The following is a 57,671-nucleotide window of genomic DNA, read 5'->3' on the forward strand; positions in this document are numbered from 1 at the left end:
AGCAGGTCAAGTGGAAGATGAAGGTTGGCAAGGTGCCTGCAGGCCTCTGGATGACGCCGGGCGAGAAATATCTGCTTGTCGGCATGACAGGTGCCGATTACGTCGCGGTGGTGGACTGGAAAAACCAGAAAATCGTCAAGACGATTCCGACGGGCAAGGGCGCGCACAACTTCCGCTCGCTCGCTGACGGCAAGCACGTCGCGGTGTCGAATCGCGTGGCGAGCACCATCAGCATCATTGATGAGGACACGCTGACGAATGTCGGCGACATCACGGGCCTGATGCCCGGCCCGGACGATATGGAACTTTCGGCCGACAAACGCTATCTGTGGGTAACGTTCCGCTTCGCGAAGCACATCGGCGTCATTGATCTGTCAACGCGCAAGCTGATCCAGACGATCGCTGTCGGCCGTTCGCCGCACGGCATCTATTTCTTCGATCGCGCGCCGGTGACGGCGCCGAACGGCGCTTAGGTCATATAAGCCACGCGGGTGCGGCTCCGGCCGCGTCACGAGGCACTGTGGCGAAGCGTTATGTCGAAGCACCTTGTTGAAGCGCAGCGGGCACCATGTTCCACCTGATTTTTTCGACTCTCGATAGTTTCGTCTCTGCAGTGCAGACGCTGCTGTACGTCGATGTCGTGCAGCCGCTGCTGTTCCGCTTCGATCTGATGGACTACGACGAGGACACCTACGACAGCCTCTACTGGGTGATAGTCGGCGTGCTCGAGGTGCTCGCCATGTACGCGGTGCTCCGGCCCCTCGAGGCGCTGCGCCCCGTCGAGCAATGGGAAAACCGCAAGGCGGTGCGCGTCGACGTGATTTACACGTGGATTGCGAAGCTCGGCATCCTGAACCTGTTTTTCTTCTTCTCGCTGCAACCGTTCTTCGATGGCGTGCAGGGCTGGTTGAGGCTGCACGATGTCGCAAATATCGATTTCGACAACCTGTGGCCCGGCGTCACCACGCAACCGCTCGTTACGTTCCTGATGTACCTGATCGTGCTCGACTTTGCGGGTTACTGGTATCACCGCGGCCAACATCGCTTCGGGCTCTGGTGGGAACTGCACGCGGTTCATCACAGCCAGCGCCAGATGTCGCTCTGGTCTGACGACCGTAACCATCTACTTGACGATCTGCTGCAGGCGTGCTTTTTCGCGGTCATCGCACTGGTGATCGGCGTGCCGCCGTCGCAGTTCGTGGTGCTCGTCGCGATTACGAATCTGGCGCAGAGCGTACAGCACGCCAATATCCGGATGTACCTGGGCTGGCTGGGCGAACGGCTGCTCGTCAGCCCGACGTTCCATCGCCGGCATCATGCAATGCGCTACGGCCATGAGGGCACGAATTACGGCTGCAATTTCGGTGTGCTGTTCCCGTGGTGGGATCTGCTGTTCCGAACCGCGTCGTGGAGCCGCGACATGGAGCCGACCGGTATTCAGGACCAGCTCGACGGTCGTCAATACGGCGAAGGCTTCTGGGCACAACACTGGCTCGCGCTCGTACGCATTACCCGGCGGCTCGCGCCGGGTCGCCGCGAGCAGGGCAACGATACCGCGGCCGTCTGAGCCGGCAGCTCGTGCGCTTCGTTTGCTGTACGTGCTTCTGTCAACGCTGGCACTAACGCTTCTGTCATCGCGCGCCACCGCAGCGAGAAATACCGGTGGCGTGGTCCCTGGTTTATCCTGTCTGCAGTTTCTCCGGCAATGGCGGTGGTTAGCGTGGTCGCGTTTGTCTCACGCAGATCGCAATTTCGGTTCATCCACTGTTTCGCCCCGTTCGTTGCCCCGTTTTTTGCCCATTCACCGCTTCATTCACCGGCACTGGCTCGCATGAATGACCTGTTGCGCTCGTTCGGGCGCGCACTCTCCAGCGCGCTCCATCCGCGCATGCTCTGGCTGACCTTCTTGCCGTTCGCGGCGGCGGCGATCGTCTGGGGCGTCATCCTCTGGTTTTCGTGGCAGGCGCTGACCGACGCCACCCGCGTGTGGCTCGAAAGCTGGCCGTTCACCACGACGCTCTACAGCCTGTTCGACTGGCTCGGGTTTTCGTCGCTGCATGCGGTGATTGCGCCCTTCATCGTGATCGCGCTCGCGATTCCACTGATTGTCGTGACCGTGCTGCTGCTGATCGCGACACTGTCGATGCCGGCCGTGATCCGTCATCTGTCTGTCCGGCAGTTCAGCAGCCTGGAGATGCGTCGCGGCGGAACGTGGTACGGTAGTCTGATCCATGCGCTATGGACAACGCTCGTCTGTCTCGTTCTGCTGGTGGTGACGCTGCCGCTGTGGCTCATCCCGCCATTCTTCGCGCTGATTCCGCCTCTGTTGTGGGGCTGGCTCACGTATCGCGTGATGACGTATGACGCACTCGCGCTACACGCGACAAGCGAGGAGCGTCGCGCGCTGGTTCGGCGACACCGGCTGCCGCTGTTGCTGATCGGTGTCGCGAGCGGTCTGCTGGGTTCGCTTCCGACGCTGCTCTGGGCGTCGTCGGTCTGGCTAATCGTGTTGTTCCCGGTCGTGACGGCGGCGACTATCTGGATCTATGCGTTCATCCTGGTCTTTTCGGCGTTGTGGTTCGGCTATTACTGCCTGCGCGCGTTGCAGCGCATGCGCGCTGAAGAGCACGGCGCGCGCACGGCAGTGACGGTTCCCTACTGAACTCATTTTTCAGGAAGAGGCGGCAATGGCATTTGGCGTCATCATCATCGGCGACGAAATCCTGTCTGGCAGACGTACTGACAAGCATCTGCCGAAACTCATCCAGCTTTTGACCGACCGCGGGCTCTCGCTTGCCTGGGCGGAATACATCGGCGACGACCCGGAGCGCATCACGAGAACGTTGCGCCGTTCGTTCGCCTCGGGCGACGTCGTGTTCTCGACCGGCGGCATCGGCGCGACGCCTGACGATCACACGCGCCAATGCGCCGCCGCAGCACTCGGCGTGCCGCTCGAACTGCACGCCGAAGCAGCAAAACTGATCCAGGAGCGCATTCGCGACATGCATGTCGATGCGTCCGGCGCACCGCCCGACCTTGGTTCGCCGGAGAACCGCCATCGTCTGAACATGGGCACGTTCCCACGCGGCGCGTCGATCATTCCAAATGGTTACAACAAGATTCCGGGCTTCTCAGTCGGGGATCACCACTTCGTGCCGGGTTTCCCGGTAATGGCGTGGCCCATGATCGAATGGGTGCTGGACACGAAGTACGCGCATCTGCACCACGCCATGCCGCACGCGGAAAAGTCACTGCTTGTATTCGAACTGCCCGAATCGACGCTCACGCCGTTGATGGAAAAGATCGAACATGACTTTCCGGGCGTGCGCGTCTTCAGTCTGCCGAGCGTCGGCGATGCGGAGCGCGGCGGTATCTATGCCCGCCGTCACATTGATCTGGGCGTGAAAGGCGAGCCTGAAGCGGTCGCCGCAGCATTCGTGAAGCTGCGGGAAGGCGTTCATCTGCTTGGCGGCGACATCGTTGAACCCGATGCCACGCAGGCGAAACCGCGGGGCTAAACGAACCGGGACCTCACGCCGCTGACGCTCGCCGACAGCCGGACGGCCACGTGAAAGCGAACACGCTTTACGCGCCGATCCACGGCAGACCCCGGAAGCACCAGCCCGAGACCGTTTTCCGGTGCCCCTGGCCGTCCTTGTCCCCTTCGAAACCTTCCAGCAGGTCAAACGCCTGCGTGAAACCCGCCTGGGTTGCGGCGATCGCGGCAAGCTTTGAGCGGGCGGCGCTACGGCACAGGAACAGTACCGGCGTATCCGGCGACGCCGCGTTGCCCAGCTGATCGAGAAATTCCGGGTTCGGTACGCCCCCCGGATAACGCGTCCATTCAACATGGACGTACTGGCCGTCGCCAATCAGCGGCCGTCCAACCCAATCGAGTTCCGCGCGGGTCCGAACGTCAACGAGGCGTGTGCGCGGGTCGAGTTGGAGAAGCTCGAATGCCTCGGCAGGCGAAAGCGCCCCTGCGTATGGCAACTGGTTTTCGATACGCCGCTTCCCGGCCTGCGCGTACAACTGTTCGAGCGTACTCATGACGGCAAATCTCCTTCGTGCTGGCAACCAAAAGATCATTCTAGCGTGTCAGTCACTCGCGCGTACCCGGCCATTCGGTCGATACACAAGGCAGGGTGCGACTGCTATGCTTCATGAGGGTGCAAGCGGGATCGCAAGCACCAAAATGGAACAACGCATTGATTTTCCACGATGACTCGCACTATGTTGGTGCTAACCCTCGTGAGATATGTCGCGAATTGCGCGACGCCGGGTGTAAGGATTCCCCGTAAGTGCGCGTAACGGAAGGCTTTTGCGCCAGGCTGGCGCATGTTGGCACGGAAGCTGCTTTATACGGCCCGATCGATTCGACCGTAGTTTTTTTCATCTGATCTTCCAGATCGGATAGACGTGCGGTGGCGGGTCAGCTAGATTTGGGCGGCGGCAGAATCCGCCGAATTCGTTAATCAGGAGAATAGGTTATGAGTAAATCCGTGGCCGACGTCATGCAACTCGTCAAGGACGAGGACGTCAAGTTTGTCGACTTCCGTTTCACCGACACGCGCGGCAAGGAGCAGCACGTTTCGGTGCCGGTGTCGGCATTTGGCGAAGACAAATTCGAAAGCGGCCATGCGTTCGACGGTTCTTCGATCGCCGGCTGGAAGGGCATCGAAGCCTCGGACATGCTGCTCGTCCCGGACGCCGACACGGCCTTCATCGACCCGTTCTACGAAGAGTCGACCCTCGTCATGACCTGCGACGTCGTCGAACCGTCGGACGGCAAGGGCTACGAACGCGATCCGCGCTCGCTCGCCAAGCGCGCCGAAGCGTACCTGAAGAGCACCGGCCTTGGCGACACGGCCTTCTTCGGTCCGGAGCCGGAATTCTTTATTTTCGACTCGGTCCGGTGGAATACGGACATGTCGGGCTGCTTCGTGAAGATCGGCTCGGAAGAAGCACCGTGGTCGTCGGGCAAGGAATTCGAAGGCGGCAACACGGGCCACCGTCCGGGCACGAAGGGCGGCTATTTCCCGGTCGCGCCGGTCGACTCGTTCCAGGACATTCGCTCGGAAATGTGTCTGCTGCTCGAACAGATCGGCATTCCGGTCGAAGTGCACCACCACGAAGTCGGGGGCATGGGCCAGAATGAAATTGGCACGAAGTTCTCGACGCTGGTGCAGCGCGCCGACTGGACGCAGCAACTGAAGTACATCGTCCACAACGTTGCGCATACGTATGGCAAGACGGCGACGTTCATGCCGAAGCCTGTCGTCGGCGACAACGGTTCGGGCATGCACGTTCACCAGTCGATCTGGAAAGACGGCCAGAACCTGTTCGCGGGTAACGGCTACGCGGGCCTGTCGGAATTCGCGCTGTTCTACATCGGCGGCATCATCAAGCACGCCCGTGCACTGAACGGCATCTCGAACCCGACGACGAACTCGTACAAGCGCCTCGTGCCGCACTTCGAAGCACCGGTGAAGCTCGCGTACTCGGCGAAAAACCGTTCGGCCTCGATCCGCATTCCGCACGTGTCGAACCCGAAGGGCCGTCGTATCGAAACGCGTTTCCCGGACCCGATGGCGAACCCGTACCTCCTGTTCTCGGCGCTGATGATGGCCGGTCTCGACGGCGTTCAGAACAAGATCCATCCGGGCGAAGCAGCCGACAAGAACCTGTACGACCTGCCGCCGGAAGAGGATGCAAAGATCCCGACCGTGTGTGCCGGCCTCGATCAGGCGCTGGACGCGCTCGACAAGGATCGCGAGTTCCTGACGCGCGGTGGCGTGTTCACGGATTCGATGCTGGATGCGTATCTGGAACTGAAGGAAGGCGAGCTGCAACGCGTCCGCATGACCACGCACCCGATCGAATTCGAAATGTACTACTCGCTGTAAGTGGTGATGGCGCTTCGCCGGAGGAAGGCGAAGCGCGCGTCCGAACGTTCGCGATCGGTCACGAAGGGACGGCGGCGCCGTCCCTTTTTTGTTGAACTTTCGCACAGCGTTGCCGGACCAGAAGGAACGTTGTTGCTGCACCAGGGTAGCCGTGTTCGCCTCATCACCGTTTCATACCGACCAGATTGATACAAGATGGATCTGAAGAATCTGATCAAGGCAAGGAAAGGGCACGCCGAACCGCTGTCGAGCGACGCCCAGCTTGTCGACTCCGGTTTGCTGCCGGGATTCGAGGCATTGCCGACGGTTGTGCTTGTGCTGGAGAAGCGCACGTTGCGCGTCGTGTTCGCGAATCCTTCCGCGGAGTCGATGCTCGATCTGTCACGCCGGCAACTCACGCAGATGGCGTGGCCGGACATTTTTTCGAACGCGGACGAGTTGCTGATGACGATCGCCGCGATCGCCGAACACCGTTTTCACGCGACTCACCTCGATACCGTGCTCGAACGGCCCGGGCACGAACCGCTGCATGTGCATGCGATCGTCGGCTTTCTCGAGATTGTGCCGGACTACGTCCTGCTCGAAATCTTCGAGAACGAACGACATCTGCGCACCGACCGTGAGGAACGCATCCAGGATCTGACTGCGGTCAACAAGCAGTTGATCCGCAACCTGGCCCACGAGATCAAGAACCCGCTTGGCGGCATTCGCGGCGCGGCGCAACTGCTCGAGTTCGAACTGAGTGCACGTGAGCGCGACGAATTGCGCGAATACACGCAGGTTGTCATCAAGGAATCGGACCGGCTGCAGACGCTTGTCGACCGGTTGCTCGAACCGCACCGTCATCCGCACATCGTGGGTGACGTGAACATTCATGAAGTATGTGAGCGTGTGCGCGCCGTCATCCTCGCGGAGTTTCCGCGCGGCCTCACGATCGAGCGCGACTACGACGTGAGCGTGCCCGATCTGCGCGGCGACAAGGAGCAGTTGATCCAGGCGCTGCTCAACATCGTGCGCAACGCTGCCGAAGCGTTGCGCGAGCGCATTTCACAAGGCGATGCGCGTATCGAACTGCGCACCCGCGTGGCCCGCAAACTCACGATCGCGAAACGTCTTTGTAAGCTGGCATTGGACTTGCATATCATCGACAACGGTCCTGGGATTCCCGAGGATATCCGGGACCGCATCTTCTATCCGCTCGTTTCGGGGCGTGAGGATGGAAGCGGTCTTGGCCTGACGCTCGCGCAGACGTTCGTGCAACAACACGACGGTTTGATCGAAGTGGAAAGCCGGCCGGGACACACCGAGTTTCAGATCCTGCTGCCGCTTGAGTGATTACCCGGTTACCACTGGGCAACCCATCGAACAGCACCACACACGCTGACGCACCTCAAGACTTCTGAACGACTATATGAAGCCGATCTGGATAGTAGACGACGATCAATCGATCCGCTGGGTGCTCGAAAAAGCCCTTGCACGAGAAAATTTCGCGACGCGCAGCTTCGCGAACGTGCGCGAGGCGGCGGGCGCGCTGGATCACGACAGCCCGCAGGTGCTGGTGTCCGACATCCGGATGCCAGGCGGCTCAGGCCTCGAGCTGTTGCAGACCGTCCGCGAACGCGTACCGGGTCTGCCCGTCATCATCATGACGGCGTTCTCCGACCTGGATAGCGCGGTCGCCGCATTTCAGGGCGGCGCGTTCGAGTATCTGGCCAAGCCCTTCGACGTCGACAAGGCGGTCGAACTGATCCGCCGTGCCGTCGACGAAAGCATGCGTGGCGAGCAGACGTGGGATGACCGCCTCGCCGATGCACCGGAAATGCTCGGCCAGGCACCGGCGATGCAAGACATGTTTCGCGCGATCGGCCGTCTGTCCCATTCTGCGGCAACCGTGCTCATCACCGGCGAATCAGGCACCGGTAAGGAGCTTGTTGCACGCGCGCTGCACCGTCATAGCCCGCGCGCGAATGGTCCGTTCATCGCGCTGAACACGGCGGCGATTCCGAAGGACCTGCTGGAATCCGAGCTGTTCGGTCACGAGCGCGGCGCATTCACCGGTGCTCAGGCGATGCGGCAAGGTCGTTTTGAGCAGGCCGAGAACGGCACGCTGTTCCTCGATGAAATCGGCGATATGCCGTTCGATCTGCAAACACGTCTGTTGCGTGTGCTGTCGGATGGTCAGTTCTATCGCGTGGGCGGCCACAATCCGCTGCGCGCGAACGTTCGGGTCATTGCAGCGACGCACCAGAATCTCGAATCGCGTGTCCGTCAGGGTCTGTTCCGCGAGGATCTGTATCACCGCCTCAACGTGATCCGGTTGCGTCTGCCGGCGTTACGCGAACGTAGCGAGGACATTCCGCTGCTCACGCGTCACTTCCTGCAGAAGAGTGCGCGCGATCTGGGTGTCGAGCCGAAACGCGTGTCAGATGAGGCGCTTGCGTATCTGGCGTCGCTCACGTTTGCCGGTAATGTCCGGCAGCTTGAAAACCTGGCCAACTGGCTGACTGTCATGGCGCCGGCCCAGACGATCGAGATCAAGGATCTGCCGCCGGATCTCGTGCCGTCGACGGCCGGTAGCGCGGATATCGTTGCGGGCGCGGGTATGGCCGCTGACGCGTCAGGCAATGCGCTGGCCACTGCTGGCACGAACGGCACGTCGGCGCCGTCGCCGATGTCCACAGCGCCTGGCGCGCCGGCGACCACGCCCGTCAGCGTGTGGGAAAGCGGATTGCGAACTGAAGTGGCGCGTATGCTGCGCGAGAATTCGGCCGATGTGATGGACGAACTATCGCGTCGTTTCGAAGCCGCCGTGATTCGCGAGGCGCTCGATTTCACGCGTGGACGCAAGGTCGAAGCGGCCGAGCGTCTGGGGATCGGCCGGAACACGATTACGCGCAAGATTCAGGAATTGAATCTCGAATAGCAGCTTCTGCATCGAAGAAACACAGCAAGGGTCGTCCACCTGCATCGCAGCGTGTGGACGGCCCTTTTTGCTATTCACCACAGAATTCCGCGTGGCCGGCTTCCTGTGTCGAACGGCCAGGTCGCGGCGCTGCCCGGCGTCAGGGCATAATCGGTGCTGTTCTTCTTCCGACAGCTCACTATGCCCGCAGCACGCTCCTGGCCTCGCAGTCCCGATCCGTTTCTCCATCTCGAAGATCTTCACGATCCTGCTTCGCTTGCGTGGGTTGGCGGGCAGAACACGCGCGCACGCGCTGAATGGCGCAGCGGCGATGGCTTCGACGCGCTTACGCAGCGTCTCGCGAGTGCGTATCTGCCACGCGAGCGGCCGGTTATTCCGAGCCGATGGAAAGACTGGGCGTACGACTTCTGGCAGGACGACCGCAATCCGAAGGGCCTCTGGCGTCGCACATCGTGGACAAGCTGGCGCAATGGCGCGCCGCAATGGCAGAACCTGCTCGACTTCGATGCGCTCGGCGAGGCCGAGGCCACGCCGTGGGTCTGCGCCGATATCGACATCCTCTATCCGGACGGCGACCGGGCACTAATCGCGTTGTCGCCGGGCGGCTCGGACGCGACGATCGTGCGCGAGTTCGACATCGATAACCAGCGCTTCGTGGATGACGGTTTTTCCATCGCGGTGGCCGGCAAGCACACGGCATCGTGGATCGACCGGGACACGCTGTATGTGGGCTGGGACAACGGCGATGCGACGCTCACGCGCTCGGGTTATCCGCGCGAGGTGCGTCGCTGGACGCGCGCTACGGCGCTCGAGGAGGCCCCCGTTGTGTTCGCCGGCGAATTCGACGACATCGGCGTGGAGGCGCACTACGATCCTGTGGAGAAGCGTCACTCAGCGGTGCGCGATGTCGACTTCTTCGATTCGCACACGTACTGGCCCGATGCGAATGGCGTGTGGCGGCGCTATGACGTGCCGTCGCATATTTCGGTCGGTGGCTGGCATGGGTGGTTGCTGCTCGAGCCGCGTCTCGACTGGCAGTGCGATAGCGGCCTCTACGCCGGCGGCGCCTTGCTCGCGATCCGGGAGGCGGCGTTCCTGGCCGGCAGCCGGCATTTCATGCCGCTTTTCACGCCGACGCCGCTCACGTCCGCGTGCGAATGGACGCATACGCTCAACACGCTGATCGTCTCGTATCTCGACGACGTGGAGAGTCGCACACTGCTCTGGCAACCGTTGCAATCAGCCGAAGGCGACTGGCACTGGGCGTCGCGGACGTTCCCGTCACGCGAAACGTCGCAGGTGGACGTTTCACCGATCGAGGCCACGCTTAACGACGAGGTCTATGTCGATGTCGACGATTATCTGCAGCCGCCCGAATACTGTCTCGCCGATCTTGCTCAGGAGGATCTGTCAGCGTGGACCGTGCTGGACCGTTGGCCCACCCAGTTCGACGCAGCGCCGCTCATGGTGAAGCGCGGTCACGCGCAATCGAAGGACGGCACGCGTGTGCCATACACGATCGTCGGCGCGCGCAGCATTCTCGAAGCATCGACGTCCGTTGCGAACCCGTGCCTGCTGACGGGTTACGGTGGCTTCGCTGTCCCGCTGACGCCGGACTATCTGGTAAGCCCGGGCATCGGCTGGCTGGAGCAGGGCGGCATCTATGTGGTCGCGCATATCCGCGGTGGCGGCGAGTACGGTACACAGTGGCATCTGGCTGCGCAGCGCGAGCATCGTCAACGCGCGTTCGACGATTTCATCGCAGTCGCTGAGACTTTGATCGGCGATGGCGTCACAACCGCCGCGCAACTCGGCATTCAGGGCGGCAGCAACGGCGGGCTGCTGGTCGCCGCGTGCATGACGCAGCGTCCCGAGCTCTTTGGCGCGGTGGTGTGTGAGGTTCCGTTACTCGATATGCAGCGGTATCACCTGCTGCACGCGGGCGCGTCGTGGATGGACGAATACGGCGACCCGGATGATCCGCAGGAAGCACGTGCGCTGGCTGCGTATTCACCGTATCACCGCGTGTCGGCTGGCGCGAAATATCCGTCGGTTCTGTTCACGACCTCGACGAGCGACGATCGCGTGCACCCGGGGCACGCGCGCAAGATGGTGGCGCGCATGCAGGCGTCGGGACATGAGGATGTGTGGTACTGGGAGAACACCGATGGCGGACACGGCTCGGGCTCCGATGCGCTGGAGCGCGCCGCTTACGATGCGATGGTGTTCGGTTTTCTGTGGTCGCAGCTGGGATAACACGTCACCGGGTGGCTGACGTTGGGCGGGCGCGTGTTCGCAGCGTCAGTCGCGGGTCAGCCAGACTAAAAGAGCGCATTCAGTCGATCTGCGCGACAACCGGCGCGTGGTCCGACGGCTGGTCCCATTTGCGCGGAACGCGATCGACATCGCACAGTGTGCATTTGTCGGCCAGCGATTTCGACAGCAGGATATGGTCGATCCGCATGCCCGCATTGCGACGGAAGGCCAGCATCCGGTAGTCCCACCACGTGAAGGTTTTTTCCGGATGCTCGAACTTCCGGAAAGCATCGATGAGACCCAGTTCGACGAGACGCACGAACTGCGCACGCTCTTCCGGCGAGACGAGGTTCTGTCCTTCCCATGCCTTCGGATCGTGCACATCGCGATCTTCGGGCGCGATGTTGTAGTCGCCCAGCAGCGCGAGGTGCGGATGCTGCGCGAGTTCGCTGTCAATCCAGGTGTGCAATGCGTCGAGCCAGCGCAGCTTGTAGGCGAACTTGTCCGTGCCCGGCGCCTGGCCGTTCGGGAAATACGCCGAGATGATGCGTACGCCTTCGATCGTCGCGGCGATCACGCGTTGCTGCGGGTCATCGAAGCCGGGAATGTTGCGCACGATCGAGGCCTCATCGACGACGAGGCCCTGGCGCACCAGAATGCCGACGCCGTTATAGGTTTTCTGACCGGCGAACCAGCTTCGATACCCTTTGGCTTCGAGCTCGGCGCGTGGGAATTTCTCATCGGGCAGCTTGAGTTCCTGCAGACACAGCACATCGGTCTGACTCTGTTCGAGCCAGTCGGTCACATGCTGCTGGCGAACCTTCAGCGAGTTCACATTCCAGGTGGCGATTTTCATTCGGTGTCGGAGAGAGCGGGCGCGATAGAACGGGAGTTTACATGAACGCGGAGTGCGCCTGGATGCTGTCCGGCATGCGTTCGCCCTGGCGCACCGAAGGACACGCCTCACCAGGGTAAATAATTCCCGGGACGCTTCGCCGTGCGGCGTATAGTGGGGCGACATACATGTTTCAGGGGCGCATCATGGCTGACTTTTATCCGGTCATCTACAAGGACTTCGAAGTGCATCCCCTCGTTTTTTCGCGGGAATTCAACAAGTTCGATGGACACAAGAAAAACGCGGAAGGTTACGACGTCGCAGTGCGCGTGTGCCGGCCGGGCGCGATCAGCGGATCGAAGGCGAGCCGCGTGTTTCGTCTCTCCCGACAATCGACGTTTTCGGATTTCGGCGTGGCGAAGCGCAGCGCAAGTCAATACGGCGCGGACATCATCGATGGAAAGATCGAAGGCGCAACGGTCGCCGATCTGTGAGCACGCAAAATAGTTTGCATGAATGTTTGACGCGCCGTGGGTGCGCCAGTACAATTCGCTTCCTCTGACGCGGGGTGGAGCAGTCTGGCAGCTCGTCGGGCTCATAACCCGAAGGTCGCAGGTTCAAATCCTGCCCCCGCAACCAACAAGGCTTCGTTGCTTTCCTGTGCAACGTGCCGCGCAAGTCCGGCGATGCTGTCGCCAGCAAAAACCCGCTTCGGCGGGTTTTTTGTTTTCGGCGTTTTCTGGCCATTGCGGGTCAACCGAACGCATTGACGCAATGCGTCGCCACAATCTGTTCAATCAGCTCACATCCGGGTGATCCTGAAGAACCTGAACGCTGGTTCCTTCATCTTCACTGTCTGGCCGATATATCGTCCCCAAGTCGCTCCAGATGTCGCCGCGTTCTGCAGCAGCGGCGACCTTGTCCAGATGGGTAAACGGGTTCCCTACGCTTTCTTACGCCGATAGAATCGAAGGCAATCAAAGGAGCCGCTGATGGACCTGATCATTCGCCGTGCCGTCCTGCCGGGCCATACCCCGGGGCGCCATGAACCCGTCGATATCGGCATCGAAGCCGGCCGTATTCTCGCCGTAGAGCCGCGTCTCGCTGCCACCGCGTCCGAGGAGATCGACGCAGCGGGATCGCTCGTTACGCCGCCTTTCGTCGATCCGCATTTCCATATGGACGCGACGCTGTCGTACGGTTTGCCGCGCGTGAACGCGTCGGGCACCCTGCTGGAGGGCATCGCGCTCTGGGGCGAGCTCAAGCCGCAGCTGACGCAGGAAGCGCTGATCGAGCGTGCGCTGCAATATTGCGACTGGGCCGTCGCACGCGGGCTGCTGGCTATTCGTACGCACGTCGACATCTGCGATCCGCGGCTCCTCGCTGTCGAAGCGCTGCTCGAAGTGAAGCGCCGCGTCGCGTCGTATCTGGACATGCAACTGGTCGCGTTCCCGCAGGACGGCGTGCTACGCAGTCCTGGCGCGTTCGATAACCTCAAGCGCGCGATATCGATGGGCGTCGATGTGGTCGGCGGTATCCCGCACTTCGAGCGGACAATGGCCGATGGCGCGGAGTCCGTGCGCATCCTGTGCGAATACGCGGCGGAGCAGGGGCTGCGCGTCGATATGCATTGCGATGAATCGGACGATCCGATGTCGCGTCATATCGAAACCCTGGCGGCGCAGTCGCACCGTCTCGGGTTGCATGGGCGCGTCACCGGCTCGCACCTGACGTCGATGCATTCGATGGACAACTACTATGTCAGCAAGCTGCTGCCATTGATGCGCGAAGCGGGCGTTGCGGCGATCGCCAATCCGTTGATCAACATCACTCTGCAGGGCCGCAGTGACACGTATCCGAAGCGTCGGGGCATGACGCGCGTGCCGGAGATGCTGGCCGCGGGCATCAATGTCGCGTTCGGGCACGACTGCGTGATGGACCCGTGGTATGGCCTCGGTTCTGGCGACATGCTCGAAGTCGCGCATATGGGCCTGCACGTCGCACAGATGACCAGCCAGGATGGCATACGCGCATGCTTCGACGCGGTCACGGTCAACGCGGCGCGTATTCTCGGTCTGGAAGGCTATGGCATCGAACCCGGCTGCGAGGCGAATCTGGTCATGCTCGACGCGCGCGATCCGGCCGAAGCGATCCGTCTGCGAGCGGCGCGGCTCGCGGTGATCCGGCGTGGCAAGGTAGTCAGCCGTGCACCGGCTGCGCAAGCGACGCTCACACTGGAAGGACGACCTTCCACGGTCGATTTCAGGCTGCATCGCTAGGCGCTTGCGGAGCAAAGAAAAGCCGGTGATTGCGTGAGCAATCACCGGTCTCTTTTACATCACGTCGCTTGCCGCGGGCAGCGCGTACAGCGCCTCGCACTGCGGCATCGGGCGCCCAGCGCTATGAATGCGCAGCGCCAGGCGTCATGCCGTTATGACGCAGCAACGCATCGATATTCGGCTCGCGGCCACGGAACGCCTTGAACGATTCCATTGCAGGCCGGCTGCCGCCCACTTCGAGAATCTCCTTGCGATAACGCGTGCCGGTTGCCACATCGAGCACGCTGCCATGCTTCGCCTGCGCGGCTTCTTCGAATGCGGCGTACGCGTCGGCGGACAACACTTCCGCCCACTTGTAGCTGTAGTAGCCCGCGGCGTACCCACCCGCGAAGATGTGGCTGAACGTATTCGGCCAGCGCGAGAACGACGCCTGCGGAATCACATGGAAACGCTCGTTGATCTCACGTGCAAGATCGTTCGCGCTTTTCTCTCCGGATGGATCGAAGTCCACATGCAGCGACATATCGAACATCGAGAACACGATCTGCCGCAATGTGCCGAGGCCGCTCTGGAAATTCTTCGCGGCAAGCATCTTGTCGTACAGTGGGCGCGGTAGCGGAGCAGCGGTCTCGACATGCGAGGTCATGTCGCTTAGCACGTCCCACTCCCAGCAGAAGTTTTCCATGAACTGCGACGGCAATTCGACCGCGTCCCATTCGACACCGTTGATGCCGGACACGCCCAGTTCGTCGACGCGTGTCAGCATGTGATGCAGCCCGTGCCCGAACTCGTGGAACAACGTGATCACCTCATCGTGCGTGAAGCATGCTGGCTTGCCACCCACCGGCGCCGAGAAGTTGCACGTGAGATACGCGACGGGCGTCTGCACGCCGCCTTCGGCGCGCTTGCGACGCGTACGCGCATCGTCCATCCATGCGCCGCCGCGCTTGCCTTCGCGCGCGTACAGATCGAGATAGAACTGCGCGACGAGCGCACCGTCCTGATTCTCCACACGGAAAAAACGCACGTCCGGATGCCACGTCGCAGCTTCGTCGCGACGGATGCGCACGCCGAAGAGCGTCTCTGTGACCTTGAAGAGGCCTTTCAACACGGCGTCTTCCGGGAAGTACTGTTTGACTTCGTTTTCAGAGAACGAATAGCGCTTCTGACGCAGGCGTTCGCCGGCAAAGGTCATATCCCAGGGCTGGATGTCGGCGAGGCCGAGTTCGCTTGCAGCGAATTCGCGCAGTTCCTTCCAGTCCTGCTCCGCATGCGGACGCGCACGCGTCGCCAGATCTTCGAGGAACGTCATCACCTGGGCGGGCGATTCGGCCATCTTTGGCGCCAGCGATACTTCGGCGAAGTTCCTGAAGCCGAGCATCTTCGCTTCTTCTTCGCGCACTTTCAGTTCTTCGGCGAGGACCGCGGTGTTGTCCCACTCGGCTTTGCCGTTGCCGTACGCGGCACCCAGTTCCGACGCACGGGTTGCATACGCGCGATACATCGTCTCGCGCATCGCACGGTTTTCCGAGTACTGCATCACCGGAAAATACGACGGGAAGTGCAGCGTGAATTTCCAGCCTTCCTTGCTGTCACGTTGCGCCGCTTCCCGCGCGCCTTCGACGACGTCATCCGGCAGGCCGGCCAGTTCCGCTTCGGTCGTTGCGATATAGGCGTACGCGTTAGTCGCGTCGAGCACGTGATCGGAGAACGATTTCGAGAGCCCGGCCTGACGCTCCTGCAATTCTGCAAAACGCGGCTTCTGGTCTTCCGGCAACTCGGCGCCCGACAGACGGAAATCGCGCAACGCGTTGCCGAGAATTTTTTTGCGCTCGCCTGTCAGCGAGGCGAAGTCGGCGCTGGCGTTGAGCGCCTTGTACTTCTCGTAGAGCGCGAGATTCTGGCCGACGCTCGACCAGAACTCGGTCACGCGTGGCAGATTTTCGCCGTAGACGGCACGCAGTTCCGGCGTATCGGCAACCGCGTTCAGATGGCCGATCACGCCCCAGGCTCGCGACAGCGGTTCGGTCGCGCGTTCGACGGGCTCGACGACGTCGGCCCACGAAGCCGGCGTGACAGGCGCGCTCGCGCGTTCGACGGCAGCATTCGCGTCGGCGAGCAATACATCGAGGGCAGGCGTGACGTGTTCGGGGCGGATTTCGCCAAAGCGCGGCAGATCGGTGAAATCGAGGAGCGGATTGTCCGCGTTCGGGCGGGTGGTGGCTGACGTAGATGACATAAGGCTTCCTGTCTGTCGCGGATCAAAAAGGGGCAACGCGCGGGCTGCGCGGCAACGCGTCCCGCGCCCGTCGATCAGGTTATTGGGGCGGGAGACGCCGTTTCCAACCGTCAGGAAGCAAATTATCAGAAGTTGAGCCGCCCGGCGCAGTTCACGTTTTACGCGGCGTTTGCGTCTGCAGCGCGCTCAGCGGCTTCGATCGTGTTGACGAGCAGCATCGTGATCGTCATCGGACCTACGCCGCCCGGCACCGGCGTGATGTAGCCGGCCACTTCCTTGACGCCCGCGAAATCGACGTCACCGCACAACTTGCCGGTCTCATCGCGATTCATGCCGACGTCGATGACGGCTGCGCCCGGTTTCACCATATCCGCCGTCAGGATGTTGCGCATACCTGTTGCCGCGACAACCACGTCGGCGTTGCGCGTGTGAAGCGCGAGATCGCGTGTCTTGCTATGGCAGATCGTGACGGTCGCGCCCGCTTCGAGCAGCAGCAGCGCCATCGGTTTGCCGACGATATTCGAGCGGCCGATGACGACCGCTTCCGCGCCCTTCAACGCGATGCCGTGCGCTTCGAACATTTTCATCACGCCGTAAGGCGTGCACGGACGGAACAGCGGCTTGCCGGTCATCAGCGCGCCGGCGTTGGCGACGTGAAAGCCGTCGACGTCCTTCTCCGGCGCGATCGCTTCGATGACCTTATGGCTGTCGATATGCGGCGGGAGCGGCAACTGGACCAGGATGCCGTGAATCTTCGGATCGTGGTTCAGTTCGTCGATGCGCGCCAGCAGATCCGCTTCGGACAGCGATGCCGGATAGCGGTCATACGAAGAGAAGAGGCCATTGTCCTGGCACGCCTTCACCTTGTTGCGCACATAGACTTCGCTCGCGGGATTGTCGCCGACGAGCACAACAGCAAGACCCGGTTGATGACCACGGGCGGAGAGGGCGGCAGCGCGCGTGGCGACGTCGGCGCGAAGAGTACGGGAGAGGGCGTTGCCGTCGATGAGGGTGGCTGTCATGGTCGGTCGAGAGTGGGCAGTTCGGGATGCGCGGCGCGCGATGCGTGAGACGTGTGCGCGTCGTAACGCTTTCGGGCACGTACAGGCGACGTGACAAAAAGCGCGCGGCGCAGGATCTGCGCCGCTGCGAAGTCTCACATTATACCGTCGAGGCCCGCCGGACTGGACGCTCAGGGCTGGACTGCCTGCCAGGACGGATCAGGATCGAACGACTTGACCGACGCCGCGGCGCGCGTCGTCTGCGGGCCGAGGTTCTTCTGATACAGCTGGCCGTCCTGGTTGACGATGAAGCTCATCACACCCGTCCTGCCATATTCGACTGGCCACGCGACGAGGCCGAAACCCTTCGTCAGCGTGCCGCCCTGCACATAGTTCTGCGCGCCACCTTTTGCGTGTGCGCCCTGCGCGGTCAGAATCCGATAGTGATAACCGTGATAACCGTCCTTCGTCACGGTGGCGCCGTGCGGCATCGCTGCCGCGAGTGGACCGAGCGGGCTTTCCGCTTCGCCTGGCGCAGTAGGCCAGTACAGGCCGTCGCGCTGGCCTGGCGTGCTGACGATGTGCTGGGCATAGTGCTGGGTCAGCTTGTTGTAGTCGTTCTGCGCATCGAGATAGGCAAGCGAAGTCATCATCGCCGCGCGTTCGTTGCGGCCGATGCGGCGCGTCAGGATTTCGTCCCCGGCGGCGACAGGATCGAAACGCCAGCCGTGCGAAGTCTGCACGAGCGGAATGGGCAAGGTCCAGCCGCTTGTGCCGACCCCGAGATGCGCGCTGGGGTGCCCGTCAAGCGGCGCCGGATCGTTGACGATCTGGTGTCCCTGCGACCATTCGCCGAGAAACGCATAGATATCGTCTTCGCCTATATCTTTCGTCGGGATGAAACGCGTGAAATCGTTGCCGAGTACACGCTTCATCGCATCGTGATCGTTGCGGGAGAGTGCATCGGCAAATGCGTTGGCAGCGGCATCAGGTGTCGGATAGACGGCCTGCGCGTGAGCGGCCGTGGTGCCGAGCAACAGGACCGGCACCGCGAGCAATGTGCCCGCCGCGCCGACAGTGCTGAGTGTGATGGCGAGCGCTACGGCGCGGACGCGGCGTGCGCGAAGTGCAGGAAAGCGAATCATTAGCGGCTCCTTTGTGATCGTTCAACGTTGACGGCCAAAGTGGCGCTGACCGCCGCCGCCACCACCCAGTCCGCCACCGCCACCACCCAGTCCGCCGCCGCGCTGTTGACCGCCGCCGCCTGCGCCGAGCCCACCGCTGGCCTGTTGACCGCCGCCGCCCGCGCCGGGCCTGCCGCTGGCCTGTTGACCGCCGCCGGCGCCGAATCCACCGCTGCGTTGCTGACCGCCGCCTGACCCCAATCCGCCGCCCGCGCTTGCCTGCGACTGGCGGCTCGCTTGCCCGCGTTGTGCGTCCTGCTGCGCGGCACTGCCGTTGCCGGCACCGCGCAGCGCGTTGTCGCGGTTCACGTTCTGCGCGTTGTTGCGCACGTTATTGGCATTTGCACCGCCCTGCTGGATGCCCTGCACGCGCTGGCTCGCCGTGCCGCTCATGTTCTGGCCGGTACGATTCTGCAACGTCTGCTGCGCCTGCGCACGCGCGCTGCTGTTGTCGCGTCCACGGTAGGCATCGCGCTGCGTGCTGCTCAGATTGTTGCTGACATTGGTGTTGCGGTTGACGTTGGCGTTGCGATTCCAGTTCGTCGTGCTGCTGTTGACGTTGAGCTGCCTGTTGACGTTGATGTTGTTGTACTGGTTGACGTTAATGTTAACGCTGTGATTGTTCCAGTTGAACCCGCCCCACAGCGAGTTCGCAATCGCGACGCCGGCGCCGAACGCAAGGCCCGCGGCGAGGCCGGTCGCGATCGCATAGCCGGGCGGCGGTGGAACGTACACGGGCGGATACGCGGGATAGGGCCACGCGCCGTAGACGACCGTGGGGTTATAGGTCGGCACGTACACGACCTGCGGATTCGCCGGCACGATCTGGATCGTGCTCTGTTCGACGACCACCTTTTGCTGTTCGCTCGATTTCAGGTTGCCTGCCTGCTGCGCCTGCTTGCGCAGCCGCTGCACGGAGTCCATCACGTCGTTCGGCTGGGCGAGAAATGCGTTGCCGAGTTGCGTGACCCAGTCCGGCTTCGATGCCATTGTGGCGAGCACCTGAGGGAACGCGACAAGCGATTGCACGCTCGGGTCCCACGGTTGCGGCGCGACCGCCTTCACGGCATCGTCGCCCTTGAGGTTTGGATTCGACTTCGACCAGGCTGCGGCGGCTTCTACGTCCTGCGGGAATGTGGAGGCCATCAGCACCTGCGCGAGCAGGGCGTCCGGGTAGAGCGCAATGGGTGCGGTCAGCGAGTCCAGCTGCTGGTTCGAAACCTTCGCGGGGCTTTGCGCATAGGCAACGGTGGGCGTAGCGATGCCGATGAACAGCGGCGCGCCAGCGAGCGCGGCACAGAGAAGCAGCACACGTGGCTTGTGTGCTCCGGATCGTTTCACGATGAAGTCCTCCCGGCTGCGTGATGCGCGCATGGACTGCCAGCAGCGAATGCTGCAGTGCCATCGCGCAAGGAATTGAAGAAGCTGGTGGCAAGCGAGATCGATAACCCGGCGAGGTGCGGGTGCATGGGTTCCGTCATGTCCGCGAGGTGGGTCTTGCGCGATGCATGAACTGCCGCCCGTTGCCATATCGCGTGTGACGTGCATGAAATCTCGGACTCGCGATCATCGGGCATCTGCACGTTCCTGATATGCGGTGACACCTAAATTAAGGGGCAAAGCAAGGGCTGTCAACGTCTATGATGAAACGTTACGATTCACGTTTTGTGCACTATTGAACGCATTGCGTCGATGCACGAAACAATGTCCGTGTGAGTCATGCGCATCGCATGCGCGACGCGGGTCCGAGGCGTGATCAATAGAAGTACTTGCAATCCTGCACCGGAACGACGATGCACAGGTACGCCGGCGGGGCGTTGGGGAAACGCATGCTGACCGGACCGTTTGGGTCCGGCCAGCATGGTGATGAGGCGGGCGTTACTGCGCTTGTTGCGGCTTGTTCGACAGTGCGAGTCGCAACAGGTCGGCGACCGTATTGACGTTGAGCTTTTCCATGATGTTCGCGCGGTGCGCTTCGACGGTCTTGATGCTGATGCCGAGGTCGTCGGCGATCTGCTTGTTCAGGCGGCCGGCGATGATCCGCTCCAGCACCTGATGTTCACGCGCCGTCAGCTTGCCGAGACGTTCGGCCGCTGCGCGTTGCTGCTGGACGCTGCTGCTTTCGCTGCGCGCCTTGTCGAGCATGCGCTCGACCAGCTTGCGCAGTTCGGCTTCGTCGAACGGTTTTTCGATGAAGTCCATCGCGCCTTTTTTCATCGTCGACACAGCCATCGGCACGTCGCCGTGACCCGTGACGAAGATGATCGGCAGCGACGCGTTGTCGGCGATCAGGCGTTCCTGCAACTCGAGACCGCTCATGCCCTGCATCCGCACGTCGAGAATCAGGCACGCGATCTGGCCCGCGTGCTGGGCGGGCTGGTAGGCATCGACGAACTGCTCCGCGCTGGAGAAGCACTGCACGCGATAACCGTTCGCCTCCAGCAGCCAGCGCAGTGAATCTCGCACGGCCTCGTCATCGTCGACGACAAAGACGGTTTCCTGTGTGGTGACTGGGGTGTTCATGTCTCTCCCGTAACGGTTTGTGGTGTCGGCGCCTCTGACCCGCCGTTGCTCGGGCCGTCGGGCTCTCCAATAGGCAGACTGCAATGGAACGTAGCGCCTGTGATGTGGCCGTCAGATTCGACGTTGTTCACCACCCACAGGCGGCCGCGATGGGATTCGATAATGGAACGGCAGATGTTGAGCCCCATTCCCATGCCATCGGACTTCGTACTGTAAAACGGTTCAAAGAGGCGCTCGGCTGTCCCTTCATCGACGCCCGGACCCTGATCGACGACGCTGATACTGACAAAGCCGTTCTCCATCCGGACGACAACGCGGATCACCGGATCGACGGCGTTCGGTCGTGCGTCATGCATCGCTTCGGCGGCGTTCTTCAGCAGGTTCACGAGCACCTGTTCGATCAGTACCGGATCGACGTAGATCACGGGCAGCCGCGAACGCATGTCGGTGATGATCCGGATCCGGCGCTTGCGCGCCTCGATTTCGGCCAGACCGACCGCATCCGCGACGATGTCCGAGACGCGCGTTGCCTGGCGCTTCGGCTCGCTGCGTTTCACGAACTCGCGAATCCGCTTGATGATCATGCCGGCCCGCACAGCCTGTTGCGCTGTCTTTTCCAGGACAGGTAAAAGGTTGTCGGGAGTTGTCCGACCAGATTTAACCAGTGCTACGGTTCCTGAGCAATAGTTATTGATGGCGGCGAGCGGCTGGTTCAACTCGTGAGCGAGCGACGACGCCATTTCGCCCATCGTCATCAGCCGGCTCGTGAATTGCAGTTTCTCGTCCTGCTGGCGCGCGAGTTCCTGTGCCTGCTTGCGTGTCGTGATGTCGGTCGCGATCTGCATCTGCGCGAGATGGCCGTCCACCCACTGAATGTACTGGCGCCGCACTTCGAACCACTTCTGGATGCCTTGCACATAGACTTCCTGTGCATCGGCGGTGCTTTCGGTCAGCGCGGCGGCGGGCAGGCCGGCGTAGGCATCGACCATGTCGATCGAATCCGACGAAGCCTGCGCGTTGTCGAAACCCGCGCCCGCCAGTTCCAGATGGCCGTCTGGACGGATGCCGAACAGATGCCGGTAGTAGCGGTTCGCGAACAGCAGTTCGGCTTCGTCGGCGGCGAGCACGGACACGGCGGCGTCGAGGCTTTCGAGCACGGTCGTGAAGCGCTCGTGCGCGGCCGCGAGTTCTTCACGGGCGCGCTTCGGCTCGGTGATATCGGTCATCGACGACATCCAGCCCGTCTGGCGACCTGAGCTGTCGATCAGCGGTGATACATAGAGACGCGCGTGGAACAGCGAGCCGTCCTTGCGCCGCACGCGCAGCTCGAATCCGGACGACGGCGCCTTGCCACGCAGCGTCATGTCGAGCTGACGCTGCATTTCTGGATAGGCGTCGCGCGGCCAGTAAGGGAAGGGGGCGGTCTTGCCGTTGAGGTCGCTTTCGTCCCAGCCGGTCATGCGGCAGAACGCGGGGTTCACGTGCGTGATGCGGCCGTGCATGTCGAGCACGCGCATACCGATCAGCACCGAGTTTTCCATCGCGCGACGGAAGAACGCTTCGGCGTACAGCGCCTGCTGTGCCTCGAAGCGCTGGCGCGTGTGCTTCCACAGACTCCACAGGCTCCACAGCACAAAACACGACAGACCGGCGACGAGCCAGACGAGCGTGTTGTTCGTGAAGTTGGTCATCTGCGGATACGCGTACACGCGCACCGAGACGCCCTGGCCGGGCGGATCGAGCGGCAGGTCGTAGAACGCGTCGCGCGGCAGGCGCGGACGCGTCGACGTCGTGGCCAGCTCGCGGTTGTTCACATCGATGATGGAGATCTTGTACTTCGCGGAGAGCTCAGGCGGGATGTCGTGCTTGAGGATGCCTTCGACTGAAAACACCCCGGCGATCGTGCCGAGAAACTCCCGTTCACGGAACACCGGCGTCTGCAATGTGATGTAGCCGTTGCCAAGATCGTCGTAGATCAGCGGCGAATAGACCTGGCGGCGCGTGTCGCGCGCTTCGGCGAAGGCGGCCTTCACGGCCTCGTCCATCTGGTTGTCGCTGGGTTTGGCGAGACGCTGTCCGAACACCGGCAGCGCGGTATTGGGCCAGCGCGGCTGCTGCTGGCTCGTATACCAGTTCATGTAGAGGATTTCGGGATGCCCCTGCATGATGTCCGTGGTAGACACCTGGAACGAATGCGGATCGGCGTGGCCGGCGGCGAGATCGCGTGCCAGCGCCTGCACCTGTTCCTGCGCACCCGTCATGGAAAGCCGGATCTGCTGCTGCGCCCACGCCACGTTACGGTAGAGCGTGTCTTCCTGGGTCTGCTGCTCGCGGCGGTTGAGACTCCAGAGGATCAGGCTCATGACGACCAGAAACACCAGGATCGAGAGCAGCGGCGTCAGCAAATAGGAGTTCGACCACCATGGTCCATGGTGCCAGCGGGACGGCGGCGTGTCCGCCGGCGAGCCGGACGGTCGCGCCGAGCGTGCGAAAAGGCGTTCGGTCAACATGCGTGGCATTGTAGCGCAGCGCGTCTTCGCGAAATCACGCAAAAAACGGTCGAAACTGGCTCTAATCGGAGCAAACTAGCCGACGTATCCGCGACGAGCCAGTGAATTCAGTGTGCGTCGCAACAATTTTCCGCATTATGAGAAATGATCTCGCAATTCGAAATTTTAGTTGCAGAGAGGTCTGACGCCTTATTACAATCGCCGGAAAGCTGCCGCGGTCGGGCTTCGTCCGCGTCGTCTGTTCAAAGAGCGTTCCTTATATTCAGGAGACGAGCATGTCCGCTGTACCCGACGAAGTGATGAAATATGTCGCCGCCGAAAAAGACGACGATCCCCAGGAAACCGGCGAATGGCTGGAAGCGCTGGATGGCGTGATTTCTGCGGTCGGTCCGGACCGCGCTCACTATCTGATCGAAAAACAGATCGAATTCGCCCGTGTGCACGGCGAACATCTGCCGTTCTCGGCAAACACTCCGTACATCAACACGATCCCCGTCGGAAACCAGGTGCAGATCCCGGGCGACCAGGATCTCGAACACCGCATCCGCTCGTACACGCGCTGGAACGCCATCGCGATGGTGCTGCGTGCGGGCAAGCATACGAACGTCGGCGGCCATATCGCGTCGTTTGCATCGGCTGCCACGCTGTATGACGTGGGCTACAACCATTTCTGGCGCGCGCCGTCTGAACAACACGGCGGTGATCTGATCTTCGTGCAGGGCCATTCGTCGCCGGGTGTGTACTCGCGCGCGTTCCTGCTCGGCCGTCTGACTGAGAACCAGCTCGATAACTTCCGTCAGGAAGTGGGCGGCGAGGGCATCTCGTCCTACCCGCACCCATGGCTGATGCCGGACTTCTGGCAGTTCCCGACCGTCTCGATGGGCCTCGGCCCGATCATGGCGATCTATCAGGCGCGCTTCATGAAGTACCTGCAGGCGCGCGGCGTGGCGAAGACCGACGGTCGCAAGGTGTGGGCATTCCTCGGCGACGGCGAAACCGATGAACCAGAATCGCTCGGCGCGATTGGCATGGCCGGCCGCGAACGTCTCGACAACCTGGTGTTCGTGATCAACTGCAACCTGCAGCGTCTCGACGGCCCGGTGCGCGGCAACGGCAAGATCATCCAGGAACTCGAAAGCGAATTCCGTGGCGCCGGCTGGAATGTCATCAAGGTCATCTGGGGCAGCCGCTGGGATGCGCTCTTCCAGCGCGACAAGTCGGGCATACTGATGCGCCGGATGATGGACGTCGTCGACGGCGAATATCAGACGTACAAGTCGGAATCGGGCGCGTACGTTCGCGAGCATTTCTTCAACACGCCAGAACTGAAGGCGCTGGTTGCCGACTGGTCCGATGAAGACATCTGGAACCTGAACCGTGGCGGCCACGATCCGCACAAGATCTACGCGGCATTCCACGAAGCGTCGAATTCGAAGGGCCATCCGACCGTCATCCTCGCGAAGACGATCAAGGGCTACGGGATGGGCGAAGCCGGCCAGGCGATGAACATCACCCACCAGCAGAAGAAGATGCAGGTGGACCAGCTGAAGAAATTCCGCGACCAGTTCCGTCTGCCGATCGCCGACGACGAACTCGTCAACGTGCCGTACCTCAAGTTCGAGGAAGGCTCGAAGGAACTCGAGTACATGCGCAGCCGCCGCCAGGACCTGGGCGGTTACCTGCCGGCGCGTCGTCAGAAGGCCGAATCGCTGCCGGTGCCGGAACTGAACGTGTTCGAGCCGCTCTTGAAGGGCACGGGCGAAGGCCGCGAGATCTCCACGACGATGGCGTTCGTGCGGATCCTGAACATCCTGCTGAAGGACAAGGCGCTGGGCAAACGCGTCGTGCCGATCGTGCCGGACGAATCGCGTACGTTCGGTATGGAAGGTCTCTTCCGCCAGATCGGTATCTGGAATCAGGACGGCCAGAAGTACGTGCCGGAAGATTCCGACCAGCTGATGTTCTACCGCGAATCGGAAACCGGCCAGATCCTGCAGGAAGGGATCAACGAGGCAGGCGGGATGTGTGACTGGATCGCAGCCGCGACGTCGTACTCGACGCACGGCGAGATCATGATCCCGTTCTACATCTTCTATTCGATGTTCGGCTTCCAGCGGATCGGCGATCTGGCGTGGGCAGCGGGCGACATGCGCGCACGCGGCTTTCTGCTGGGCGGCACGGCTGGCCGCACGACGCTCAACGGCGAAGGTCTGCAGCACGAAGACGGTCACTCGCTGATGTGGGCGGCTTCGGTGCCGAACTGCGTGAGCTATGACCCGACGTTCGGTTACGAACTGGCGGTCATCATGCAGGACGGTCTGCGCCGCATGGTGCAGGACCAGGAAGACGTGTACTACTACATCACCGTGATGAACGAAAACTACGAGCATCCTGCGATTCCGCAGGGCGATGCTGTAGCGGCCGACATCATCAAGGGCATGTACTCCTTCAGGAAGGCCGAAGCCGACAAAAAGGCGCCGCGCGTTCAGCTGATGGGCGCAGGCACGATCTTCAACGAAGTGATCGCTGCTGCCGACCTGCTGAAGAACGACTGGGGCGTCGCGGCCGACCTGTGGAGCGTGCCGAGCTTCACCGAACTCGCGCGCGAAGGCCACGAAGTCCAGCGCTGGAACCTGCTGCATCCGACCGAAGAGAAGAAGGTCTCGCACGTCGAGAAGCTGCTGAAGGATGCGCCGGGCCCGGTCATCGCTTCGACCGACTACATCCGCGCGCTGACCGAACAGATCCGCGCCTTCGTGCCGCAGCGCTTCGTCGTGCTCGGTACCGATGGCTTCGGCCGTTCGGATACGCGTGAGAAGCTGCGTCACTTCTTCGAAATCGACCGCTACTGGGTCACCGTCGCTGCGCTGAATGCGCTCGCCGATGAGGGTACGATTGAGCGCAAGGTTGTGGCCGATGCCCTCAAGAAATACAACCTTGATCCCGCTAAACCCAACCCGATGACCGTCTAAGGCATCGCCCCCGAGTGCCATCCGTGCGCTTTCCGGCCTGAAGGGCGGGGAAGCGTGCGCGGCCCAGGAGACACTAACAATGAGTCAAGCGATCGAAGTCAAGGTGCCGGACATCGGCGATTACAAGGACATTCCTGTGATCGAGGTGCTGGTGAAGGCGGGTGACACCGTCGAAAAGGAGCAGTCGCTCGTCACGCTCGAATCCGACAAGGCGACGATGGATGTGCCGAGCTCGGCCGCCGGCGTCGTCAAGGATGTGAAGGTCAAGGTCGGCGACAACGTGTCCGAAGGCACGCTGATCGTCTTGCTCGAAGACGCTGGAGGCGGCGGTGCGAAGGCGGCTGAGAAGCCTGCGCCGGCGAAGGAAGCTGCGCCGGCCGCGGCACCGGCGGCCTCCAGGGCTGCTGCGCCGGCGCCGGCCGCTTCAGGTGGTGGCGTGCAGGAAGTGAAGGTCCCGGACATCGGTGATTACAAGGACATCCCTGTCATCGAAGTCGCGGTCAAGGTCGGCGATCGCGTCGAGAAGGAACAGTCGCTCGTCACGCTCGAATCCGACAAGGCGACGATGGACGTGCCGAGCACCGCGGCCGGCATCGTGAAGGAAGTGAAGGTCAAGATAGGCGACAACGTGTCGGAAGGCTCGGTGATCGTGCTGCTCGAGACGGAAGGTGGCGCCGCGGCCGCACCGGCTGCGGCTGCGCCGAAACAGGAAGTCGAGAAGCCGTCCGATGCGCCGCAGGCGCCCGCGCCGGCACCGGCTTCGCCGTCTGTGCTCGCTCAGGCACCGGTCATTCAGGCTGGCGAAGGCGGCGTTCGCGCGAGCCACGCGTCGCCTTCGGTGCGCAAGTTCGCGCGCGAACTGGGCGTCGAGGTTGGGCGTGTGCAGGGTACGGGCCCGAAGGGACGTATCACGCAGGACGACGTCACCGCGTTCGTGAAGGGCGTGATGACCGGCCAGCGCGCTCTGCCGGCGGCGGGTGCGCCGGCTGCCGCAGGCGGGGGCGAGCTGAACCTGCTGCCGTGGCCGAAGGTCGATTTCGCGAAGTTCGGCCCGATCGATCCGAAGCCGCTGTCGCGCATCAAGAAGATTTCGGGCGCGAACCTGCATCGCAACTGGGTCATGATTCCGCACGTCACAAACAACGACGAAGCGGATATCACCGAGCTCGAAGCGCTGCGCGTGCAACTGAACAAGGAACACGAAAAGGCTGGCGTGAAGTTCACGATGCTGGCGTTCGTGATCAAGGCCGTCGTCTACGCGCTGAAGAAATTCCCGACGTTCAACGCAAGCATCGATGGCGATAACCTTGTCTTCAAGCAGTATTACAACGTCGGTTTTGCTGCCGATACGCCGAATGGTCTCGTCGTGCCCGTGATCCGCGATGCGGACAAGAAGGGTCTCGTCGATATCGCGAAGGAAATGGCCGATCTGTCGAAGGCCGCGCGTGAAGGCAAGCTGAAGCCGGATCAGATGCAAGGCGGCTGCTTCTCGATTTCGTCGTTGGGCGGGATTGGTGGGACGAATTTCACGCCCATCATCAACGCGCCTGAAGTCGCGATTCTTGGGTTGTCGCGCGGTGCGATGAAGCCGGTCTGGGATGGGAAGCAGTTTGTTCCGCGGCTGACGTTGCCGCTGTCGCTGTCGTACGACCATCGGGTCATCGATGGCGCCGAAGCCGCCCGGTTTAATGCGTATCTCGCTGCGGTTCTTGCCGATTTTCGGCGTGTGATTCTTTGATTTTTGACGCTGGAGCGCGACGTGGGTCTGGTCCATCTGTGATCCACGTCTCTCGCTAAACCTGCTTTCTTGCCGGTCTGCTAGCGTCGCCCCTGTGCGGGGCAGCACCTGCTTTTCTTTGTCCCACGGGACTTCCTTCGGGGCGTCTCCCAAAGAAAAGCAGGCAAAAGAAAGGCGCGTCCTTGGGCGGACTGCAAAGGGTGTCTCGCTCATGTTGTCGCACCTTTCGCGCAGTAAGCCGGCAGGTTTTCCTTCGTCAACACGGTCAATAAGAGAAGGGGACACTAATGAGTCTCGTCGAAGTGAAGGTGCCGGACATCGGCGATTTCAAGGACGTCGATGTCATCGAAGTCAATATCAAGCCCGGCGACACCATCGAGGTCGAGCAGGCACTCATGACGCTCGAATCCGACAAGGCTTCCATCGAGGTGCCCAGCGATACCGCCGGCACCGTCAAGGAAGTCAAGGTCAAAGCCGGTGACAAGGTCTCCCAGGGTACCGTCATCGCTATCGTCGAATCGGCCGACGCCGGTTCGGCTAAAGAAGCGCCTAAAGAGGCCGCCAGAGAACCTGAGAAAGTCGCGGCTCCTGCAGCCGCCAAACCCGCCGCCGCGCCACAGGCTGGCAGCTTCTCCGGCAACGCCGACATCGAGTGCGACATGCTCGTGCTCGGCTCGGGTCCTGGCGGCTATTCCGCCGCGTTCCGCTCGGCCGATCTCGGCATGAAGACGGTGCTCGTCGAACGCTATGCAACGCTTGGCGGCGTGTGTCTGAACGTCGGCTGCATCCCGTCGAAGGCGCTGCTGCACACGGCGCTCGTCCTCGACGAAGCCGAAGCGCTCAGTGCACACGGCATCACGTTCGGCAAGCCGCAGATCGATCTCGACAAGCTGCGTGACTTCAAGTCAGGCGTCGTCAAGAAGCTGACCGGCGGTCTCGCCGGCATGGCGAAGATGCGCAAGGTCGAAGTCGTGACCGGCGTCGGCGCGTTCGTCGATCCGCATCACATGGAAGTGCAGACCGACAGCGGCAAGAAGGTCGTCAGGTTCAAGCACGCCATTATTGCTGCCGGCTCGCAGGCGATGAAGCTGCCGTTCATCCCGGAAGATCCGCGCGTGATCGACTCAACCGGCGCGCTCGAACTGCAGCAGATTCCGCAGCGCATGCTCGTGATCGGTGGCGGCATCATCGGCCTCGAAATGGCGACGGTGTACGCGGCGCTCGGTTCGCAGATCGACGTCGTTGAAATGCTCGACGGCCTGATGCTGGGCGCCGACCGCGATCTCGTGAAGGTCTGGGAGAAGTACAGCGGCAAGCGCTTCGCCAGCCTGATGCTGAAGACGAAAACAACGGCGGCCGTTGCGAAGGACGATGGCATCTACGTTTCGTTCGAAGGCGAGCAGGCACCGGCTGAACCGCAGCGCTACGACCTCGTGCTCGTTGCGGTAGGCCGCAGCCCGAACGGCAGGAAGATCGGCGCAGAAAACGCCGGTGTTGCCGTGACCGACCGCGGCTTCATCGAAGTCGACAAGCAGATGCGCACCAACGTGCCACACATCTTCGCGATCGGCGACATTGCCTGCCAGCCGATGCTCGCGCACAAGGCGGTGCACGAAGGTCACGTCGCCGCGGAAGCCGCGCACGGCGAAAAGGCGTACTTCGACGCGCTGCAGATTCCGTCCGTCGCGTTCACCGATCCGGAAGTGGCGTGGGCCGGCAAGACGGAAGACCAGTGCAAGGCCGAAGGCATCAAGTACGGCAAGGCGGTGTTCCCGTGGGCCGCATCGGGCCGCGCGATTGCCAACGGTCGCGACGAAGGCTTTACGAAGCTGATCTTCGACCATGAAACGCATCGCGTGATCGGCGGCGGGATCGTCGGGCTGAACGCCGGCGACCTGATCAGCGAAGTGTGCCTCGCGATCGAAATGGGCGCGGACGCAGCGGATATCGGCAAGACGATCCATCCGCATCCGACGCTCGGCGAGTCGATCGGTATGGCGGCTGAATTGTATGAAGGCGTCTGTACGGATTTGCCGCCACAGAAAAAGAAGTAACGTTTCGCGGTCTTGTCAGGCCAAAGAAAGACGGCGCGCCCTTTACGGGGCGCGCCGTTTTTTTCGGCTGTTCAAGGTCCGCGACAATACCGGCGCCCCAAAAAAAACCCGGCGGTGGCCGGGGAAACGATACGCACTGTTCGAACGTATCGGAGCGTCGGGCCCGGCAGCCCACCGTGAAACACGGCGGGCTGCCCGGCGCTGTTGCGTGATACACCAGCTTGATCGACTACCTTGATCTATTCGCTTAAGGTACTACAGGCTGCCGACGTCCAGTAAAACCTTAGACAGTCGCCTTCTTGGTCGTACGCGATGCCTGCGCTGCAGCTTGCGAGGCAGCCTTCGATGCGGCCGTAGCGGCTGCATTGAAGTTGCTTTCAGCGATTTCAACAGCCTGCTTCGTTGCCTTGTGAACCGTTTCGTACGTCGTGTTGGCGGCGGTGATGGCCGACTTGATCACGGCGACGGCGGTTTCCGAACCAGCCGGTGCGTTCTTCGCGACGTTTTCGACGAGCGACTGCACCTTGCGGTTCTGTTCTTCATACTGGGCTTCTGCGACGCGGGCAAATTCAGCTTGCGTAGCCGAGGCGATTTCATACACGTGACGGCCATACGACAGTGCCTTTTCGGCGACCGGCTGGGCGAGGCTGGCTTGCAGTGCGAGGAGTTCCTGCGCATCCTTCACCGACAGCGCCCGTTGTGCATTTTCCTGGCTTTCTGCAAGCGTCGATTTCACGACTTGCAGGTTCAGTTCGACGAGCTTTTCCACGCCTTCAAAAGCCTTGGCGGTGAGGCCGAACAGCGTTTCGAGGTTGGCCTTTTGTGCTGCGGCGAATTGCTCAGGGGTCAGCAGGGTCATGTTTACGCTCCTGGAAAGCGGTCCGTCTAAACGCGGACCGCGTTGGGTTAATACAACCGGCAAAGCTGTCGACACGCACTGGCAACAGTCTTTTGTGCGTCGCAGCAATGGTTCCCATTTTAGGACAGCCATCTCGAAAGTCAAGCGTTTTTTGTGCGCTGCACAATATCGAGAATTTCTCGATAAAACAAAAGGTTATGAAGTGCGTATGACATTCGTGTGAAGCCGTCAGAAAATCACTTGCACCGTGGCGGTGCGTCCGGTAACGCTGTCAGGCAGGCTGCGGGCGGCTGGGCGGCGGTCAGCAAAGACTGACAATCGATGGCAAAATCGGTGACCCTGCGGTAAACCGAAATCTGTCACGGAACGTTAAAAGACCATTGCGGTCGAACGCGCGGCACCGGTTTTTACAGCGTGCGCTTAACAAAAATGCGGCGGTGCGCGAGTCGCCACGCCTCGCGTGGTGTAAGGGCAAATCCTGGGCTTATGCGGGCGTCCGCGCCGCGGCGCCGCGCGGGCCGTGTTTCCCCTCATCAAGCTTGCTGCGAAATTGCCGTTAAGCTGGTAGAAGGGCACGGATCCCGGGCGCCGCGCGTCACAACAGACTGTCTGGCGCGTCCGATCATTTTTCTTGATCGGACGCGCCATATTTATTGGCTTTCTACAATCGGACCTGACAAGCCGGTTTAAGGAGGGCCTTTAAGTGCTTAATATTGCTAATTTTTCGTGGTTTTACTACACTTGCGGACAACTCTTGCCGCTCCATATAGAACACCAATGAAAACCGACATGTTTTCGTCGCTAAAAGTGATCCACGGCGCGGCTATCAGCACCGCTCTCTCGGTGGCCGCCTCGCTGGTCATCACGGCGGCGTTCGCTGTGCCTGCTGACGCGTTTGCCGCGTCAGCCACTGCCACCGACACCGCGCCTGCCAAACCGGCAAAAGCGACCAAATCCAGAAAAACGGCTTCGACGGCCGCAAAGTCGTCGAAGGCTGCGACCGTCGTCGCCGCGAAACCTGATGATGACGCGCCGCGCGCCACGTCGAAGAAGCGGCGCGTTTCGTACTCGATGAACGGTCGCCATCATTCGGGCGTGCGTCAGGTGGCTTTCGAGCCGCGCCAGCAAACCGTCGGTCAGGCATTCGGTCTGCACGAAACCCCCGACGCGCTGATGCTCCGTTCGAGCGTCGCGTATGTGGTCGACCAGAATTCGTCCGAGCCGCTGTTCGACAAGAACTCGCGCGCCGTCGTGCCGATCGCGTCGATCACGAAGCTGATGACCGCGATGGTGGTGCTCGATTCGAAAGCGCCGATGACCGAGCAGATCGAAGTCACGGACGAAGATCGCGATTACGAGAAGAACACGCGCTCGCGTCTGGCGGTCGGTTCCGTGCTGTCGCGTGAAGACATGCTGCACATCGCGCTGATGGCGTCGGAGAACCGCGCGGCGGCGGCGCTGTCGCGTTACATCCCGGGCGGTCGTCCGGCTTTCCTCGCTGCGATGAATGCCAAGGCGAAGGCGCTGGGCATGAACGACACGCACTTCGAGAACTCGACCGGCCTCACGAGCCAGAACGTGTCGAGCGCGCGTGACCTCGTGAAGATGGTGAACGCAGCGTATCAATACCCGATGATCCGTCACTTCTCGACCGATCGCAGCTACGAGGTGTTCACCGGCAAGCGGTCGCTCGCGTACAACAGCACGAACGCGCTGGTACGTAACCCGTCATGGGATATCGGTCTGCAGAAAACGGGCTTCATCAATGAAGCCGGCGAGTGCCTCGTGATGCAGGCCACCATCAATGGCCGTCCGATGATCATGGTGCTGCTCGATTCGTCGGGCAAATATTCGCGTTTTGCGGACGCAACGCGTCTGCGGACCTGGATCGATAACGGCGGCGAAGCGCATATCACCAGCGCGGACGCCGGCGGCGCGGGCACCTGATTGCGTCGTTCTCTTCCCGGTTTGGCAAGGTCGCAAAAAAAGCCCCGCATCTGCGGGGCTTTTCATTGGCGCTGCCGGTTCGTCCGGGTCGGGATCAGACTGGATCCGAAAGGTCAGGCGTGCTGTGCCTGTGCGCCGCCCGGTTGCGGCTGCGGCCGGTAGCCGAGCGACTCCGAAATCACCAGTGCAGTCTGGCTCAACTGCCCGAGCCACGAGTCCTGCAGACGATCCGCCGGCGCGGACAGGGAAAGCCCTGCGACGAGACGGCCCGTGTCGTCGTAAATCCCAGCCGCGATGCAGCGCACACCGAGTTCCAGCTCCTCGTTATCGCGCGCACACGACTGCTGGCGCACATTGAGCAACTCACGTTCGAGCTTGGCCAGATCGGTGATGCTGTTCTGCGTATGGCCGGACAAGCCGGTGCGCGTGGCGTAGGCGCGCACGCGGGTGGATTCGTCGGCGGCGAGGAAGAGCTTGCCGACCGAAGTCAGATGCAGCGGCGCGCGGCCGCCAATCGCGCGGACCACCTGCATACCCGACCGTTCGGAATAGGCGCGCTCAATATAGACGATCTCGTCGCCCTGGCGCACCGACAGGTTCACGGTTTGCCCGGTCGAACGATGCAGTTCGCGCATCGGCGTCAACGCGGCGTCGCGAACCGAAAGGCGCGCCTTCACCAGGTTGCCGAGCTCGAGAAGACGCATGCCGAGCCGGTACGTGCCTGGATCGGAACGGTCGACGAGACGGCACGTCACCATGTCGTTCAGGATACGGTGGGCAGTAGAAGGGTGCAGCTCGGTGCGTTGCGCGAGCTCTTTCAGGCTGACCGGGTCGCTATGCGCAGCAAGGGCGTCCAGCAGGCGCATCATGCGCTCGATCACCTGGATCGATGTCTTGGGATCCGGGTTCGTGTCGCTCATGGGGAGAAATCAGTTGACGCGTCAAACAGCGGAAAATTGATTGTATCTCGTATAGTGAAAAAAGCGAACGCCATTCGAGACAGACTCGAGGGCGGACTCGAATCGCTCCGAATCTTGTCCGAATGGCCAGTGGCGTTGGTTTTACACGCCAGACAGCGGATAATCGGGGACGTTTTCCCGAAGGAGCGCCTATGCGAGTCGGTTTATTCGTCACGTGCCTGATTGACCTGATCCGGCCGGAGATCGGCTTCTCGGTCATCAAGCTGATCGAGAAGGCCGGTTTCGAGGTCGTGGTGCCGCCGGCACAGACCTGTTGCGGGCAGCCTGCGTACAACTCGGGCGAGCGTCGCATTGCGCGCGATCTCGCGGAGAAGACGCTCCGTGAATTCGAGCAGTTCGATTACGTCGTCGTGCCGTCGGGTTCGTGCGGCGGCATGATTCGCGCGCATTATGGCGACCTTTTTCGCGACGATCCTGAGTTGATGGGCCGCTACACGCGTGTGCAGCCGAGAGTATTCGAACTGACCGAGTTCCTCGTCAGTGTTGCGAATGTCAGATTGACGCCGGGCGAATTCGAAGGCCCGGTGACGTACCACGATTCGTGTTCCGGACTGCGCGAACTGGGCGTCAAGGAACAGCCGCGCGCGCTGCTCGCGCAGGTCGGCGTGCCGGTCAACGAAATGAAGGACTGCGAGCGCTGCTGCGGCTTTGGGGGAACATTCGCGGTGAAATACGGCAACATCTCCACGGCCATCGTGGATGAGAAATGCGCGAACATCCACGCGAGCGGAACCGAAGCCGTCGTGCTCGGCGATCTCGGCTGCATGCTCAATATAGAAGGGCGCCTGCGCCGTACGGGCGATACGACCACGCGCGTGCTGCATATCGCGCAGGTGCTGGCCGGCGACGCCTGATCTTTGCGTGAACCAGACCACTTGCTGCACAGTGTGGGTGTCATAGCCAGTCATTTACCGGATTCCAGGGTCGCCATGCAGGTTCAATCGATGCAGTTCAAGGCGCGCGCGGGCCAGAAACTCGCCGACCAGCGTCTGCAACAGAATCTCACCAAACTGTCGACGAAGTTCGTTTCGGCCCGCGCCGCCGCGATCACCGGGATCGACTTTGCCGCGACGCGCGATGCGCTGAAGGCGCTCCGCAACCGCGCGCTCGAGAATCTCGACGTCTGGCTCGAGACGTTCGAGCGCGAGGCGGCCCGGCGCGGCGTTACGGTCCTGTATGCCGAGACAACGCAAGCCGCGGCGCGTCTGATCGCGGACATCGCACGTGAGCACGACGTGAAAAAGGTGATCAAGACGAAGTCGATGGTCACCGAGGAAATGCGTCTGAACGCGGTGCTCGGCGAAATGGGCGTGCAGTCGGTCGAGACCGATCTCGGCGAATACATTCTGCAGATCAATGACAACGAGGCGCCGAGCCACATCATCGCGCCGGTCGTCCACAAGGATAAGGACGAGATCGCGGATCTCTTCGCGAAAGTGCATCAGCGGCCGCGTCTGACCGAAATACCTGATATGACGCGCGAGGCCCGCGAGATGCTGCGCCCGCATTTCATGACCGCCGATATGGGCGTGACGGGCGGCAACTTTCTGATCGCAGAAACGGGTTCCGTCGCGCTGGTGACCAACGAAGGCAACGAAGGCATGTGCACGGTGATGCCGCGCGTTCATGTCGCTGTGACAGGCATCGAAAAGATCCTGCCGACGCTGGAGGATCTGGCGACCGCCATGCGCCTTCTGCCTCGTTCGGCGACGGGGCAGGCGACGTCGAACTACTTCTCCGTGCTGACCGGCCCACGCGGTGCCGGCGATCAGGATGGGCCAGAGCATATGTATGTGGTGCTGGTCGACGGTGGGCGCACCGGGCTGCTCGGCGGTGACTTTCAGGAGATGTTGCGGTGTATCCGTTGCGGCGCCTGCATGAATCACTGCCCGGTGTACCAGAAGGTCGGCGGCCACGCATATGGCTGGGTCTATCCAGGGCCGATGGGGTCGGTGCTGACGCCGGCCTACGTCGGTCTCGACAAGGCGATCGATCTGCCGCAGGCGGCCACGCTGTGTGGCGAATGCAATAGCGTGTGTCCCGTCGGCATTCCGATATCCGACCTGTTGCGCAAGCTTCGGGAGAAACAGATGGAGCGCCACCTGCGGCCGTGGCAGGAGCGGCTCGGGCTCGCGGTGTGGGGTTATTTCGCGCTACACCCCAGCGCCTATGCGCTCGTCACGAAACTCGCCGTGCGCGTGCTGGAAAGGATGGGCGGGCAGAAGCGCGCCATCGCGCGTCTGCCGCTCGGTTCCGGCTGGACCAATACGCGTGATATGCCCGCGCCTGTCGGGCGGACTTTCCGTGAGTTGTACGCGGCGCAGCGCAGTCATATCGGCTGATGGATCGGTTGCAGGCGTAGAAAACATGAACGGCGCGGTCCTGAAACCGCGCCGTTCATGTTTCTGGCCTTTGCAACGGCTGTCTCTCCAGGCTCTGGCCCTGAGGCGCGTCACCCGCGCAACACGCTCAATGGCGGGGCCCCCGCCAGTCCGGGCCGTTGGTTGTCTCCGCGGTGCGGCTGGATCCGCGACCGTTGCCGCCATTGCCTCCGTTCCCACCCTGCGGAGGAGGACGGCCGCCGCCATGGTCACCCCCCCAGCCACCGCCATTCGGCCCACCGGCCTGGGGCGGGCCGCCGCCGCCCGGCCGGCCGCCACCGGCCTGAGGCGGGGGCGGGCCACCGCCGCCCGGCCGGCCACCACCGGCCTGAGGCGGAGGCGGGCCGCCACCACCCGGCCGGCCGCCACTCTGAGGCGGCGGGGGCGGCGGTCGGCCGTGACCGTAGTAGCCGCGGTTGTAGTCTCGATCGTAGTAGCCCCGGTCGTAATATCCCGGCCCGGAGTAACCGCCGAAGCCGAGGTACACGTTGGCCTGTGGCGGAGGCGCTCCATAACCATATCCCTCGGCCGGATAGCCCTGACCGTAGCCGTCGTAGGTGTCGTAGCCGCCGCCGTAGGCCGGCGTGCCGTCCGGATAGACGGCACAACCGGCAAGGGCCGTTGCAGCAGCAAGGCCAGCTATCAATGCGATGCGTTTCATGGGGAGGTAACTCAAAAGCCTTTCATTGCAGTAAGACAGCTTTTTACAGGGCTTGTCATATCTGCATTGTTCGATTTTGTAAGGATTTCTTTCATCCGCTCGCGGGAGTCGCGTCCGCAGATCGCGTGAAAGGCACGTTTGACTCGCGCACTGTTTCCTGCAGGACAACGCTGTTTCTCGCGAGGGTGGGTTTTTCCCGATTGCGTCCCCATCTATCATTTCGAATGGGCAAAGTGGGTCACAAGCTCACCCGCCTTCAAACCAAGGAACGCATCATGAAAAAGACAATATCGATGTACTGGCCACTCGCCATCGTCCTGCCGCTTGCCGCCGCCGCTTACGTCCACGTCTGTAGCGAAGCTGCTTCGCGCGCGACGCAGACGCCGCTCGCCGCTGGCCAGCTCACCGCCGAACTGGCGCGGGCCGTATCGTACGGACTTGTCGGCGATGACGCCAGCATGCCCGCGAAAAGCCTGCGCGACGCCTCCGTTCTGCCGGCGGTTTCGGCAACCCTGTAAACAAGGTTTGGGGCCGTGGCAAACGTGGTTTTGCCGGCCTTTGTATAATCACGACTTCGCTGCGGATCGCGGCTCTTTGACTGCCTTACGCTCCGGACCGATCTGGTGAAAACGATCTCCATCTGCTTTGTCTGCCTCGGGAATATCTGTCGCTCGCCGACGGCGGAAGGGGTGATGCGGCATCAGGTCGAGGAAGCAAGGCTGTCGGATCACATCCTGATCGACTCGGCCGGCACCGGCGACTGGCATATCGGCGCTTCGCCCGACCGGCGGGCGCAACACGCGGCCGGTCAGCGCGGCTACGACCTGTCGGCGTTACGCGGCCGACAGATTGGCCCGGTCGATTTCGAGCGCTTCGATCTGCTGATCGCGATGGACGACGCGAACGTCGCCGCGCTGAAGGCAGTCTGCCCGCCGGCGCAGCGCGACAAGATCCGGCTGCTGATGGAATTTGCGCCCGCAGCCAACGGGCGCGAGGTCGCTGACCCGTATTTTGGCGGCGATGCGGGCTTCGAGCAGGTGCTGGACCAGTGTGAGGCGGCGTGTCGTGGACTGATCGCGGCGCTGCGTCCCCAATTAACCACCTGACGGCGCCGCTGATCGCGCAGTCTTCTATCTGTTAGATAACCGGAACGGGGATAGGGATACTTGACTAAATTCGTCATGTATTTATACTTGACCAAACTTGTCGAGAATTGCGGTATCCCCAATACATCATGAGACTCACCACGAAAGGCCGTTTCGCCGTCACGGCGATGATTGACCTGGCATTGCGCCAGGAGCAGGGCCCGGTGACGCTTGCGGGTATCAGCCAGCGCCAGCACATTTCCCTGTCCTACCTCGAGCAGCTGTTTGGCAAGCTGCGTCGCCATGAGATCGTCGAGTCCGTTCGCGGGCCGGGCGGCGGGTACAACCTCGCGCGTCGCGCTGAGGCGGTGACCGTTGCGGACATCATCATTGCCGTCGACGAACCGCTCGATGCCACCCAGTGCGGTGGCAAGGGCACCTGCGAAGGCACCAAACAGCACGATGGTCACTGCATGACGCACGAACTGTGGTCGACGCTCAACCAGAAGATGGTCGAGTATCTCGATTCGGTGTCGCTAAAAGACCTCGTCGACCAGCAGCGTTCGCGCGAAGGTGCGCCCGCGGTGATCCGCGACCGGCGCAGCGAAGCGCCCGTCGTTGAAACCACGCGCGTCACGCCGAAAGGACCGAATTCCGTTTTCAACCTGGCCGGTTGACACTTGCACGCGCAGGAGCGAAGGGCGCGACAGAAAGCCCTCGGGTCCAGAGCCAGAGACAGAGCCAGCACATAGATTTCCCGGAGCGATTGATGAATAACGACATTCCCCACCTGCCCATTTACATGGATTACAGCGCGACGACGCCGGTCGATCCGCGCGTGGTGGACAAGATGATTCCGTATCTGCGTGAGCAGTTCGGCAACCCGGCATCGCGCAGTCACTCATATGGCTGGGACGCGGAACGTGCGGTCGAGGAAGCGCGCGAAAACGTCGCCGCACTCGTGAATGCCGACCCGCGCGAAATCATCTGGACGTCGGGCGCAACAGAATCGGACAACCTCGCGATCAAGGGCGCCGCGCACTTCTACAAGAGCAAGGGCAAGCACATCATCACGGTGAAGACCGAGCACAAGGCTGTGCTCGATACCTGTCGCGAACTCGAACGTGAAGGCTTCGAAGTCACGTATCTGAACGTGAAGGACGACGGCCTGATCGACCTCGACGTGTTCAAGGCCGCGCTGCGCCCGGATACGATCCTGGTATCGGTCATGTCGGTGAACAACGAAATCGGCGTCGTGCAGGACATCGAGACGCTGGGCGAAATCTGCCGCGAAAAAGGCATTATTTTCCACGTCGACGCGGCGCAGGCCACGGGCAAGATCACCATCGACCTGCAAAAGCTGAAGGTCGACCTGATGTCGTTCTCGGCGCACAAGACGTACGGTCCGAAGGGTATCGGCGCGCTGTATGTCCGCCGCAAGCCGCGCATCCGTATCGAAGCGCAGATGCACGGCGGCGGTCACGAGCGCGGTATGCGTTCGGGCACGCTGGCCACGCACCAGATCGTCGGCATGGGTGAAGCGTTCCGTATCGCACGCGAAGAAATGGCGACGGAAAACGAACGCATCCGCATGCTGCGCGACCGTCTGCTGCGCGGTCTGTCGGACATCGAAGAAACGTATGTGAACGGCGACATGGAAAAGCGTGTCCCGCACAACCTGAACATCAGCTTCAACTTTGTCGAAGGTGAGTCGCTGATCATGGCGGTTAAGGACGTTGCGGTGTCGTCGGGTTCGGCGTGCACGTCGGCTTCGCTGGAACCGTCGTATGTGCTGCGGGCGCTGGGTCGCAACGACGAACTGGCGCACAGCTCGATCCGCTTCACGGTCGGCCGTTTCACGACGGAGCAGGACGTCGACTACGTGATCAACCTGTTGAAGAGCAAGATTGCCAAGCTGCGCGACCTGTCGCCGCTGTGGGAAATGCATCAGGACGGTATCGATATTTCGACCATCCAGTGGGCCGCGCACTGACGCGCCTGCATTGACATCAGCGTCGACATCGACATCGACATCGAACGCAGTTTGAAACGAATCAAGGAGTGACATCATGGCTTATAGCGACAAGGTTCTGGACCACTACGAAAACCCGCGCAACGTCGGTTCGTTCGCGAAAGACGACGATGCAGTCGGCACCGGCATGGTCGGCGCGCCGGCCTGCGGCGACGTGATGAAGCTGCAGATCCGCGTGGGCGCGGACGGCATCATCGAAGACGCAAAGTTCAAGACGTATGGCTGCGGTTCGGCGATTGCATCGAGTTCGCTCGTCACCGAATGGGTGAAGGGCAAGACGCTTGACCAGGCAATGACGATCAAGAACACGCAGATCGCCGAAGAACTGGCGCTGCCGCCGGTGAAGATCCACTGCTCGATCCTCGCGGAAGACGCGATCAAGGCAGCGGTCGCCGACTACAAGCAGCGTCATGGCGCTACCGCAGAAGCGGGCGAAAAGCAGCACGCTGCTTAAGCGCGATTCGTAGCGACGGATTCGCAGCCAGCGGGTCCACAGTGGATAGCAGGCAGCGGGCGGTCTGAAAAGCGCGGCAACGCGTAATGGAACTGCCCGGCATGAGCGATATTGGATGCAGGCAGGGTCGCAGGGCGCGGGATGATACCCGGGTCCGCGCAATGAGAAACGCTATGGCAATTACGTTGACCGAAAAGGCAGCACAGCACGTCCAGAAATACCTGACGCGGCGCGGCAAGGGTGTCGGCCTGCGCGTCGGTGTGCGCACGACCGGATGCTCGGGTCTTGCCTACAAGCTCGAGTACGTGGACGAACTCGCGGCCGAAGACGAAGTGTTCGAATGCAACGGCGTGAAGGTCATCGTCGACCCCAAAAGCCTTGCCTATATCGACGGCACGGAACTCGACTTCGCACGCGAAGGATTGAACGAAGGCTTCAAGTTCAACAACCCGAACGTGAAGGACGAGTGCGGCTGCGGCGAATCGTTCCGCGTGTAAGGCCGCGCGATGCGGGAAAAAGGCGGCGCGGGCCGCCTTTTTAATTTCCCGGCATGCTTCTCACGCATTGCTTCCTGTACTTTCGCCGCCTGTTTTCCGGTGCGCTTCCAGCGTACATTCAACGCCCCTCATCAACGGACGATGTAATCCGATGGCCTCGCTGACCGACAGCCACTTCGACCTGTTCAACCTGCCGGCGCAATACTCGATCGACGCCAGTACGCTCGATCACGCCTATCGCACCGTCCAGGCGCAGGTTCATCCCGACCGCTTTGCCGCCGCTGGCGACGCGCAAAAGCGCATCGCGATGCAGTGGGCGACGCGCACCAACGAGGCGTACCAGACGCTGCGCGATCCGCTGAAACGCGCTACCTATCTGCTTTCGCTGCGCGGGATCGATGTTGGCGCGGAAAACAACACCGCGATGGAACCCGCGTTCCTGATGCAGCAGATGGAATGGCGCGAAGGCACCGAAGATGCGGCCGCCGCGAAGAATGTGGATGCGCTCGACGCGCTGCTTGCCGAACTACGCGACGAAGAGCGTGTGCGCTTCACGAAGCTCGGCGCGCTGCTCGACAGCGGCGCGAACCAGGCGGCCGGCGAAGCGGTGCGTCAGCTGATGTTTATCGAGCGGGTCGCATCGGAAATCGTCGCGCAGATCGAGAAGCTCGATAATTGATACAACGCTTCCGGTCGCGTTTGCCGCGAATCACTCGAACCACTCGGACCACTCATTAACGGTTCGAACGTTTCCACGAAGAAGATCACAGATGGCTTTACTGCAAATCTCCGAACCCGGCATGGCGCCCGCGCCGCACCAGCGGCGTCTCGCTGTCGGCATCGATCTCGGCACCACGAATTCGCTCGTCGCCGCGGTGCGTAGCGGCGTGCCTGACGTGCTGCCCGACGAAGACGGCCACATGCTGCTGCCGTCCGTGGTGCGATATCTGGAAAAGGGCGGTCGCCGGATTGGCCACACGGCGAAGGCCGAGGCGGCGAGCGATCCGCGTAACACGATCGTGTCGGTGAAGCGCTTCATGGGTCGCGGCAAAAGCGAAGTGGAAGGTGCCGAAAACGCGCCTTACGACTTCGTCGACGCGCCCGGCATGGTGCAGATTCGTACGATCGATGGCGTGAAGAGCCCGGTCGAAGTGTCGGCGGAAATTCTCGCGACGCTGCGTCAGCGCGCGGAAGATTCGCTCGGCGACGAACTTGTCGGTGCCGTGATCACGGTGCCGGCCTATTTCGACGAAGCGCAGCGTCAGGCGACGAAAGACGCGGCGCGTCTGGCTGGCCTGAACGTGCTGCGTCTGCTGAATGAGCCGACGGCTGCGGCGATCGCCTACGGGCTCGATAACGGTTCGGAGGGGTTGTACGCCGTGTACGACCTCGGCGGCGGGACGTTCGATCTGTCGATTCTGAAGCTCACCAGGGGTGTGTTCGAGGTGCTCGCAGCAGGCGGCGATTCCGCGCTCGGCGGCGACGATTTCGACCACGCGCTGTATCGTCACGTGCTTGCACAGGCTGGCATCGCGCCGCAGACGCTGACGGCGGAAGACGTCCGTCTGCTGCTCGACAACGTCCGCGTGACGAAGGAAGCGCTGTCCAGTGCGCCGAACGCGAAGCTCGAAACCACGCTGTCGAACGGCACGAAGCTCGATCTGACGATCGACGAAGCCACCTTCGACACCATCACGAAAGACCTCGTGCAACGCACGCTGGGTCCGACGAAGAAGGCATTGCGCGACGCCAAAGTCACACCCGCCGATATCAAGGGCGTGGTGCTGGTCGGCGGCGCGACGCGCATGCCGGTGATTCGCCGCGCGGTCGAGACGTTCTTCGGCCAGCCGCCGCTGATCAATCTCGATCCCGATCAGGTCGTCGCGCTCGGCGCGGCAATCCAGGCCGATCTGCTGGCCGGCAACCGCAGCGCTGACGGCGATGACTGGCTGCTGCTCGACGTCATTCCGCTGTCGCTCGGCGTCGAGACAATGGGCGGATTGGCGGAAAAGATCATCCCGCGCAATTCGACGATTCCGGTCGCGCGCGCGCAGGATTTCACGACGTTCAAGGATGGCCAGACGGCGATGGCGATTCACGTTGTGCAGGGCGAACGCGAACTGGTGAGCGATTGCCGCTCGCTCGCGCGCTTCGAGCTGCGCGGCATTCCACCGATGGCCGCCGGCGCGGCGCGCATCCGCGTGACGTATCAGGTGGACGCGGACGGCCTGCTGTCGGTGTTCGCGCGTGAACAGCATTCGGGCGTGGAAGCTTCGGTGGTGGTGAAGCCGTCGTACGGTCTCGCTGACGACGAAGTCGCGCGCATGCTCGAGGACAGCTTCAAGACCGCCGAAGTCGATATGCGCGCCCGCGCGCTGCGCGAGGCGCAGGTCGAAGCGCAACGCCTCGTCGAAGCGACCGACGCCGCGCTGGCCGCCGACAGCGAACTGCTCGACGACGATGAACGCGCCCAGCTCGACACGCTGCTCACCGCGCTGCGCGGCGTGGCACAGGGCGACGACGTCGATGCCGTCGAAGCCGCGACCAAAGCGCTCGCCGAAGGCACCGACGAGTTCGCCGCACGCCGTATGAACAAGGGCATTCGCCGTGCGCTGGCGGGCCGCAAGCTCGACGAGATCTAAACCGCTTTAACCCTGAATGATGTGTCGCGCGTCGACGTCAAAAAGACGCGCGTCACCGGTAAAATGGCATGAAGCCTCATTGACGGCGGCGTGCCCAGAGAACGAACGGAAAACGTATGCCTCAAATCGTTGTACTGCCTCACGTTGAACTGTGCCCGGAGGGCGCGGTGATCGAAGCTGTGCCGGGCAAGAGCATCTGCGACAATCTGCTCGAACACGGCATCGAAATCGAGCACGCGTGCGAAAAATCGTGCGCCTGCACGACGTGTCATGTGCTCGTGCGTGAAGGCTTCAACGCGCTCGTGCCGTCGGAAGAAGATGAGGACGATCTGCTGGACAAGGCGTGGGGTCTCGAGCCCGAATCGCGGCTGTCGTGCCAGGCGGTGATGCCGGCCGGCCAGGACCTCGTCGTCGAGATTCCGCGTTACTCGATCAATCACGCGAAGGAAAATCACTGAGAGGAGGCAGCAGCCATGAAATGGACCGACACGCAGGAAATCGCGATGGCCTTGACGGACAAGCATCAGGCCGTCGATCCACAAACGGTGCGTTTCACCGATCTGCACCGCTGGGTGATGGAACTGGAAGGGTTCGATGACGATCCCAACCGCTCGAACGAGAAAATCCTCGAAGCGATCCAGGCCGCATGGATCGAAGATGCGGATTATTGAACGTTGAGTGCCGTTCCGGTCGCGATGACCGGACGAAAAAAAGGCGATTCCACTGGAATCGCCTTTTTCGCTTCTGGCGGAGTTTAAAGCCGGACGACGAACGCCCGGCGCACAGAAGGCTTAACCCGCGACAAGCGTGCCGTTTTCAACACGGACGCGCTGGCCTTGCTGGAACGGCGGCGCATCGTGATAGGTAAAATAGCGCGTCTTGCCGTTTTCCATGCGCACGCGGACTGAATAGCTGGTGGTGCTGCGCAGATGCTTTTCTACCGAGTTACCGGCGAGACCACCGCCGAGTGCACCGAGGACCGTCATCGCCGTCCGGCCATTGCCGCTGCCGAACTGGTTACCGACGACACCACCTGCCACTGCGCCACCGACCGCGCCAATACCCGTGCCGTGACCTTCGGTCTTGACTGCTGAAATGGCTTCGACTGTGCCGCAGCTCTGACAGTACGCCGGCTGTGCAGGCGCCTGCTGGGCGGGCTGCTGCGCGTACTGCGGCTGTTGGGTCGGAGCCGGCGCCGGAGGCGCTTGCGGGGCCGGTTGCTGCTGTGCCTGAGCCTGCTGCTGCTGGACGGCCTGTTGCTGCTGCGGCTGCTGCGCATAGTTGGCCGGATTGGCGGGCTGCGCGGAATCGACGACCGGCGGCTGCGTGCCGACCTGAGCAGCCTGCGATTGATCGGTCTGCGCGTTGTTGCCGCCAGCCTTCGGGAAGACGCCCGTCACCGCCGCCGTGGCGGCCAGTGCCGCGATGATAACGGCACCCGCGGCCGTTGCGACCAGCGGGTGGAGACGGCTTTTTTGCGTGGGTTGCGTGTTGGGATTGTCCATGTGTGACCTCCGTCTGGACAGAGTCGACAGTTTTGTTGAACCAAAGTGTCCGACAATTCGAGCGCCCTAAGGTTTCAAGTTGTAACCATATCCGAAATTGCAGTCCGACGCCGTGCGATGGGCATCTGGCAGATCGGAGTTCTGGCGACACGGGGAAGGAATTGACTGCCGACGGCGCAGCGCAGGGCGCGCAGATTTTACCGATAGTTACAAACCGCCAGACGCGCCCGGCGTTGCACCGGGCGCGTCGCACCAACAAAAACAATCAGTCTTCGCGACGCAGATGCGGAAAGAGAATGACGTCACGGATGCTCGGGCTGTCGGTAAGCAGCATCACGAGACGGTCGATGCCGATACCGCAGCCGCCCGTCGGAGGCATGCCGTATTCCAGTGCGCGAATGTAGTCCGCGTCGTAGAACATGGCTTCCTCGTCACCGGCGTCTTTCTGTTCGACCTGCTTCTTGAAGCGCGCGGCCTGATCTTCCGGATCGTTCAATTCGGAGAAGCCGTTGGCGATCTCGCGGCCCGTGATGAACAGCTCGAAGCGCTCGGTAATGCCTTCGACCTTGTCCGACGCGCGCGCAAGCGGCGACACTTCGATCGGGTAATCGATGATGAAGGTCGGCTCCCACAACTGCGATTCGGCGGTCTCTTCGAACAACGCGAGTTGCAGCGAACCCGCGCCTGCGTTCAGGAACTGCGGCTGCGACGCGTCGACGCCGAACTTCTTCAGTTCCGTGCGCAGGAAGGCGCTGTCCGCAAGTTGCGCGTCGGTGTATTGCGGCGCGAACTTCTGGATCGCCTGCGTGATCGTCAGACGATGGAACGGCTTCGCCAGATCGAGTTCGCGGCCCTGATACGTGATCGTCGCCGTGCCGAGCGAGTCGACCGCAGTCTGGCGGATCAGCTGTTCGGTGAAGTCCATCAGCCACGTGTAATCCGTGTACGCGGCGTAGAACTCCATCATCGTGAATTCCGGGTTGTGACGCGGCGACACGCCTTCGTTCCGGAAATTGCGGTTGATCTCAAACACGCGCTCAAAGCCGCCGACGATCAGCCGCTTCAGGTACAGCTCAGGCGCGATACGCATGAACATCTGCATATCCAGCGCGTTGTGATGCGTGACGAACGGCTTCGCCGTCGCGCCACCCGGGATCGGATGCAGCATCGGCGTTTCGACTTCCATGAAGTTCGCGTCCGACATGAAACGGCGGATCGACGATACGGCCTTCGTGCGTGCGACGAACGTCTTGCGCGCTTCCGGCGTGACGATCAGATCGACGTAACGCTGGCGATAGCGCATTTCCTGGTCGGCGAGACCGTGGAACTTGTCCGGCAGCGGACGCAGCGCCTTCGACAGCAGACGCAGTTCCGTGCAACGCACCGACAGCTCGCCCTTGTTCGTGCGGAACAGCACGCCGCGCGCGGCGACGATGTCGCCCAGGTCCCACTTCTTGAACGCTTCGTACGTTTGCTCACCGACGTCGGCCGGCGTGATGAAGAACTGGATCAGGCCCGAGCCGTCCTTCACCGTCGCGAAGCTGGCCTTGCCCATCACGCGTTTCAACATCATGCGGCCGGCGAGGGCGACCTGAAGCGGATTCGCTTCGAGCGCCTCCTTGTCGGTATCGGCGTATTCCGATTGCAGCGTGGCGGCGTGGTGAGTCGGACGGAAATCGTTCGGATAGGCGACGCCCTGTTCGCGCAGCGCGCGCAGCTTTTCGCGGCGCTCGGCGATGATCTGGTTGTCGTCGATCTCAGGCACGGCGTTCGTCGTCTGGGTCGGTTCGGTCATGATGGTTCGGTATTCTGGGTGGCTCGGATGATGCTGACGGGCTTCGTGACTGCAAGGGCGTCTGGTGCGGTAGCGGCGAACCAGGCAGCGAACTGGGCAGCAGATGGATCGCCGCATCGAAAACGATGCGGCGCGGCAAGTGCTGCCGCGCCGTCGATGCTTACACGCCCTGTTTCAGGCTCGCGCTGATGAACGGGTCGAGGTCGCCGTCGAGCACGCTCTTGGTATTGCTGATTTCGACGTTGGTGCGCAGATCCTTGATACGGCTGTTGTCGAGCACGTACGAACGGATCTGGTGTCCCCAGCCCACATCGGTCTTGCCGGCTTCGAGCTTGTCCTGCTCGGCCTGACGCTTGCGGATTTCCGCTTCGTAGAGACGCGATTTCAGCATCGCCATCGCTTCGGCGCGGTTGCGGTGCTGCGAGCGGTCGTTCTGGCACTGCACGACGATGCCCGACGGCATGTGCGTGATCCGCACGGCGGAGTCGGTCTTGTTGATGTGCTGACCGCCCGCGCCCGACGCACGGTACGTGTCGATGCGCAGATCGGCCGGGTTGATATCGACTTCAATTGAATCGTCGACTTCCGGGTACACGAACACGGAAGTGAACGACGTATGGCGGCCGCCCGACGAATCGAACGGAGACTTGCGGACCAGCCGGTGCACGCCGGTTTCCGTGCGCAGGAAGCCGTACGCGTATTCGCCTTCGATCTTGATCGTCGCGTTCTTGATGCCGGCAACGTCGCCTTCGGTTTCTTCCAGCACCTCGGTCTTGAAGCCCTTACGCTCGCAGTAACGGAGGTACTGGCGCAGCAGCATGGCGGCCCAGTCGCACGCTTCGGTGCCGCCGGCGCCCGCCTGGATGTCGAGAAATGCGTTGTTCGGATCGGCCGCGTTCGAGAACATCCGGCGGAATTCCATGTCGGCGACGCGCTGTTCGATCGAAGCCGCGTCGGTTTCGCAGGAGACGAGCGTTTCTTCGTCGCCTTCCTCGCGAGCCATTTCGAAGAGATCCTGCGTGTCGCGCAGGTCGGTGTCCAGCGCCGTCAGTTTGCCAACGACGTCATCGAGGAGTTTCTTTTCCCGGCCGAGCGCCTGGGCGTGCTTCGAGTCGTTCCAGACGTCGGGATCTTCGAGTTCCCGGTTGACTTCGATCAGACGACGTGCCTTGTCGTCGTAGTCAAAGATACCCCCGTAGCTCGTCCGCGCGGTGGCGCAGGTCTGCCAGAGAGGCTTCGATCGCGTTGAGACGTTCCGCTTCCATGTCGATCTTATGTGGCTTCGTAAAAAGGGGAAATTATAGCCGATTGGCGCTACCCGCCGGGCGCTGATACGTGATCCGGCACGGGTTTTCGGGCGCTTTTTACGTAGTTTGGGGCGTTTTTCCGTCTTTCGACGTGAAAGCGCAGCGGGGCGTGGGGCGTCCCTTCCCGGACTCAGCTCAACGCGTGTTCGACGATCAGCTGCACGCGCGACACGCCATTCCATGTATCGCTCGACAGACGATACGCGACCGTCGTGCGGGCGGGCAGCGTATCGGTGTGGTTGAACCAGATCGCGTTGAAGCGTTGCCGGCCGCGCAGGAGTTGCAGCTTCAGATGCTTGTCCTTCACGAGCGCCTGCGATGCGACCTCGAATTCGCCCGAGAAAACCGGCGCCGGAAAGCCCTGGCCCCAGACGGCGGCGTCGATCATCTCGACGAATTGCGGCGTGAAATAAGCATCTTCCAGATCGCCATCGGTTTCGACAACGCGCGCGAGTGCATTTTCGTTCAGCCATTCGCGGCCGACCGCTTCGAACGCGGCCGTGAAGCGCGGCACGTCGGCGGTAGCGATCGTCAGGCCGGCTGCCATCGCGTGGCCGCCGAATTTGCTGATCAGTCCCGGCTCGCGCTTCGAGATCAGATCGAGCGCGTCACGCAGATGGAAGCCCGGAATCGAGCGGCCCGAGCCTTTGACGAGCGTGCCGCTGTCGTCGGCGAGCGCGAACGTGAATGACGGCCGGTGGAATTTTTCCTTCAGCCGTCCGGCGACGATGCCGATCACGCCCTGATGCCACGTCTCGTTGAAGAGCGTGATCGTCGTCGCGCCGGTCGGGTCGATCGCGGACAGGTCGGCGAGCGCCTGCTGCTGCATGCCGGCTTCGATTTCGCGTCGTTCGCGGTTCATTGTGTCGAGTTGCTGCGCGAGTTCCCACGCGCGGCCGATGTCATCGGTGGTCAGGCACTCGATGCCGAGCGACATGTCCGACAGACGGCCCGCCGCATTCAGCCGCGGCCCGAGTGCAAAGCCGAGATCGAAGCCGGACGCCGCGCGCGCGTCGCGGGCGGCGGCGCGGAAGAGGGCGGCAATGCCCGGCTGCATCTTGCCTTTGCGGATGCGCTGCAAGCCCTGCGCGACCAGCACGCGGTTATTGCCGTCGAGCTTCACGACGTCGGCGACCGTGCCGAGCGCGACGAGATCGAGCAGGCCGTCGAGACGCGGCTCCGGACACGCGTCGCCGAACGCGCCGCGACGGCGTAGCTCGGCGCGCAGCGCGAGCAGCACGTAAAACATGACGCCGACGCCCGCGATGCACTTGCTCGGGAACGTGCAGCCCGGCTGGTTCGGATTGACGATCGCGCGCGCGGCCGGCAGGTCGTCGCCGGGCAAATGGTGGTCGGTGACGAGCACGTCGATGCCGAGCGCATTCGCCGCCTCCACCCCATCGACGCTCGCGATGCCGTTATCGACGGTAATCAGCAGATCGGGCTTGCGTTGTGCCGCCAGCGCGACAATTTCCGGCGTCAGGCCATAGCCATATTCGAAGCGGTTCGGCACCAGATAGTCGATCTGCGCGCCGAACATCCGCAGGCCGCGCACGGCGACGGCGCAGGCGGTCGCGCCATCGCAGTCGTAGTCGGCGACGACGAGCATCCGGCGTTTGCCTTCGATCGAATCCGCGAGCAGGGCGGCCGCGTCTTCACAGCCTTTCAGCGCGGCGGGCGGCACAAGGCGTGCGAGGCCGGTTTCGATCTCGTCGGGCATGCACACGCCGCGCGACGCGTACAGGCGCGCCAGAACAGGGTGCAGGCCGTGGCGGATCAGCGCTTCGGCATCGGCGGGAGAACAGGCGCGCGTAACGATTCGTGTCATGCAGTGAGGCCGGAAGAAATACGGTGAATCATTCGATGAAGAGCGAGGCGAACACGCGCCGCCGCCAGAATTTGCGCAGGTCGCCGCGGGTGATCGTCAACGTCACCGAGCCGGTGTCGCCGCAGAGCGTCAGCCCGAGTTCGCCGAGGCGGCCGGATTGCAATGCTTCCAGCGCAGGCGCGAGCCAGTCGGCTTCGAGCGCGGCGAACGCGTCGTTCCAGCGTGCCCAGTCCTGCTCGATGTAGGGCGAGGAAAACGGATCGATTTCGACCAGGGTGACGGCTTCGGGCGCGTTTGCGGCGACGGCGGCGAGTTCGGCGAATCCGGCGAACGAAGCCGGTGGCGCGCTCGCCTCGACGCCGGCGGTCAAGGCCAGCCCACGCGTCGCCGCCGCATTCGACATCACACGTGCAAACGGACTCTTCACCGGTTGCGCCGCGCCCTGCGCGTGAAACCAGATTGAGTTGACGGCGGGCAGGCCGCGCGCCTCGCGCGCTTCGTTGACCGGATGCTCGAACCAGGCCATCTGCACTTCGTTCTGCAGCTTCATCCACGCGCGCGAACGCTCGCCGGTGTGCGCCACGTGCGGCAGCCAGATTTCGATGTTGCGCCCGCTCGCGCGGAGCGGCGACGCGCCCGCGAGCGAGCCGAACCTGTCGCTCGACAGATACCAGCGCGTCGGCCTGGGCGCCTCGATGCGCACGCCCAGCTCTTCGATCAGCGGACGGGCAACGGCGAGCAGTGTGGCCGCTTCGTCGTCCTGGAGATCGAGCGCTTCGGGATCGATCAGCACGAGGTGATCGTGCGCGATGCGTACGTGGACCGGCTCGATGCACGCCCACGTCGCGTGACCGGGTTCGCCGCCGTCGGCGCGCAGCATGTACGGCGCGAGGGGCGCTTCGTCGGCGGCGGGCTGGGTAGACGAAACGGCGCCGAACTGGCGTGCTACCCAGCGTTCGTGCGGCAGCGTGCGCTGGAAATCTTCTCCGATCACGCGCTCGACCAGCGTCGCACGCGCCACGAGCTTGTCCAGTGCGGGAATCGCGAGGCTGTATAACGCGGTGGAAGCATCGGCGGCCGAAGGCAGCGCGAAGGGCAACAGGAGGTGGAGGCGGGTGGCGTGCATGATGCCCGGCATTGTATGGCAAACTTCGCGGTTGATTGACGACGGTGAGCGGCCTGGCCCGCCGGACGGAACCAGACGAAGCCGGACGAAGCGGGGCGGAAGGCGCCCGGCGGAACCAAACCCATGCGTCGCGGACCCAACGTTCACAGCGTCCGGACCCTGCTAAAGCACACTGCCGCTACTGAAGCAATGAAAGAAGTGGCGCAGCGCGACGGTTTGGCCAGCACACGCTGAAAAGAAGTCGAAGCAATACAGAAAAGGATTCGCTTGAAATTTCCCTACGAATGGCAGATTGGCTGGCGCTACACGCGCGCCGGCAAGCGCACGACCGGCAACGGCTTCATCTCGTTCATCGCGCTTGTGTCGATGTCGGGCATTGCACTCGGCGTCGCGGCGCTGATCGTCGTGTTGTCGGTCATGAACGGCTTCCAGAAGGAAGTGCGCGACCGCATGCTGTCGGTGCTCGCTCACGTCGAAATTTTCTCGCCAACCGGCTCGATGCCGGACTGGCAGTTGACGGCGAAAGAAGCGCGGCTCAACAAGGAAGTGACCGGCGCGGCGCCGTATGTCGAGGCACAGGCGCTGCTGACGCGTCAGGACGCCGTGAGCGGAGTCGCGCTGCGCGGGGTGGAGCCTGCGCTGGAACCGGAAGTGTCGGACATCGGCAAGGAAATGCGGGCCGGCAAGCTGACCGATCTGGTGCCGGGCGACTTCGGCATTGTGCTCGGCGGCGATCTCGCAACCAATCTCGGCGTGCGCACCGGCGACAAGATTACGCTCGTCGCGCCCGAAGGCACGATCACGCCCGCCGGCATGCTGCCGAGGCTGAAGCAGTTCACGGTGGTCGGCGTGTTCGAGTCGGGACATTATGAATACGACAGCACGCTCGCGCTGATCAACATCCGCGACGCAGAGGCGCTGTTCCGGCTGCCCGCGCCGACGGGCGTGCGCCTGCGTCTGAAGGATATGCAGCGCGCGCCGCAGGTCGCGCATGAACTGGCGCGCACGCTCTCGGGCGACCTGTATATCCGCGACTGGACGCAGCAGAACAAGACCTGGTTCTCCGCCGTGCAGATCGAAAAGCGCATGATGTTCATCATCCTCACGCTGATTATTGCGGTGGCGGCGTTCAACCTGGTGTCGTCGCTCGTGATGACGGTCACCAACAAGCAGGCCGACATCGCGATCCTGCGCACGCTCGGCGCGCAGCCCGGCTCGATCATGAAGATTTTCGTCGTGCAGGGCGTGACGATCGGCTTCATCGGTACGGCGACGGGCGTTGCGCTCGGCTGTCTGATCGCGTGGAGCATTCCGTGGCTCGTGCCGATGATCGAACATGCGCTCGGCGTGCAGTTCCTGCCGCCGTCCGTGTACTTCATCAGCGAACTGCCGTCCGAACTGGTGCCGGCCGACGTGATCCGCATCGGCGTGATCGCGTTCGTGCTGTCGGCGCTCGCGACGCTGTATCCGAGCTGGCGTGGCGCGAAGGTGCGTCCGGCGGAGGCGCTGCGTTATGAATGACCGTCCTGTCTCTCAAGTGATGTCCGATATGTCCGGCGAAAGCGCTCCCTATCCTTATGTGCTGGAAGCGACCGGCATCTCGAAGGCCTTCGTGCAGGGCGGCCTGAACGTTCAGGTGCTGAACAATACGCAGCTTTCCGTGCGTCGCGGCGAGAAGCTGGCGATCGTCGGCGCGTCCGGTTCGGGCAAGAGTACGCTGCTGCATGTGCTCGGCGGCCTCGACGATCCAACTGCCGGTCACGTCTCTGTGATGGGCAAGCCGTTCACGAAGCTTTCCGAGCGCGAGCGCAACGATCTGCGTAATCGCGCGCTCGGTTTCGTCTATCAGTTTCACCATCTACTGCCGGAGTTTTCCGCGCTCGACAACGTCGCGATGCCGCTGCGCATCCGTCGCATGACGACCGAAGCCGCGCGGCATGAAGCGCTCGCCGTGCTGGAGCGTGTCGGCATGGCGCATCGGGCGAAGCATCGTCCGGGCGAGCTGTCGGGCGGCGAGCGCCAACGCGTTGCCATTGCGCGCGCGCTGGTCACAAAACCGGCCTGCGTACTCGCCGACGAACCCACTGGCAACCTCGACGGCGGCACGGCGGATACAGTGTTCAACCTGATGCTCGAACTGTCTCAGACGATGGAGACGAGCTTCGTGATCGTCACGCACGATCCGGATCTCGCAGCGCGCTGCGACCGGACGATGCGTCTGCGCGACGGTGTGCTGTACGAAGAGCCGTCGGTTCCTGTGTAACTGTTTGGATTCAAGACGAAAGGCGCGCGCATGTGGATCGATACGCACTGCCATCTCGACGCATCGGAGTTCGATGCGGACCGTGACGCCGTTGCTTCGGCGGCGCACGGGGCGGGCGTGGCGCGCATCGTGATTCCGGGCGTCGCGCGCGAGAACTTCGCGACGGTGCGTGAACTCGCGCATCGCGTCAAAGGCGGTGCATATGCGCTTGGCATTCATCCGCTGTTCACGCCGCGTGCCCAGGAATCCGATCTCGAAGTGCTGCGGATGGAAATCGAAGCGAGCCTTGACGATCCACTGTTCGTCGGTCTCGGTGAAATCGGCCTCGATTTTTTTGTGCCGGGCCTCGATGACGAACGCCAGCAGTTCTTCTATAACGGCCAGCTGAAGCTCGCGTACGAGTTCGATCTGCCGGTGATCTGCCATGTGCGCAAGTCGCAGGATCAGGTGCTGAAGGGCCTGCGGCGCCACTCGGTGCATCGAGGCATCGCGCACGCGTTCAATGGCAGCTTCCAGCAGGCGCAGGCGTTCATCGATCACGGCATGCATCTCGGCTTCGGCGGCAATGTGACCTTCGAACGCTCGCTGCAGATCCGCCGGCTCGCGCAGCAACTGCCGCTCGATGCGATCGTCGTCGAGACCGATGCGCCCGATATTCCTCCTTCCTGGCTGTACAGGGAACGCAACACGCCGGACCAGATTCCCCGCATTGGCGCGAGTCTGGCCGAACTGCGTGGTATCAGCGAAAACGAGCTTGCACTTGGCACAACGGCTAACGCTCACGCGGCGCTGCCGCGACTCGCACTTTCCTCCGCATAATTCACTCTGATGGTTCCCGCCGGGCGGAACTCGCGTCCGGCGCTCTTGCGTCCGATGCACGCGCCCGGCTTCAGTCGAGGAGGCCGGATGCGGGCAGTGTGGTGTGGATTTGCTTTGGGCGTGATGTGGTTGCAGCAACAGGCGGCGTTGCCGGGTTGGGGCGGCTGGTTGCTGATTCTGGTGGTTGCTAGCGTTGCAGCGGTTGTCGCCGGCGCGTTCTCGCGTTGCGTGCAGTTTCGGTTTCGTCTTCGGTCGGCAGTCGTGTGGAGCGCGGTCTGGATGGTGGCTACGTGCGTCGGGTTCGGCTACGCGGCGTGGCGAGCCGAGGTACGGCTGGCGCGGGCGCTTCCCGTTGAGTGGGAAGGTCGGAATGTTGTCGTGCAGGGATACATCAAGGGCCTGCCCGCCACGGATGCAGACAGCGCGCGCTTTCTCTTCACCGTCGAATCGAACGACGCGAACATCGCCATGTTTCCGCGCACGCTCCAGTTGTCGTGGATGGTTGAAGGAACACCACTACCCGTGCTCGAGCCAGGCGCACGCTGGCGTTTGACCGTGCGTCTGAAGCGGGCGCATGGCAATGGGAACTTCGGCGTTCGCGATGCCGAAGCATCGCTGCTGGCGAGAGACCTACGCGCGACGGGTTACGTCACCGCGCCATCGGCGGCCATGCGATTGCCCGGCACAGCAGGTGGCGCGGGAGCCGCGATCGATCGCTGGCGCGCGGCGGTGCGGGCGCGGATCGACACGGCGCTCGCAGACGCGCCTCATCGCGGCATTGTCATCGCACTGGCGGTCGGCGCACAGGATGCGGTCAGCGACGCCGACTGGCTTCTCATGCGCAACACCGGCACCAGCCATCTCGTTGCGATATCGGGTCTGCATATCGGGTTCATAGCGGGGATCGCCGCGTGGTTCGCAGGCGGACTGTGGCGTCGCTCGTGCTTTATCGGGCGTAACTGGCCGCTATGGATTCCCGCGCAGAAAATCTCGCTGGCGACGGGCGCGCTTTTCGCGGCCGGTCATGCCGCGCTGGCAGGATTCAATGTGCCCGCGCAGCGGGCGCTATGGATGCTGGCTGTGGTGGCGCTGGCGTCGATCAGCGGACGAAGCGTCGCGCCTTCGCTGGTGCTCGCGTGGGCGCTCGGACTCGTCCTGCTGATCGATCCGTGGGCGGTCGTGTCGGCGGGTTTCTGGCTGTCGTTCTGCGCGGTGGCCGCGATCCTGTTTGCTATGTCTGGACGCTTGCGCGTGCAGGATCACGAGCGGCGCGATCCTGACCCTGACGCGACACGTCTTGCACGGTTTCGGGGGGCGTGTCTGCGACGGCTGCTGGGCATCAAGGAGCGCATCGCGAGCGGCGCGCATGTGCAGTTCGCGGTCACGGTGGCCCTCGCGCCACTGACCGTCTACTGGTTCGCGCAGATTCCGCTTGTCGGGCCGCTGGCGAATGCGTTCGCGATTCCCTGGGTCAGCCTGTTCGTGACGCCGGCCGTGCTCGCCGGCGTCGCATTGCCGGGGCCGCTCGACGCGTGGGCCTTTCGCGGTGCACACGCGCTGCTTGATCTGCTCGTCGCCGGGCTGCACATGCTCTCGGGTATTTCGTGGGCGATCTGGCGGCTCCCGCAGCCGGGCTCCTGGGCGCTGGCTGCGGCGGCGGTGGGTGTCGCGTGGAGCCTCGCGCCGCGCGGCTGGCCGTTGCGCTGGGCCGCGCCAATTACATGGCTTCCCTTGCTCCTTCCGTCGCCGTCAGGGCCGCCAGCGGGCGCGTTCCGGCTGACCGCGCTGGATATTGGGCAGGGCTCGTCGATTCTCATCGAGACCGCGCATCACACATTGCTGTTCGACGCCGGACCAGGACCGGAGTCGACGCACGCGGGCGAGCGCATCGTCGTGCCATACCTCTACGCAAACGGCGTGAACATGCTCGATACGCTGATGATCAGCCACGCGGATTCGGATCACTCCGGCGGAGCGCCGGCTGTGCTTGCCGGCGTCAAGGTGCGGCAACTGCTGGCGGCGTTGGCGCCGACGAATCCGCTCTGGGCGGACGCGCACGCTGCGAATGCCGATACCGTGTCATGCGCGGCTGGCCAGCACTGGCGCTGGGACGGTGTCGATTTCGCCGTGCTCTGGCCGGACCCCGGCCCACTGCAAGGCAAGCCGAATGCGCATTGCTGCGTGCTGCGCGTCAGCACGGCAGGCGAGGGCGCCGGTTCGAGTGGGAGCGGGCCCGCGATGCAACAGCGCCAGCCGGGCCACCCTTTAGTCGCGCTGCTCGCTGCCGACATCGAAGCGCCCGTCGAGCGCATCCTGCTCGGGCGCGATCCCGATGCACTGCACGCGCAGGTGCTGCTGGTGCCGCATCACGGCAGCAAGACATCGTCGACTGAGCCGTTCCTCGACTCTATCGATCCGCTTGTCTCGGTATTTCAGGTAGGCTATCGCAACCGGTTTCACCATCCGCATCCGGGTGTCTTTTCGCGGTATCTGGCGCGTCACATTGAACTGGCGCGCAGCGATGCCGATGGCGCGGTGCGGATCGAAGCCGCGGGCCCAGGGCTTTCGCTCGAGCGGTACCGCGATACACATCGTCGCTACTGGATGGATCGATGAAGGGCGGTTCATCCGCGGTACGCTGCAAACCCGAAGTACAAACGGCAGAAAGAGTACAGGCAGCACGCGCGGCGCCCCGGAACGCAGACCGGTAAAAAGCAAAAACAGGAGACGACGACGTTTGAAAAACATCATCCACTTCTCGCACGCGAACGGATTTCCCGCGTCGACGTACCGGACGATCTTCGCCGAGCTCGCGGACGGCTACGAACTGCGCTTCATCGAGCGCATCGGTCACGATGCGCACTTTCCGGTGACGCGCGACTGGCCGCATCTCGTCGAAGAACTGCTTGCCGACATCGGCCTGCGCTATGAGCAGCCGGTATGGCTCGTCGGCCATTCGCTCGGTGGCTATCTGTCGCTGATGGCCGCGCTGAAAAAGCCGCAGTGGGTGAAGGGCGTCGTGATGCTCGATTCGCCGGTGATTGCCGGATGGCGGAGTAGCATGCTGCGC

At 62.5% G+C, this 57,671-nt stretch carries 46 protein-coding genes and 1 tRNA gene (2 of these 47 running past the window's edge); 32 read left to right on the forward strand and 15 right to left on the reverse strand.

Features of this window, described 5'->3' with window-relative positions; translation table 11 throughout:
• From P3T16_RS06005 to P3T16_RS06020, 4 genes are all read left to right on the forward strand, one after another.
• Positions 1 to 473 carry the final stretch of a beta-propeller fold lactonase family protein gene (locus P3T16_RS06005; protein ID WP_429341561.1) on the forward strand. The gene continues 541 nt to the left of window position 1, outside the view, so 473 of the gene's 1,014 nt are visible here — the last part of the coding sequence; its start codon lies beyond the left edge, outside the window; it ends in the stop codon at positions 471 to 473.
• Between the two features lie 95 nt (positions 474 to 568).
• Positions 569 to 1,567 (forward strand): sterol desaturase family protein, encoded by a 999-nt coding sequence (locus tag P3T16_RS06010; protein ID WP_429341562.1) that lies wholly within the window; start codon positions 569 to 571, stop codon positions 1,565 to 1,567.
• 264 nt (positions 1,568 to 1,831) lie between these two features.
• Positions 1,832 to 2,662: an EI24 domain-containing protein gene (locus P3T16_RS06015; RefSeq protein WP_429257723.1), complete on the forward strand. Its 831-nt coding sequence runs from the start codon at positions 1,832 to 1,834 to the stop codon at positions 2,660 to 2,662.
• Positions 2,663 to 2,687: 25 nt separating this feature from the next.
• On the forward strand, positions 2,688 to 3,518 hold the full coding sequence (locus P3T16_RS06020; protein WP_429341563.1) for a competence/damage-inducible protein A: 831 nt from the start codon (positions 2,688 to 2,690) through the stop codon (positions 3,516 to 3,518).
• Positions 3,519 to 3,585: 67 nt separating this feature from the next.
• Here the strand turns inward: P3T16_RS06020 and P3T16_RS06025 are convergent, their stop codons facing one another.
• Positions 3,586 to 4,050, reverse strand: coding sequence for a rhodanese-like domain-containing protein (locus P3T16_RS06025; protein WP_429257721.1), 465 nt, complete (start codon positions 4,048 to 4,050; stop codon positions 3,586 to 3,588).
• 440 nt (positions 4,051 to 4,490) lie between these two features.
• Here P3T16_RS06025 and glnA point away from each other — a divergent pair, with 440 nt between their 5' ends.
• From glnA to P3T16_RS06045, 4 genes are all read left to right on the forward strand, one after another.
• Positions 4,491 to 5,906: a type I glutamate--ammonia ligase gene (gene glnA / locus P3T16_RS06030; RefSeq protein WP_429341564.1), complete on the forward strand. Its 1,416-nt coding sequence runs from the start codon at positions 4,491 to 4,493 to the stop codon at positions 5,904 to 5,906.
• Between the two features lie 195 nt (positions 5,907 to 6,101).
• Complete coding sequence (gene glnL / locus P3T16_RS06035) at positions 6,102 to 7,241, forward strand: nitrogen regulation protein NR(II) (RefSeq protein ID WP_429257719.1); 1,140 nt, start codon at positions 6,102 to 6,104, stop codon at positions 7,239 to 7,241.
• A 76-nt stretch (positions 7,242 to 7,317) separates the two neighbouring features.
• Positions 7,318 to 8,829, forward strand: coding sequence for a nitrogen regulation protein NR(I) (gene ntrC / locus P3T16_RS06040; protein WP_429341565.1), 1,512 nt, complete (start codon positions 7,318 to 7,320; stop codon positions 8,827 to 8,829).
• 180 nt (positions 8,830 to 9,009) lie between these two features.
• Positions 9,010 to 11,085, forward strand: coding sequence for a prolyl oligopeptidase family serine peptidase (locus P3T16_RS06045; protein ID WP_429341566.1), 2,076 nt, complete (start codon positions 9,010 to 9,012; stop codon positions 11,083 to 11,085).
• Between the two features lie 79 nt (positions 11,086 to 11,164).
• Here P3T16_RS06045 and xth read toward each other — a convergent pair whose 3' ends face one another.
• A complete protein-coding gene (gene xth, locus P3T16_RS06050) occupies positions 11,165 to 11,941 on the reverse strand; it encodes an exodeoxyribonuclease III (protein WP_429257716.1) in 777 nt (258 codons plus the stop codon).
• 185 nt (positions 11,942 to 12,126) lie between these two features.
• Between xth and P3T16_RS06055 the strand changes: the two genes are divergently transcribed.
• The 3 genes from P3T16_RS06055 (at position 12,127) to P3T16_RS06065 (ending at position 14,199) form a co-directional block, all read left to right on the forward strand.
• Positions 12,127 to 12,414 (forward strand): hypothetical protein, encoded by a 288-nt coding sequence (locus tag P3T16_RS06055; protein ID WP_429257715.1) that lies wholly within the window; start codon positions 12,127 to 12,129, stop codon positions 12,412 to 12,414.
• A gap of 68 nt (positions 12,415 to 12,482) precedes the next feature.
• Positions 12,483 to 12,559: transfer RNA gene (locus P3T16_RS06060), tRNA-Met, on the forward strand.
• A gap of 353 nt (positions 12,560 to 12,912) precedes the next feature.
• On the forward strand, positions 12,913 to 14,199 hold the full coding sequence (locus P3T16_RS06065; RefSeq protein WP_429341567.1) for an amidohydrolase family protein: 1,287 nt from the start codon (positions 12,913 to 12,915) through the stop codon (positions 14,197 to 14,199).
• 121 nt (positions 14,200 to 14,320) lie between these two features.
• Here P3T16_RS06065 and P3T16_RS06070 read toward each other — a convergent pair whose 3' ends face one another.
• The 6 genes from P3T16_RS06070 to fixL form a co-directional block, all read right to left on the reverse strand.
• Positions 14,321 to 16,438 (reverse strand): M3 family metallopeptidase, encoded by a 2,118-nt coding sequence (locus tag P3T16_RS06070; protein WP_429341568.1) that lies wholly within the window; start codon positions 16,436 to 16,438, stop codon positions 14,321 to 14,323.
• 158 nt (positions 16,439 to 16,596) lie between these two features.
• Positions 16,597 to 17,460, reverse strand: a complete 864-nt coding sequence (folD, locus tag P3T16_RS06075; RefSeq protein ID WP_429341569.1) for a bifunctional methylenetetrahydrofolate dehydrogenase/methenyltetrahydrofolate cyclohydrolase FolD — start codon at positions 17,458 to 17,460, stop codon at positions 16,597 to 16,599.
• Between the two features lie 170 nt (positions 17,461 to 17,630).
• The gene (locus P3T16_RS06080) at positions 17,631 to 18,584 is read right to left on the reverse strand and encodes a DUF2950 domain-containing protein (protein WP_429341570.1); all 954 of its coding nucleotides are present in this window, start codon (positions 18,582 to 18,584) and stop codon (positions 17,631 to 17,633) included.
• A gap of 21 nt (positions 18,585 to 18,605) precedes the next feature.
• The gene (locus tag P3T16_RS06085) at positions 18,606 to 19,964 is read right to left on the reverse strand and encodes a DUF3300 domain-containing protein (protein WP_429341571.1); all 1,359 of its coding nucleotides are present in this window, start codon (positions 19,962 to 19,964) and stop codon (positions 18,606 to 18,608) included.
• Positions 19,965 to 20,501: 537 nt separating this feature from the next.
• The gene (gene fixJ / locus P3T16_RS06090) at positions 20,502 to 21,146 is read right to left on the reverse strand and encodes an oxygen response regulator transcription factor FixJ (RefSeq protein WP_429257709.1); all 645 of its coding nucleotides are present in this window, start codon (positions 21,144 to 21,146) and stop codon (positions 20,502 to 20,504) included.
• Positions 21,143 to 23,656: an oxygen sensor histidine kinase FixL gene (gene fixL, locus P3T16_RS06095; protein ID WP_429257708.1), complete on the reverse strand. Its 2,514-nt coding sequence runs from the start codon at positions 23,654 to 23,656 to the stop codon at positions 21,143 to 21,145. The genes fixJ and fixL overlap by 4 nt, the downstream gene beginning before the upstream one ends.
• Positions 23,657 to 23,931: 275 nt before the next feature.
• Here fixL and aceE point away from each other — a divergent pair, with 275 nt between their 5' ends.
• From aceE to lpdA, 3 genes are all read left to right on the forward strand, one after another.
• The gene (gene aceE, locus P3T16_RS06100) at positions 23,932 to 26,628 is read left to right on the forward strand and encodes a pyruvate dehydrogenase (acetyl-transferring), homodimeric type (protein ID WP_429341572.1); all 2,697 of its coding nucleotides are present in this window, start codon (positions 23,932 to 23,934) and stop codon (positions 26,626 to 26,628) included.
• Between the two features lie 79 nt (positions 26,629 to 26,707).
• On the forward strand, positions 26,708 to 28,366 hold the full coding sequence (aceF, locus tag P3T16_RS06105) for a dihydrolipoyllysine-residue acetyltransferase (protein ID WP_429341573.1): 1,659 nt from the start codon (positions 26,708 to 26,710) through the stop codon (positions 28,364 to 28,366).
• Positions 28,367 to 28,653: 287 nt separating this feature from the next.
• Positions 28,654 to 30,420 (forward strand): dihydrolipoyl dehydrogenase, encoded by a 1,767-nt coding sequence (lpdA, locus tag P3T16_RS06110; RefSeq protein ID WP_429341574.1) that lies wholly within the window; start codon positions 28,654 to 28,656, stop codon positions 30,418 to 30,420.
• 283 nt (positions 30,421 to 30,703) lie between these two features.
• Here the strand turns inward: lpdA and P3T16_RS06115 are convergent, their stop codons facing one another.
• Complete coding sequence (locus P3T16_RS06115) at positions 30,704 to 31,279, reverse strand: phasin family protein (RefSeq protein ID WP_429257704.1); 576 nt, start codon at positions 31,277 to 31,279, stop codon at positions 30,704 to 30,706.
• Positions 31,280 to 32,056: 777 nt separating this feature from the next.
• Here P3T16_RS06115 and pbpG point away from each other — a divergent pair.
• Positions 32,057 to 33,226, forward strand: a complete 1,170-nt coding sequence (gene pbpG, locus P3T16_RS06120) for a D-alanyl-D-alanine endopeptidase (RefSeq protein ID WP_429341575.1) — start codon at positions 32,057 to 32,059, stop codon at positions 33,224 to 33,226.
• Positions 33,227 to 33,339: 113 nt separating this feature from the next.
• Here the strand turns inward: pbpG and P3T16_RS06125 are convergent, their stop codons facing one another.
• Complete coding sequence (locus P3T16_RS06125) at positions 33,340 to 34,146, reverse strand: IclR family transcriptional regulator (RefSeq protein ID WP_429257702.1); 807 nt, start codon at positions 34,144 to 34,146, stop codon at positions 33,340 to 33,342.
• 191 nt (positions 34,147 to 34,337) lie between these two features.
• Between P3T16_RS06125 and P3T16_RS06130 the strand changes: the two genes are divergently transcribed.
• The 12 genes from P3T16_RS06130 (at position 34,338) to iscX (ending at position 44,629) form a co-directional block, all read left to right on the forward strand.
• The gene (locus P3T16_RS06130) at positions 34,338 to 35,060 is read left to right on the forward strand and encodes a (Fe-S)-binding protein (protein WP_429341576.1); all 723 of its coding nucleotides are present in this window, start codon (positions 34,338 to 34,340) and stop codon (positions 35,058 to 35,060) included.
• A 75-nt stretch (positions 35,061 to 35,135) separates the two neighbouring features.
• The gene (locus P3T16_RS06135; protein ID WP_429341577.1) at positions 35,136 to 36,548 is read left to right on the forward strand and encodes a lactate utilization protein B; all 1,413 of its coding nucleotides are present in this window, start codon (positions 35,136 to 35,138) and stop codon (positions 36,546 to 36,548) included.
• 975 nt (positions 36,549 to 37,523) lie between these two features.
• A complete protein-coding gene (locus tag P3T16_RS06140) occupies positions 37,524 to 37,766 on the forward strand; it encodes a hypothetical protein (RefSeq protein ID WP_429257697.1) in 243 nt (80 codons plus the stop codon).
• 105 nt (positions 37,767 to 37,871) lie between these two features.
• The gene (locus tag P3T16_RS06145) at positions 37,872 to 38,354 is read left to right on the forward strand and encodes a low molecular weight protein-tyrosine-phosphatase (protein WP_429341578.1); all 483 of its coding nucleotides are present in this window, start codon (positions 37,872 to 37,874) and stop codon (positions 38,352 to 38,354) included.
• Between the two features lie 128 nt (positions 38,355 to 38,482).
• On the forward strand, positions 38,483 to 39,010 hold the full coding sequence (gene iscR, locus P3T16_RS06150) for a Fe-S cluster assembly transcriptional regulator IscR (protein WP_429257695.1): 528 nt from the start codon (positions 38,483 to 38,485) through the stop codon (positions 39,008 to 39,010).
• Between the two features lie 92 nt (positions 39,011 to 39,102).
• Positions 39,103 to 40,326 carry an IscS subfamily cysteine desulfurase gene (locus P3T16_RS06155; RefSeq protein WP_429257694.1) on the forward strand — a complete coding sequence of 408 codons (1,224 nt, stop codon included), beginning with the start codon at positions 39,103 to 39,105 and terminating at the stop codon, positions 40,324 to 40,326.
• A gap of 76 nt (positions 40,327 to 40,402) precedes the next feature.
• Positions 40,403 to 40,819 carry a Fe-S cluster assembly scaffold IscU gene (iscU, locus tag P3T16_RS06160; protein WP_429257693.1) on the forward strand — a complete coding sequence of 139 codons (417 nt, stop codon included), beginning with the start codon at positions 40,403 to 40,405 and terminating at the stop codon, positions 40,817 to 40,819.
• 173 nt (positions 40,820 to 40,992) lie between these two features.
• Complete coding sequence (gene iscA / locus P3T16_RS06165; RefSeq protein WP_429257692.1) at positions 40,993 to 41,316, forward strand: iron-sulfur cluster assembly protein IscA; 324 nt, start codon at positions 40,993 to 40,995, stop codon at positions 41,314 to 41,316.
• A 151-nt stretch (positions 41,317 to 41,467) separates the two neighbouring features.
• Complete coding sequence (gene hscB / locus P3T16_RS06170) at positions 41,468 to 41,995, forward strand: Fe-S protein assembly co-chaperone HscB (RefSeq protein WP_429341579.1); 528 nt, start codon at positions 41,468 to 41,470, stop codon at positions 41,993 to 41,995.
• A 91-nt stretch (positions 41,996 to 42,086) separates the two neighbouring features.
• Positions 42,087 to 43,958 (forward strand): Fe-S protein assembly chaperone HscA, encoded by a 1,872-nt coding sequence (gene hscA / locus P3T16_RS06175; RefSeq protein WP_429341580.1) that lies wholly within the window; start codon positions 42,087 to 42,089, stop codon positions 43,956 to 43,958.
• Between the two features lie 116 nt (positions 43,959 to 44,074).
• Positions 44,075 to 44,416, forward strand: coding sequence for an ISC system 2Fe-2S type ferredoxin (fdx, locus tag P3T16_RS06180; protein ID WP_429257689.1), 342 nt, complete (start codon positions 44,075 to 44,077; stop codon positions 44,414 to 44,416).
• Between the two features lie 15 nt (positions 44,417 to 44,431).
• Complete coding sequence (gene iscX / locus P3T16_RS06185) at positions 44,432 to 44,629, forward strand: Fe-S cluster assembly protein IscX (RefSeq protein ID WP_429257688.1); 198 nt, start codon at positions 44,432 to 44,434, stop codon at positions 44,627 to 44,629.
• A 120-nt stretch (positions 44,630 to 44,749) separates the two neighbouring features.
• Here iscX and P3T16_RS06190 read toward each other — a convergent pair whose 3' ends face one another.
• The 5 genes from P3T16_RS06190 to P3T16_RS06210 form a co-directional block, all read right to left on the reverse strand.
• On the reverse strand, positions 44,750 to 45,463 hold the full coding sequence (locus P3T16_RS06190) for a glycine zipper 2TM domain-containing protein (protein WP_429341581.1): 714 nt from the start codon (positions 45,461 to 45,463) through the stop codon (positions 44,750 to 44,752).
• 265 nt (positions 45,464 to 45,728) lie between these two features.
• Positions 45,729 to 47,258 carry a lysine--tRNA ligase gene (gene lysS / locus P3T16_RS06195; protein ID WP_429341582.1) on the reverse strand — a complete coding sequence of 510 codons (1,530 nt, stop codon included), beginning with the start codon at positions 47,256 to 47,258 and terminating at the stop codon, positions 45,729 to 45,731.
• A gap of 160 nt (positions 47,259 to 47,418) precedes the next feature.
• Positions 47,419 to 48,523, reverse strand: a protein-coding gene (gene prfB, locus P3T16_RS06200) for a peptide chain release factor 2 (protein ID WP_429341583.1) whose coding sequence is annotated in 2 segments (ribosomal slippage) — positions 47,419 to 48,441 and positions 48,443 to 48,523 — 1,104 coding nt in all. Because the reading frame shifts where the segments join, the coding sequence is not laid out codon by codon here.
• 172 nt (positions 48,524 to 48,695) lie between these two features.
• Positions 48,696 to 50,393: a single-stranded-DNA-specific exonuclease RecJ gene (recJ, locus tag P3T16_RS06205; protein ID WP_429341584.1), complete on the reverse strand. Its 1,698-nt coding sequence runs from the start codon at positions 50,391 to 50,393 to the stop codon at positions 48,696 to 48,698.
• 28 nt (positions 50,394 to 50,421) lie between these two features.
• Positions 50,422 to 51,531, reverse strand: coding sequence for a regulator (locus tag P3T16_RS06210; RefSeq protein WP_429341585.1), 1,110 nt, complete (start codon positions 51,529 to 51,531; stop codon positions 50,422 to 50,424).
• Positions 51,532 to 51,786: 255 nt separating this feature from the next.
• Here P3T16_RS06210 and P3T16_RS06215 point away from each other — a divergent pair, with 255 nt between their 5' ends.
• The 5 genes from P3T16_RS06215 to P3T16_RS06235 all read left to right on the forward strand — a co-directional run.
• On the forward strand, positions 51,787 to 53,040 hold the full coding sequence (locus tag P3T16_RS06215) for a lipoprotein-releasing ABC transporter permease subunit (RefSeq protein ID WP_429257682.1): 1,254 nt from the start codon (positions 51,787 to 51,789) through the stop codon (positions 53,038 to 53,040).
• Positions 53,033 to 53,782 carry a lipoprotein-releasing ABC transporter ATP-binding protein LolD gene (gene lolD / locus P3T16_RS06220; RefSeq protein ID WP_429257681.1) on the forward strand — a complete coding sequence of 250 codons (750 nt, stop codon included), beginning with the start codon at positions 53,033 to 53,035 and terminating at the stop codon, positions 53,780 to 53,782. Before P3T16_RS06215 ends, lolD begins: the two co-directional genes overlap by 8 nt.
• 30 nt (positions 53,783 to 53,812) lie before the next feature.
• Positions 53,813 to 54,601, forward strand: a complete 789-nt coding sequence (locus P3T16_RS06225) for a TatD family hydrolase (RefSeq protein WP_429341586.1) — start codon at positions 53,813 to 53,815, stop codon at positions 54,599 to 54,601.
• A gap of 87 nt (positions 54,602 to 54,688) precedes the next feature.
• Positions 54,689 to 57,217, forward strand: a complete 2,529-nt coding sequence (locus P3T16_RS06230; RefSeq protein ID WP_429341587.1) for a DNA internalization-related competence protein ComEC/Rec2 — start codon at positions 54,689 to 54,691, stop codon at positions 57,215 to 57,217.
• A 121-nt stretch (positions 57,218 to 57,338) separates the two neighbouring features.
• Positions 57,339 to 57,671, forward strand: partial view of an alpha/beta fold hydrolase gene (locus tag P3T16_RS06235; protein ID WP_429341588.1) — the start only. Its footprint extends 471 nt past the window's final position; only the first 333 of its 804 coding nucleotides appear in the window; the start codon lies at positions 57,339 to 57,341; its stop codon lies off the right edge, out of view.

This window comes from Paraburkholderia sp. GAS42 (assembly GCF_050436565.1).
In the GTDB taxonomy this organism is placed as follows: domain Bacteria; phylum Pseudomonadota; class Gammaproteobacteria; order Burkholderiales; family Burkholderiaceae; genus Paraburkholderia.

Excerpts from the sequence above, each read along its gene's own strand:
- P3T16_RS06010 (WP_429341562.1), top strand. The coding sequence starts at position 569 with ATGTTCCACCTGATTTTTTCGACTCTCGATAGTTTCGTCTCTGCAGTG.
- P3T16_RS06015 (WP_429257723.1), top strand. The coding sequence starts at position 1,832 with ATGAATGACCTGTTGCGCTCGTTCGGGCGCGCACTCTCCAGCGCGCTC.
- P3T16_RS06020 (WP_429341563.1), top strand. The coding sequence starts at position 2,688 with ATGGCATTTGGCGTCATCATCATCGGCGACGAAATCCTGTCTGGCAGA.
- P3T16_RS06025 (WP_429257721.1), bottom strand. The coding sequence starts at position 4,050 with ATGAGTACGCTCGAACAGTTGTACGCGCAGGCCGGGAAGCGGCGTATC.
- glnA (WP_429341564.1), top strand. The coding sequence starts at position 4,491 with ATGAGTAAATCCGTGGCCGACGTCATGCAACTCGTCAAGGACGAGGAC.
- glnL (WP_429257719.1), top strand. The coding sequence starts at position 6,102 with ATGGATCTGAAGAATCTGATCAAGGCAAGGAAAGGGCACGCCGAACCG.
- ntrC (WP_429341565.1), top strand. The coding sequence starts at position 7,318 with ATGAAGCCGATCTGGATAGTAGACGACGATCAATCGATCCGCTGGGTG.
- P3T16_RS06045 (WP_429341566.1), top strand. The coding sequence starts at position 9,010 with ATGCCCGCAGCACGCTCCTGGCCTCGCAGTCCCGATCCGTTTCTCCAT.
- xth (WP_429257716.1), bottom strand. The coding sequence starts at position 11,941 with ATGAAAATCGCCACCTGGAATGTGAACTCGCTGAAGGTTCGCCAGCAG.
- P3T16_RS06055 (WP_429257715.1), top strand. The coding sequence starts at position 12,127 with ATGGCTGACTTTTATCCGGTCATCTACAAGGACTTCGAAGTGCATCCC.
- P3T16_RS06065 (WP_429341567.1), top strand. The coding sequence starts at position 12,913 with ATGGACCTGATCATTCGCCGTGCCGTCCTGCCGGGCCATACCCCGGGG.
- P3T16_RS06070 (WP_429341568.1), bottom strand. The coding sequence starts at position 16,438 with ATGTCATCTACGTCAGCCACCACCCGCCCGAACGCGGACAATCCGCTC.
- folD (WP_429341569.1), bottom strand. The coding sequence starts at position 17,460 with ATGACAGCCACCCTCATCGACGGCAACGCCCTCTCCCGTACTCTTCGC.
- P3T16_RS06080 (WP_429341570.1), bottom strand. The coding sequence starts at position 18,584 with ATGATTCGCTTTCCTGCACTTCGCGCACGCCGCGTCCGCGCCGTAGCG.
- fixJ (WP_429257709.1), bottom strand. The coding sequence starts at position 21,146 with ATGAACACCCCAGTCACCACACAGGAAACCGTCTTTGTCGTCGACGAT.
- fixL (WP_429257708.1), bottom strand. The coding sequence starts at position 23,656 with ATGTTGACCGAACGCCTTTTCGCACGCTCGGCGCGACCGTCCGGCTCG.
- aceE (WP_429341572.1), top strand. The coding sequence starts at position 23,932 with ATGTCCGCTGTACCCGACGAAGTGATGAAATATGTCGCCGCCGAAAAA.
- aceF (WP_429341573.1), top strand. The coding sequence starts at position 26,708 with ATGAGTCAAGCGATCGAAGTCAAGGTGCCGGACATCGGCGATTACAAG.
- lpdA (WP_429341574.1), top strand. The coding sequence starts at position 28,654 with ATGAGTCTCGTCGAAGTGAAGGTGCCGGACATCGGCGATTTCAAGGAC.
- P3T16_RS06115 (WP_429257704.1), bottom strand. The coding sequence starts at position 31,279 with ATGACCCTGCTGACCCCTGAGCAATTCGCCGCAGCACAAAAGGCCAAC.
- pbpG (WP_429341575.1), top strand. The coding sequence starts at position 32,057 with ATGAAAACCGACATGTTTTCGTCGCTAAAAGTGATCCACGGCGCGGCT.
- P3T16_RS06125 (WP_429257702.1), bottom strand. The coding sequence starts at position 34,146 with ATGAGCGACACGAACCCGGATCCCAAGACATCGATCCAGGTGATCGAG.
- P3T16_RS06130 (WP_429341576.1), top strand. The coding sequence starts at position 34,338 with ATGCGAGTCGGTTTATTCGTCACGTGCCTGATTGACCTGATCCGGCCG.
- P3T16_RS06135 (WP_429341577.1), top strand. The coding sequence starts at position 35,136 with ATGCAGGTTCAATCGATGCAGTTCAAGGCGCGCGCGGGCCAGAAACTC.
- P3T16_RS06140 (WP_429257697.1), top strand. The coding sequence starts at position 37,524 with ATGAAAAAGACAATATCGATGTACTGGCCACTCGCCATCGTCCTGCCG.
- iscR (WP_429257695.1), top strand. The coding sequence starts at position 38,483 with ATGAGACTCACCACGAAAGGCCGTTTCGCCGTCACGGCGATGATTGAC.
- P3T16_RS06155 (WP_429257694.1), top strand. The coding sequence starts at position 39,103 with ATGAATAACGACATTCCCCACCTGCCCATTTACATGGATTACAGCGCG.
- iscU (WP_429257693.1), top strand. The coding sequence starts at position 40,403 with ATGGCTTATAGCGACAAGGTTCTGGACCACTACGAAAACCCGCGCAAC.
- iscA (WP_429257692.1), top strand. The coding sequence starts at position 40,993 with ATGGCAATTACGTTGACCGAAAAGGCAGCACAGCACGTCCAGAAATAC.
- hscB (WP_429341579.1), top strand. The coding sequence starts at position 41,468 with ATGGCCTCGCTGACCGACAGCCACTTCGACCTGTTCAACCTGCCGGCG.
- hscA (WP_429341580.1), top strand. The coding sequence starts at position 42,087 with ATGGCTTTACTGCAAATCTCCGAACCCGGCATGGCGCCCGCGCCGCAC.
- fdx (WP_429257689.1), top strand. The coding sequence starts at position 44,075 with ATGCCTCAAATCGTTGTACTGCCTCACGTTGAACTGTGCCCGGAGGGC.
- iscX (WP_429257688.1), top strand. The coding sequence starts at position 44,432 with ATGAAATGGACCGACACGCAGGAAATCGCGATGGCCTTGACGGACAAG.
- P3T16_RS06190 (WP_429341581.1), bottom strand. The coding sequence starts at position 45,463 with ATGGACAATCCCAACACGCAACCCACGCAAAAAAGCCGTCTCCACCCG.
- lysS (WP_429341582.1), bottom strand. The coding sequence starts at position 47,258 with ATGACCGAACCGACCCAGACGACGAACGCCGTGCCTGAGATCGACGAC.
- recJ (WP_429341584.1), bottom strand. The coding sequence starts at position 50,393 with ATGACACGAATCGTTACGCGCGCCTGTTCTCCCGCCGATGCCGAAGCG.
- P3T16_RS06210 (WP_429341585.1), bottom strand. The coding sequence starts at position 51,531 with ATGCCGGGCATCATGCACGCCACCCGCCTCCACCTCCTGTTGCCCTTC.
- lolD (WP_429257681.1), top strand. The coding sequence starts at position 53,033 with ATGAATGACCGTCCTGTCTCTCAAGTGATGTCCGATATGTCCGGCGAA.
- P3T16_RS06225 (WP_429341586.1), top strand. The coding sequence starts at position 53,813 with ATGTGGATCGATACGCACTGCCATCTCGACGCATCGGAGTTCGATGCG.
- P3T16_RS06230 (WP_429341587.1), top strand. The coding sequence starts at position 54,689 with ATGCGGGCAGTGTGGTGTGGATTTGCTTTGGGCGTGATGTGGTTGCAG.